This is a genomic window from Stenotrophomonas sp. STEN147 (genome assembly GCF_056757995.1).
Genome location: NZ_JBRRCG010000009.1, coordinates 1 through 57,671 on the forward strand (window position 1 = coordinate 1; position 57,671 = coordinate 57,671).

At 68.5% G+C, this 57,671-nt stretch carries 44 protein-coding genes (1 of these 44 running past the window's edge); 29 read left to right on the forward strand and 15 right to left on the reverse strand.

From position 1 onward, the window contains the following. Nucleotides 1–281: 281 nt before the first annotated feature. Genes ACVOKU_RS10590 through ACVOKU_RS10630 form a run of 9 tightly spaced genes read left to right on the forward strand, consistent with a single transcriptional unit; the run spans nt 282 to nt 12,664 of the window. On the forward strand, nt 282–1,913 hold the full coding sequence (locus ACVOKU_RS10590) for a TldD/PmbA family protein (protein ID WP_065182083.1): 1,632 nt from the start codon (nt 282–284) through the stop codon (nt 1,911–1,913). Nucleotides 1,914–1,941: 28 nt separating this feature from the next. After that, a complete protein-coding gene (locus ACVOKU_RS10595) occupies nt 1,942–3,576 on the forward strand; it encodes a TldD/PmbA family protein (protein ID WP_481559878.1) in 1,635 nt (544 codons plus the stop codon). 21 nt (nt 3,577–3,597) lie between these two features. Beyond that, nucleotides 3,598–4,932 carry a TldD/PmbA family protein gene (locus tag ACVOKU_RS10600; protein ID WP_053515946.1) on the forward strand — a complete coding sequence of 445 codons (1,335 nt, stop codon included), beginning with the start codon at nt 3,598–3,600 and terminating at the stop codon, nt 4,930–4,932. Further along, nucleotides 4,932–5,639, forward strand: coding sequence for a DUF4159 domain-containing protein (locus ACVOKU_RS10605; RefSeq protein WP_065174125.1), 708 nt, complete (start codon nt 4,932–4,934; stop codon nt 5,637–5,639). The genes ACVOKU_RS10600 and ACVOKU_RS10605 overlap by 1 nt, the downstream gene beginning before the upstream one ends. A gap of 13 nt (nt 5,640–5,652) precedes the next feature. Then, nucleotides 5,653–6,636, forward strand: a complete 984-nt coding sequence (locus ACVOKU_RS10610) for an AAA family ATPase (protein ID WP_481559879.1) — start codon at nt 5,653–5,655, stop codon at nt 6,634–6,636. 7 nt (nt 6,637–6,643) lie between these two features. After that, complete coding sequence (locus ACVOKU_RS10615) at nt 6,644–7,537, forward strand: DUF58 domain-containing protein (protein WP_481559880.1); 894 nt, start codon at nt 6,644–6,646, stop codon at nt 7,535–7,537. Beyond that, a complete protein-coding gene (locus ACVOKU_RS10620) occupies nt 7,534–8,661 on the forward strand; it encodes a BatA domain-containing protein (RefSeq protein ID WP_481559881.1) in 1,128 nt (375 codons plus the stop codon). The genes ACVOKU_RS10615 and ACVOKU_RS10620 overlap by 4 nt, the downstream gene beginning before the upstream one ends. Continuing rightward, on the forward strand, nt 8,658–10,838 hold the full coding sequence (locus ACVOKU_RS10625) for a hypothetical protein (protein ID WP_481559882.1): 2,181 nt from the start codon (nt 8,658–8,660) through the stop codon (nt 10,836–10,838). Before ACVOKU_RS10620 ends, ACVOKU_RS10625 begins: the two co-directional genes overlap by 4 nt. Continuing rightward, on the forward strand, nt 10,835–12,664 hold the full coding sequence (locus tag ACVOKU_RS10630; RefSeq protein ID WP_481559883.1) for a hypothetical protein: 1,830 nt from the start codon (nt 10,835–10,837) through the stop codon (nt 12,662–12,664). Before ACVOKU_RS10625 ends, ACVOKU_RS10630 begins: the two co-directional genes overlap by 4 nt. An 18-nt stretch (nt 12,665–12,682) precedes the next feature. Here ACVOKU_RS10630 and ACVOKU_RS10635 read toward each other — a convergent pair whose 3' ends face one another. Continuing rightward, nucleotides 12,683–13,201, reverse strand: a complete 519-nt coding sequence (locus ACVOKU_RS10635) for a hypothetical protein (RefSeq protein ID WP_481559884.1) — start codon at nt 13,199–13,201, stop codon at nt 12,683–12,685. A gap of 303 nt (nt 13,202–13,504) precedes the next feature. Between ACVOKU_RS10635 and ACVOKU_RS10640 the strand changes: the two genes are divergently transcribed. The 4 genes from ACVOKU_RS10640 to ACVOKU_RS10655 all read left to right on the forward strand — a co-directional run bounded on the left by ACVOKU_RS10640 (nt 13,505) and on the right by ACVOKU_RS10655 (nt 19,647). Beyond that, the gene (locus tag ACVOKU_RS10640) at nt 13,505–15,994 is read left to right on the forward strand and encodes a DEAD/DEAH box helicase (protein WP_065182089.1); all 2,490 of its coding nucleotides are present in this window, start codon (nt 13,505–13,507) and stop codon (nt 15,992–15,994) included. Continuing rightward, nucleotides 15,991–17,031 carry a ribonuclease H-like domain-containing protein gene (locus ACVOKU_RS10645; RefSeq protein WP_481559885.1) on the forward strand — a complete coding sequence of 347 codons (1,041 nt, stop codon included), beginning with the start codon at nt 15,991–15,993 and terminating at the stop codon, nt 17,029–17,031. Before ACVOKU_RS10640 ends, ACVOKU_RS10645 begins: the two co-directional genes overlap by 4 nt. Before the next feature lie 133 nt (nt 17,032–17,164). Beyond that, nucleotides 17,165–19,294, forward strand: a complete 2,130-nt coding sequence (locus ACVOKU_RS10650; RefSeq protein ID WP_481559886.1) for a DUF4132 domain-containing protein — start codon at nt 17,165–17,167, stop codon at nt 19,292–19,294. A 17-nt stretch (nt 19,295–19,311) separates the two neighbouring features. After that, nucleotides 19,312–19,647, forward strand: a complete 336-nt coding sequence (locus ACVOKU_RS10655; RefSeq protein WP_111187061.1) for an I78 family peptidase inhibitor — start codon at nt 19,312–19,314, stop codon at nt 19,645–19,647. A gap of 86 nt (nt 19,648–19,733) precedes the next feature. Here ACVOKU_RS10655 and ACVOKU_RS10660 read toward each other — a convergent pair whose 3' ends face one another. The 3 genes from ACVOKU_RS10660 to ACVOKU_RS10670 form a co-directional block, all read right to left on the reverse strand. Further along, a complete protein-coding gene (locus ACVOKU_RS10660) occupies nt 19,734–21,707 on the reverse strand; it encodes a M56 family metallopeptidase (protein WP_481559887.1) in 1,974 nt (657 codons plus the stop codon). Between the two features lie 3 nt (nt 21,708–21,710). Then, nucleotides 21,711–22,097: a BlaI/MecI/CopY family transcriptional regulator gene (locus ACVOKU_RS10665; protein ID WP_053515971.1), complete on the reverse strand. Its 387-nt coding sequence runs from the start codon at nt 22,095–22,097 to the stop codon at nt 21,711–21,713. Nucleotides 22,098–22,324: 227 nt separating this feature from the next. Further along, entirely contained in the window at nt 22,325–22,726 is a 402-nt protein-coding gene (locus ACVOKU_RS10670) for a hypothetical protein (protein WP_481526097.1), read from the reverse strand. 171 nt (nt 22,727–22,897) lie between these two features. Here ACVOKU_RS10670 and ACVOKU_RS10675 point away from each other — a divergent pair, with 171 nt between their 5' ends. Together ACVOKU_RS10675 and ACVOKU_RS10680 are read left to right on the forward strand one after the other, a co-directional pair. Beyond that, nucleotides 22,898–23,329 (forward strand): Rap1a/Tai family immunity protein, encoded by a 432-nt coding sequence (locus ACVOKU_RS10675; RefSeq protein WP_481559888.1) that lies wholly within the window; start codon nt 22,898–22,900, stop codon nt 23,327–23,329. 2 nt (nt 23,330–23,331) lie between these two features. Beyond that, entirely contained in the window at nt 23,332–23,784 is a 453-nt protein-coding gene (locus ACVOKU_RS10680) for a hypothetical protein (protein WP_481559889.1), read from the forward strand. A 9-nt stretch (nt 23,785–23,793) separates the two neighbouring features. Here the strand turns inward: ACVOKU_RS10680 and ACVOKU_RS10685 are convergent, their stop codons facing one another. Next, entirely contained in the window at nt 23,794–24,420 is a 627-nt protein-coding gene (locus ACVOKU_RS10685; RefSeq protein ID WP_481559890.1) for a hypothetical protein, read from the reverse strand. Nucleotides 24,421–24,675: 255 nt separating this feature from the next. Between ACVOKU_RS10685 and ACVOKU_RS10690 the strand changes: the two genes are divergently transcribed. Next, nucleotides 24,676–25,773 carry a serine hydrolase domain-containing protein gene (locus ACVOKU_RS10690; protein ID WP_481559943.1) on the forward strand — a complete coding sequence of 366 codons (1,098 nt, stop codon included), beginning with the start codon at nt 24,676–24,678 and terminating at the stop codon, nt 25,771–25,773. On the opposite strand, the gene ACVOKU_RS10695 is transcribed toward ACVOKU_RS10690, so the two are convergent. Next, complete coding sequence (locus tag ACVOKU_RS10695) at nt 25,730–26,845, reverse strand: SDR family oxidoreductase (RefSeq protein WP_481559891.1); 1,116 nt, start codon at nt 26,843–26,845, stop codon at nt 25,730–25,732. The genes ACVOKU_RS10690 and ACVOKU_RS10695 overlap by 44 nt on opposite strands. 34 nt (nt 26,846–26,879) lie before the next feature. Then, a complete protein-coding gene (locus ACVOKU_RS10700; RefSeq protein ID WP_481559944.1) occupies nt 26,880–27,113 on the reverse strand; it encodes a hypothetical protein in 234 nt (77 codons plus the stop codon). 151 nt (nt 27,114–27,264) lie between these two features. Between ACVOKU_RS10700 and ACVOKU_RS10705 the strand changes: the two genes are divergently transcribed. Further along, the gene (locus ACVOKU_RS10705; RefSeq protein ID WP_128987665.1) at nt 27,265–27,573 is read left to right on the forward strand and encodes a hypothetical protein; all 309 of its coding nucleotides are present in this window, start codon (nt 27,265–27,267) and stop codon (nt 27,571–27,573) included. Here the strand turns inward: ACVOKU_RS10705 and ACVOKU_RS10710 are convergent. Then, nucleotides 27,551–28,606 carry a DNA topoisomerase IB gene (locus tag ACVOKU_RS10710; RefSeq protein WP_481559892.1) on the reverse strand — a complete coding sequence of 352 codons (1,056 nt, stop codon included), beginning with the start codon at nt 28,604–28,606 and terminating at the stop codon, nt 27,551–27,553. The two genes, ACVOKU_RS10705 and ACVOKU_RS10710, sit on opposite strands and share 23 nt — an antisense overlap. 111 nt (nt 28,607–28,717) lie before the next feature. Here ACVOKU_RS10710 and ACVOKU_RS10715 point away from each other — a divergent pair, with 111 nt between their 5' ends. The 3 genes from ACVOKU_RS10715 to ACVOKU_RS10725 all read left to right on the forward strand — a co-directional run bounded on the left by ACVOKU_RS10715 (nt 28,718) and on the right by ACVOKU_RS10725 (nt 35,277). Further along, the gene (locus tag ACVOKU_RS10715; RefSeq protein WP_053515984.1) at nt 28,718–29,107 is read left to right on the forward strand and encodes an I78 family peptidase inhibitor; all 390 of its coding nucleotides are present in this window, start codon (nt 28,718–28,720) and stop codon (nt 29,105–29,107) included. 174 nt (nt 29,108–29,281) lie between these two features. Then, nucleotides 29,282–33,736, forward strand: a complete 4,455-nt coding sequence (gltB, locus tag ACVOKU_RS10720) for a glutamate synthase large subunit (protein WP_481559893.1) — start codon at nt 29,282–29,284, stop codon at nt 33,734–33,736. Between the two features lie 95 nt (nt 33,737–33,831). Next, nucleotides 33,832–35,277: an FAD-dependent oxidoreductase gene (locus tag ACVOKU_RS10725; protein WP_164151515.1), complete on the forward strand. Its 1,446-nt coding sequence runs from the start codon at nt 33,832–33,834 to the stop codon at nt 35,275–35,277. On the opposite strand, the gene ACVOKU_RS10730 is transcribed toward ACVOKU_RS10725, so the two are convergent. Beyond that, nucleotides 35,263–37,596, reverse strand: coding sequence for an ATP-binding protein (locus ACVOKU_RS10730; protein WP_481559894.1), 2,334 nt, complete (start codon nt 37,594–37,596; stop codon nt 35,263–35,265). The two genes, ACVOKU_RS10725 and ACVOKU_RS10730, sit on opposite strands and share 15 nt — an antisense overlap. A 287-nt stretch (nt 37,597–37,883) precedes the next feature. Between ACVOKU_RS10730 and ACVOKU_RS10735 the strand changes: the two genes are divergently transcribed. Beyond that, complete coding sequence (locus tag ACVOKU_RS10735) at nt 37,884–38,759, forward strand: methylglyoxal synthase (RefSeq protein ID WP_481559895.1); 876 nt, start codon at nt 37,884–37,886, stop codon at nt 38,757–38,759. 92 nt (nt 38,760–38,851) lie between these two features. Here the strand turns inward: ACVOKU_RS10735 and adhP are convergent, their stop codons facing one another. From adhP to ACVOKU_RS10750, 3 genes are all read right to left on the reverse strand, one after another. Next, nucleotides 38,852–39,880 (reverse strand): alcohol dehydrogenase AdhP, encoded by a 1,029-nt coding sequence (adhP, locus tag ACVOKU_RS10740; protein WP_481559896.1) that lies wholly within the window; start codon nt 39,878–39,880, stop codon nt 38,852–38,854. Nucleotides 39,881–39,974: 94 nt separating this feature from the next. Continuing rightward, a complete protein-coding gene (eda, locus tag ACVOKU_RS10745; RefSeq protein ID WP_065174105.1) occupies nt 39,975–40,613 on the reverse strand; it encodes a bifunctional 4-hydroxy-2-oxoglutarate aldolase/2-dehydro-3-deoxy-phosphogluconate aldolase in 639 nt (212 codons plus the stop codon). Continuing rightward, nucleotides 40,600–41,619 (reverse strand): sugar kinase, encoded by a 1,020-nt coding sequence (locus tag ACVOKU_RS10750; protein WP_440210864.1) that lies wholly within the window; start codon nt 41,617–41,619, stop codon nt 40,600–40,602. Before ACVOKU_RS10750 ends, eda begins: the two co-directional genes overlap by 14 nt. 285 nt (nt 41,620–41,904) lie before the next feature. On the opposite strand from ACVOKU_RS10750, the gene ACVOKU_RS10755 reads away from it, so the two are divergent. Next, nucleotides 41,905–44,670 (forward strand): TonB-dependent receptor, encoded by a 2,766-nt coding sequence (locus tag ACVOKU_RS10755; protein WP_481559897.1) that lies wholly within the window; start codon nt 41,905–41,907, stop codon nt 44,668–44,670. Between the two features lie 137 nt (nt 44,671–44,807). Further along, nucleotides 44,808–48,608: a LamG-like jellyroll fold domain-containing protein gene (locus ACVOKU_RS10760; RefSeq protein ID WP_481559898.1), complete on the forward strand. Its 3,801-nt coding sequence runs from the start codon at nt 44,808–44,810 to the stop codon at nt 48,606–48,608. A 19-nt stretch (nt 48,609–48,627) separates the two neighbouring features. Here ACVOKU_RS10760 and ACVOKU_RS10765 read toward each other — a convergent pair whose 3' ends face one another. From ACVOKU_RS10765 to ACVOKU_RS10775, 3 genes are read right to left on the reverse strand one after another with little or no spacing between them, the layout of a single operon-like run. Beyond that, nucleotides 48,628–49,215 carry a cysteine dioxygenase family protein gene (locus ACVOKU_RS10765; protein WP_164151504.1) on the reverse strand — a complete coding sequence of 196 codons (588 nt, stop codon included), beginning with the start codon at nt 49,213–49,215 and terminating at the stop codon, nt 48,628–48,630. 51 nt (nt 49,216–49,266) lie between these two features. Further along, nucleotides 49,267–50,904: a carboxylesterase/lipase family protein gene (locus ACVOKU_RS10770; protein WP_481559899.1), complete on the reverse strand. Its 1,638-nt coding sequence runs from the start codon at nt 50,902–50,904 to the stop codon at nt 49,267–49,269. Beyond that, nucleotides 50,901–51,884, reverse strand: coding sequence for an alpha/beta hydrolase (locus tag ACVOKU_RS10775; protein WP_481559900.1), 984 nt, complete (start codon nt 51,882–51,884; stop codon nt 50,901–50,903). Before ACVOKU_RS10775 ends, ACVOKU_RS10770 begins: the two co-directional genes overlap by 4 nt. Nucleotides 51,885–52,039: 155 nt before the next feature. Between ACVOKU_RS10775 and ACVOKU_RS10780 the strand changes: the two genes are divergently transcribed. The 6 genes in view from ACVOKU_RS10780 to ACVOKU_RS10805 are tightly spaced (at most 40 nt apart) and all read left to right on the forward strand, a layout consistent with a single transcriptional unit that may run on beyond the window. Next, a complete protein-coding gene (locus ACVOKU_RS10780) occupies nt 52,040–52,864 on the forward strand; it encodes a 2-keto-4-pentenoate hydratase (RefSeq protein WP_197600175.1) in 825 nt (274 codons plus the stop codon). 40 nt (nt 52,865–52,904) lie between these two features. Continuing rightward, the gene (locus ACVOKU_RS10785; RefSeq protein ID WP_481559901.1) at nt 52,905–53,909 is read left to right on the forward strand and encodes a TRAP transporter substrate-binding protein; all 1,005 of its coding nucleotides are present in this window, start codon (nt 52,905–52,907) and stop codon (nt 53,907–53,909) included. Between the two features lie 10 nt (nt 53,910–53,919). Further along, nucleotides 53,920–54,459 (forward strand): TRAP transporter small permease, encoded by a 540-nt coding sequence (locus ACVOKU_RS10790; protein ID WP_053516012.1) that lies wholly within the window; start codon nt 53,920–53,922, stop codon nt 54,457–54,459. A gap of 3 nt (nt 54,460–54,462) precedes the next feature. Continuing rightward, nucleotides 54,463–55,746, forward strand: coding sequence for a TRAP transporter large permease (locus tag ACVOKU_RS10795; RefSeq protein ID WP_065174099.1), 1,284 nt, complete (start codon nt 54,463–54,465; stop codon nt 55,744–55,746). 16 nt (nt 55,747–55,762) lie between these two features. Continuing rightward, nucleotides 55,763–57,352 carry a family 43 glycosylhydrolase gene (locus ACVOKU_RS10800; RefSeq protein ID WP_481559902.1) on the forward strand — a complete coding sequence of 530 codons (1,590 nt, stop codon included), beginning with the start codon at nt 55,763–55,765 and terminating at the stop codon, nt 57,350–57,352. 40 nt (nt 57,353–57,392) lie between these two features. Then, nucleotides 57,393–57,671, forward strand: the start of a protein-coding gene (locus ACVOKU_RS10805) for a LacI family DNA-binding transcriptional regulator (protein WP_481559903.1). 780 nt of this gene lie beyond the right edge of the window; 279 of the gene's 1,059 nt are visible here — the first part of the coding sequence; its start codon is at nt 57,393–57,395; its stop codon lies off the right edge, out of view.

Sequence of the window (57,671 nt, forward strand, 5' to 3'; positions counted from 1 at the left end):
GTCCGGTTGCGGGGGCGTGAGCGCCATGGATGGCGCGACCGAGGCTACAGGGACGTATTCACGCCGTCCCCCGCAACCGGACCCACCCCGCCATCCCACGGAATGCCCGCTTTTGACGTTGACGTTGACGTTGATTCCAGCAGGTGCAGGGCGGCAAGCCCTGCCGCGCCCCACCCATGACTGCAGTCACTTGTGCTGATTGCCCTCCGCTGGCGAAAGTCGAGCAGTTGACGTGATCGGCTTGGCCCGTTGCCGGCCGCACGCGAGTGAGAGAGAGCGCTGTGCAACGACGTGAGTTCCTGGCTTTATCCGGTCTGGGCATGGCCGGCCTGCTGCTGCCGCACGCGCGGTTGATCGCCGCCGAGCAGCTGCTCGAACCGGGCGACATGGCCCGCAGGAAGGTGCTGGCCGAGGCCGCGCTGGCCGCTGCCAAGCGGGCCGGGGCGACCTACTGCGATGTGCGCATCGGCCGCTACCTCAACCAGGCCGTGATCACCCGCGAGGCGCGGGTGCAGAACGTCACCAACAGCGAGTCGTCCGGCATCGGCATCCGGGTCATCGTCAACGGTGCATGGGGCTTCGCCGCCACCCGCGAGCAGACCCCCGCCGCGGTCCTGGCCGCCGTCGGCCAGGCCGCCGCCATCGCACGCGCCAACGCCCCCCTGCAGAGCCGGCCGGTGCAGCTGGCACCGGTCACCGGCGTCGGCGATGTGAGCTGGAAGACCCCGATCCGCAAGAACGCGATGGCAGTGCCGATCCAGGACAAGGTCGACCTGCTGCTGAGCCTGAATGCGGCGGCGATGAACGCCGGTGCTGACTACATCAATTCCACCCTGTTCCTGGTCAACGAGCAGAAGTACTTCGCCTCCAGCGACGGCTCGTTCATCGACCAGGACATCCATCGCATCTGGCTGCCCTTCACGGCCACCGCCATCGACAAGGCCACCGGCAAGTTCCGTACCCGCGCCGGTCTGTCCTCGCCGATGGGCATGGGCTACGAGTTCCTCGATGGCGACGCGCGCGGCAAGGTGCAGCTGCCCGGCGGCATCACCGCCTACCGCGACTCCTACGATCCGGTCGAAGATGCGATCGCAGCGGCGCGGCATGCGCGCGAGAAGCTGAAGGCGCCGTCGGTGAAGCCCGGCAAGTACGACCTGGTACTGGATCCCTCCAACCTGTTCCTGACCATCCACGAGAACGTCGGCCATCCGTTGGAGCTGGACCGCGTGCTGGGCTACGAGGCCAACTACGCCGGCACCAGCTTCGCCACCCTGGACAAGCGCGATGCTGGCTTCCGCTGGGGCAGCGACATCGTCAACTTCTTTGCCGACAAGACCCAGCCGGGCAGCCTCGGTGCGGTCGGCTATGACGACGAGGGCGTCAAGACGCTGCGCTGGGACCTGGTCCGCGACGGCATCCTGGTCGATTACCAGGCCACGCGCGATGAGGCACACATCCTCGGCCGCGATGCGTCGCATGGCTGCAGCTACGCCGATTCCTGGTCCAGCGTGCAGTTCCAGCGCATGGCCAATGTCTCACTGGCGCCGGGCAAGCAGCCACTGAGCGTGGAGGACATGATCAAGGACGTGGAGAACGGCATCTACATCCACGGCCGTGGTTCCTATTCCATCGACCAGCAGCGCTACAACGCGCAGTTCGGCGGCCAGCTGTACTACCAGATCAAGGACGGAAAGATCGCCGGCATGGTCGAGGACGCGGCCTACCAGATCCGCACGCCGGAGTTCTGGAACGCCTGTACGGCCATCTGCGACGAACGCGACTTCCGGCTTGGCGGCTCGTTCTTCGACGGCAAGGGCCAGCCGGGCCAGGTCTCGGCGGTGTCGCACGGTTCGTCCACCACCCGCTTCAACGGCATCAACATCATCAACACCGCGCGCAGTCTCGGCGCTTGAGCCACCCCATCGTTCATGGAGAGCAGCCTTGCACAGACGTGACTTCCTGGCCCTGACCGGCCTTACCGCGGGCGGCCTGATCGTGCCGTCCTTCTTCGGCAAGGTGATCGCCGCCGAGCAGCTGCAGTCCAGCCTTGACCCCGCGCTGAAGAAGCGCCTGGCCGACGCTGCCCTGCAGGCCGCCCGCAGTGCCGGCGCCACCTACTGCGACGTGCGCATCGGCCGCTATCTGCGGCAGTTCGTGATCACCCGCGAAGACAAGGTGCAGAACGTGGTGAACACCGAGTCCACCGGTGTGGGCATCCGCGTGATCGTCAACGGTGCCTGGGGCTTCGCCGCCACCAACGCATTGGGTACTGCCGACGTGGCCAGGGCCGCCCAGCAGGCTGCGGCCATCGCCAAGGCCAACGCAGGCGTGCAGAGCGCGCCGGTGCAGCTGGCCAGCACGCCCGGCGTGGGCGAGGTCAGCTGGCGCACGCCGATCCGCAAGAATGCGATGGAGGTGCCGATCAAGGAGAAGGTCGACCTGCTGCTGGACGTCAATGCCGCAGCGATCGGCGCCGGTGCCAGCTTCGTCAATTCGATGCTGTTCCTGGTCAATGAACAGAAGTACTTCGCATCCACCGATGGCTCTTACATCGACCAGGACGTGCACCGCATCTGGGCACCGATGACCGTCACCGCCATCGACAAGACCAGTGGCAAGTTCCGCACCCGCTCGGGCCTGTCCTCGCCGATGGGCCTGGGCTACGAATACCTGGACGGCGCCGCCGCCGGCAAGGTCGTCAGCCCCAATGGCGTGGTCAACTACAGCTCCTCCTACGACATGAAGGAGGACGCCATCGCGGCCGCCAAGCAGGCGCAGGAGAAACTGAAGGCGCCGTCGGTGAAGCCAGGCAAGTACGACCTGGTACTGGACCCGTCGCACACCTGGCTGACCATCCACGAGTCGATCGGCCATCCGCTGGAGCTGGACCGCGTGCTCGGCTACGAGGCCAACTACGCCGGCACCAGCTTCGCCACCCTGGACAAGCGCGAGCAGCGCTTCCAGTACGGCAGCGAGCTGGTGAACGTGTTCGCCGACAAGACCCAGCCGGGCAGCCTCGGCGCGGTCGCGTACGACGATGAAGGCGTGAAGTGCAAGCGCTGGGACCTGATCAGCAACGGCAAGCTGGTCGACTACCAGACCATCCGCGACCAGGCCCACATCCTCGGCAAGACCGAGTCCGATGGCTGCTGCTATGCCGACTCGTGGTCCAGCGTGCAGTTCCAGCGCATGGCCAACGTGTCGATGGCACCGGGAAAGACGCCGCTGAGCGTGCCGGACCTGATCAAGGACGTGGAGAACGGCATCTACATCATCGGCGACGGCTCGTTCTCGATCGACCAGCAGCGCTACAACGCCCAGTTCGGCGGCCAGCTGTTCTACGAGATCAAGAACGGCCAGATCACCCGCATGCTGGAGGACGTGGCCTACCAGATCCGCACGCCGGAGTTCTGGAACGCCTGCACCGCCGTGGCCGACGAACGCGATTACCGCCTGGGCGGCTCGTTCTTCGACGGCAAGGGCCAGCCGGGCCAGGTCTCGGCGGTTTCGCACGGCTCGTCGACCGCGCGCTTCAACGGCATCAATGTCATCAACACCGCACGCAGCCTCGGCTGACCGGTCAGGAGCCCTTACACCATGAGTATCTTCACCGAAGCCCAGGCCAAGGCCATCCTCGACAAGGTCATCGCCCTGTCCAAGGCCGATGAATGCACCGCCGTGCTGGCGGGATCGATCGCCGGCAACATCCGTTTCGCCCTGAACAACGTTTCCACCAGCGGCATCGTGGACAACACCGAGCTTGCCGTTACCGTGGCCTTCGGCAAGCGCGTAGGCACCGCCTCGATCAACGAGTTCGACGACGCCGCACTGGAACGCGTGGTGCGCCGCGCGGAGGATCTGGCCCGCCTGGCACCGGAGAACCCGGAGTTCATGCCCGCCATCGGCAAGCAGACCTACCGGCCGAGCCCGACCTTCAGCGAGTCCACCGCCGCCATCGATCCGGCATTCCGCGCCAAGGTGGCCGCCGATTCGATCGCGCCCTGCCGTGGCAACGGACTGATTGCCGCCGGCTTCCTTGAAGATGGCCAGGGCTTCTACGCCACTGCCAACAGCAACGGCAACTTCGGTTACCAGCGCACCACTAACTTCGACTACACCTGCACCGTGCGTACCGAGGACGGCCGCGGATCGGGCTGGGTCGGCCGCAACCTGAAGGACGCGGCGGACTTCAAGGCCGACCAGGATGTCCGCATCGCCATGCGCAAGGCCACCGAGTCTGCCGAAGCCAAGGCGCTGGAGCCGGGCAAGTACACGGTCATCCTGGAGCCGGCCGCGGCCGCAGGCCTGATCAGCTTCATGATGAATTTCTTCAGTGCGCGCTCGGCCGACGAAGGCCGCAGCTTCCTGTCGAAGAAGGGCGGCGGCAACAAGCTCGGTGAGCAGGTCTACGACCCACGCGTGAACATGTATGCCGATCCGTGGCACCCGGAAGCGCCGGTGCTGCCGTGGGACAACGAGGGCATGCCGCGCGAGCGCCTGGCCATCATCGAGAACGGCAAGGTGGCCAACCTGGACTACTCGCGCTTCTGGGCGCAGAAGCAGGGCAAGACCGCCAAGGCCACGCCGGGCAACCTGCTGATGAGCGGCGGCGAGAAGAGCACCGCCGAGCTGGTGCGTGGCACCCAGAAGGGCATCCTGGTCACCCGCACCTGGTACATCCGCATGGTCGATCCGCAGACCGTGCTGCTGACCGGCCTGACCCGTGACGGCACCTTCTACATCGAGAACGGCCAGATCAAGCACCCGGTGAAGAACTTCCGCTTCAACGAATCGCCGGTGATCATGCTCAACAACATCGAAGAGCTGGGCAAGCCGGTGCGCGTGGCCGGCGATGAGTCGAGCTTCGTGATGATGATCCCGCCGATGAAGCTGCGCGATTTCACCTTCACCTCGCTGTCCGACGCCGTCTGATGGATCGCCGGGCCTGCCTGCGCTGGTTGGCTGCTGCCGCTTCGGCGGCTGCGCTTCCGGCCTGGGCACAGGCAGGCCCGCGCAGTTCGCGCTACGACTTCTGGTTCACCCGCCTGCAGTACGACTCGGGCGACTGGGACGTGGACGCGCGCATGCCGTCCAACCTGATCACTTCGCTGATCGACTACACCTCGCTGCGCGTGGACCCGCAGGAACACGTGGTGGCACTGGCCGACCCTCGCATGCTGGAAGCCCCCTTCTGCTATCTGGCCGGGCACACGCTGGTGGAATTCAACGCGGCCGAGCGGCAGAACTTCGTGCGCTACGTGCGCAACGGAGGCTTCGTCTTCGTCGATGACTGCAACCATGACATCGATGGCCTGTTCGCAACCTCGTTCGAGGCGCAGATGGGCCGCCTGTTCGGGCCCCGGGCGCTGCAGAAGCTGCCCAACAGCCACGCGCTGTACCGCAGCTTCTTCCGCTTCCCCGATGGACCACCGGCCACCAGCTTCGAGTTGAACGGCTGGGGCGACGATCTGGTGCACGACTATCTGAAGGGCATCGAGGTCGATGGCCGCCTGGGCGTGCTGTACAGCAACAAGGACTATGGCTGCGAGTGGGATTACGACTGGCGCAACAAGCGCTTCCTGGCCGAGGACAACACGCGCTTCGGCGTCAACATCGTGATGTACGCATTGAACAATTGAGTGAGAGCCCCCCATGACCCGCCCTGATCTCGATTCCCTGCTGCCGCGCCTGCACGATCTGCGCGCCGCCCTGGCCCATGCCGTGGTCGGCCAGCACACGGTGGTCGAGCAGCTGCTGATCGGACTGCTGGCCGGCGGCCACTGCCTGCTGGAAGGCGCGCCCGGCCTGGGCAAGACCCTGCTGGTACGTTCGCTGGGGCAGGCGCTGGAGCTGCAGTTCCGACGCGTGCAGTTCACGCCGGACCTGATGCCCAGCGACATTCTGGGTACCGAGCTGCTGGAGGAAGACCACGGCACCGGCCATCGTCATTTCCGCTTCCAGCAGGGGCCGGTCTTCACCAATCTGCTGCTGGCGGATGAGCTCAACCGCACGCCGCCCAAGACCCAGGCCGCGCTGCTGGAAGCCATGCAGGAACGCACCGTCAGCTATGCCGGCACCACTTATGCGCTGCCCGCGCCGTTCTTCGTGCTGGCCACGCAGAATCCGATCGAACAGGCCGGTACCTATCCGCTGCCGGAGGCCCAACTGGACCGCTTCCTGCTGCACGTCCTGGTCGATTACCCCAGCGAGGCCGAGGAGCGCCAGATCCTGGAACAGACCACCGGCGGTGCCGGCGAGGCGGTGCCGAAGGTGATGGACGCCGCCGCGGTCATCGCCCTGCAGGCGGCAGTGCGCCAGGTGCACGTCAGCCCCGATGTGCTGGCCTGGATCACGCGGCTGGTGCGTGCCAGCCGACCCGGGCCGGAAGCGCCCGCGGCGATCAACCAGTGGGTGAAGTGGGGTGCGGGACCACGCGCCGGGCAATCGCTGGTGCTCGCGGCCAAGGCGCGCGCGTTGCTGCAGGGCCGCTTCGCCGCCACCCGCGAGGACGTGCAGGCCCTGGCTGCACCGGTGATGCGCCACCGCCTGCTGCTGTCGTTCGCCGCCGAAGCCGAACAGAAGCGCGCCGACGACGTGGTCGCCGCTCTGCTGCACGCCGTGCCGTTCCCCGGGTGATCCACGCGTGAGTGCTGGCACGCTGGTCCTGCCTCCCGAACTGCGAGCGCGCCTGCGCGCGCTGCGGTTGCGGCCACGTCTGGCCAGCGGCGCGAGCGGCATCGGCCAGCACGCGAGCCGCAGTCGTGGCGCCGGCCTGGAATTCGCCCAGTACCGCGCCTACGAACCTGGCGATGAACTGCGCCAGATCGACTGGAAACTGTACGCGCGCTCGGACCGCTTCTTCGTGCGCGAGTCGGAGCGCGAAAGCCCGATCACGGTATGGCTGCTGCTCGATGCCACCGCATCGGCCGGCCAGTCCGAGCGTGGCGCGCCGGCACGCAGCCGCCTGGATCACATGCGCATGCTGGCCGCCTGTGTCTGCGAGCTGGCACTGCAGCAGGGCGATCATTTCGGCCTGCTGACCGTCACCGGCGACGGCCTGCAGCTGGTACCCGCAGCGCAGGGCGCACGCCAGCGCGACCGCGTGCACCTGCAACTGCATGCCCTGCAGCCACGAGGCGGCTGGCCCGCCCGTGACACGCTGCGCCCGCTGTGGGAGCGCGTTCGCCCGGGCGACCTGCTGCTGGCCATCGGCGATGGCTTTGATGACGCCGGCATCGTGCTGCTGGAGCAGCTGGCCAGTGCACGCCGCGAGGTACTGCTGCTGCAGGTGCTGACCGCCGACGAGCGCGACTTCCCGTTCGATGCCGGCCATCGGTTCCGCGACCCTGAAACCGGCGAGGAACTGCTCGGCGATGGCGCGGCGATCCGCGCCGACTACCTGCAGCGTTTCACCGCTGCACACACAGCACTGCACCTGCGGCTGCAGGCCAGTGGCATCGCCAGTACCACCGGCTGGCTCGATCAACCGGTGGACCAGCCGCTGCAGGCGCTGTTCGGCCGCGGGGGCGGCGCGTGAGCCTGCTGTTTCCGCTCGGGCTGGCCGCACTGGCGGCGTGGCTGCTGCCGCTGCTGATCCATCTCGCGCGTCGCCATCCCTACACGCCGCTGGACTTCGCCGCGCTGCGCTGGCTGCGTGCACGGATCCGCCCGCGCCAGCGCATCCGCTTCGATGACTGGCCGCTGCTGCTGGCGCGGTTGCTGCTGCTTGCCGCGCTGGCCGTGCTGCTGGCGCGGCCGGCATTGACCGGACCGGCGCCGGCTACCGGCGCATGGACGGTCGTCGCACCCGGTCTGGATGCGACCGCGCTGCATGCCGGCGCTCCTGCCGGCGACGACAACTGGCGCTGGCTTGCGCCCGGATTCCCCACCATCGACCAGCCACCACCGGCCACGGATGTGGCCCTGCCCAGCCTGCTGCGCGAACTGGATGCGCAGCTGCCGGCCGGCACCGCGCTGACCGTGCACGTGCCCGATCCGCTGCCCGGCCTCGACGGCATGCGCCTGCAGCTCTCGCGGGCGGTGCAATGGCAGACACATCCCCGTGCGACCGCCGCAACGGCCGCGGCCGCCCCGCTGCCGCAACTGCGAATGCACGCTGATGCCCCGGCCGCGGCACATCGCTGGCTGGCTGCGCTGCAGCGCGCATGGGGCACCCGATCACCCGCGCCCGCCTTGCCTGCGGATGCGCTGCCCGCTTCGGGTGAAGTCGGTGTCTGGAGCCGCGCCGATGCGCTGCCCGCTCACTGGCAGGCATGGCTGCAGGACGGTGGCAGCGTGCTGACCGCCGCCTGGCCGGCAGCGGATGCACGCCCGCTGCTGCGCGACGCCGAAGGCGCGACGCTGCTGTGGCAGCAGCGCGTTGGCCACGGCCGCCTGCTGTTCCTGCCCGGCGAATGGAATGCCGCAGGCAATGCCGCGCTGCGCGATGCCCGCCTGCCGCACACCCTGCTGCAGGCGTTGCAACCCGCGCCACCGCCGCGCTCAGGCGATGCGCAGGATCACGCACCGCGCCAGGTCGCCCTGCCGGCTGCCACGCCTGCCGTGCGTGAGCCCACCGCCTGGCTGCTGCTGGCCATCGTGCTGTTGTTCGCACTGGAGCGCTGGATGGCCAGCAACGCGCGGCGGAGGCTGCCCGCATGACGATGCTGCAACGCGCCTGGCAGCGCGCACGGCGCCGCAGCGGCGCCATCACTCTGCTGCTGGGACTGCCGTGGGCGCTGGCCACGACCACACTTGCACTGCGCCTGGGCGGTTTCGATATCGCCTGCATCGTTGCTACCGCCACTCTGCTCGCCTGCACAGTGCTGGCCACGGTCCGTGCCCGCCGCCTGGACCGCCACTGGGTGCAGCGCCGGCTTGACGGCAGCGGGGCCAGCGAAGACAGCGCCGACCTGCTGTTCGCCGATCCTGCCGCACTCAATCCGCTGCAGCAGCGCCAGCGCGACCATGTGCAGGCCGCGCTCGAACGCGCCATGCCGGAACTGCGTCCGCGCTGGCCGCGCGGCGCGTTGCTGCTGTGCTGGGTCGGAGGGATCGCCGTCGCACTGCTTGCGTTGGGCTGGCCACGGTCCGGTCCGTCCATGCCGGGCGTGTCCTCGTCGCGCCCCGCTGCCCCGGCAGTTGCGGGCCCGTTGCAGCTGCAGTCCACCCGCCTGCGCATCGAGGCTCCGGCCTATACGGGTCAACCACCCCGTAACCAGAACGCACTCGATGCCAAGGTCGCCGCCGACAGCCGCCTGTCGTGGTCGCTGCGCTTTGATCGTGCGCCCCGCAGCGCATGGCTGCAGTTCCACGATGGCCGGCGCGTGCCGCTGAGCGAGCGCGACGGCCACTGGCAGGCGCAGGATGTGGCCCGTGCACCGGTGCTGTACCGCGTGGTCAGCGAACCGGCACTGGCCACGACACGCCTGTACCGCCTGGACGTGGTGGCGGACCGTGCCCCGACCGTACGCGTGCTGGAGCCCGCTGCCAGCCTGGTACTGGGCACGCCCGGGCAGCGCCAGTGGGCACTGCGCTTCGAGGCCAGCGACGATCACGGCGTGGCCACGCAGGCCCGCCTGTCGATCACCCTCACCCAGGGCAGCGGCGAGAACATCACCTTCGTCCAGCGCAGCGTGACGCTCACCGGCAGTGGCGAAGCAACGGCGCGACGGTTCGCTCACACGCTGGATCTGGGCGCACTGGGAGCGCAGCCCGGCAACGATGTGATCGCCCAGCTGGAAGTGCGCGACAACCATGCCCCGACACCCCAGACCGGCCGCAGCAGCAGCGTGATCCTGCGCCTGCCCAGCAGCGAGGCGGTACTGGGCGCCGAGCTGGAAGGCCGCATCAAGAAGACCCTGCCGGCCTACTTCCGCAGCCAACGGCAGATCATCCTCGATGCGGAGGCGTTGATCCGCCAGCGGCGCAGCCTGGCCGCCGATGACTTCGTCAAGCGCAGCGACGCCATCGGCGTCGACCAGCGCATCCTGCGCCTGCGCTACGGCCAGTTCCTTGGCGAAGAGAGCGAAGGCGCACCGAAGCCGCCGCCAACCAGCGATCTGCCGACCAGTGACACCCCTCCCGCAGACGATCATGACGACGATCACGACCATGATCACGACCACGCGGCGCAGCCGCAGGCCGGCGACCACGACGCGCATGGCCACGACCACGGCGGCAACGCAGGCAACGCCGAGACGCCACCGGTGTTCGGCAGCGCCACGGACGTGCTGACCGAGTATGGCCACACGCACGACCACGCCGAGGCGGCGACCCTGCTCGATCCGCAGACCCGCGCGACGTTGAAGGCGGCACTCGACCAGATGTGGGCCTCCGAAGGCGAGCTGCGCCAGGGGCGCCCGGAGCAGGCGCTGCCGTACGCCTACAAGGCACTGGGATTCATCAAGCAGGTCCAGCAGGCCGAACGCATCTACCTGGCCCGCGTCGGCCCGGAACTACCGCCCATCGATGAGGGCCGGCGCCTGGGCGGTGACCGCGCCGGGCTGGCCAGCCGACAGCTGCCACTGACGGCACGCACGGCACCGGACCCGGCCATCGTCGAGGCCTGGCAGCGACTGGGCGACGGCGACGGCACGCCGGATCTGGACGCGCTGGCGGGCTGGCAGCAGCGCAATGCGACCTACCTGCCCGACGCGCTCGACCTGGCGGCCGCCATCGAACAGTTGCGCATCGAGCCAGGCTGTACCGACTGCCGGCAGCGCCTGCGGTCACAGCTGTGGAGGGCGCTGCAGCGCCCCGTGCCGCAGGCCACACGCCGCAGCGCGGCCGATGCGATGGGGCAGCGATACCTGGATGCACTGGAGGCGCAGCCATGAATCTGTCGGCACCGGCTCTGTGGGTCGCGCTCGTCCTGGTGCTGATCGTACTCGTCGCCAGCGCGCGCCAGCTGCGCGCACCGGTGCGACCGCGTGGCCCGCTGTTGGCCGTGCTCGGCCTGCAGGTCATCGCCGCTGCACTGCTGTACGCATGCCTGCTGCCGCCCGCACGGCAGCAGCCCGCTGCGGGCCTGGTGGTGCTGGGCGCCGATGCCGGAAGGGCCAGCGCGCAGCCGGCAAGCGAGGGACCGCTCATCCTGCTGCCCGAAGCCGCCCAGGTGCCGGGTGCGAAGCGTGTGCCGGACCTGGCGACGGCGCTGCGCCAGCATCCCTCGACGCGGCTGACCCTGGTCGGCGCCGGCCTGGAGGCACGCGACCGCGACGCCACGCTGCCCGCGCAGGTCCATTGGCAGGCACCGCCCGTCCCTCGCGGCTGGACCGCGCTGCAGCTGCCCGCGGATGTCGCCCCTGGCGCGCGCTTCGACGTGCAGGCGCAGGCCCGCGGCGTCCCCCGCGCGCAGGCTGAGCTGCTGGACCCGGCTGACACGGTGATCGACCGCGCCCCGCTGGGCGAGGACGGACGGGTGCGACTGAGTGGCGTGGCCCGTGCCGAAGGCCGCAGCGTGTTCCGCCTGCGCCTGCTGGATGGCGAAGGCCATGTCGTCGATACCGTTCCGGTACCCCAGCAGACCCTGCCGGCCACGCGGGTCCGCCTGCAGATCCGCGCCGGCACACCGGGACCCGAACTGAAGTACCTGCGACGCTGGGCCACCGATGCCGGCATCGACGTGCAGATGCAGGCCGACACCGGCGCCGGCCTCAGCATCAGCGAAGGTCAGGTCGGTCTGGACGCGGCATCGTTGGCGCGCACCGACCTGCTGCTGCTGGACGAGCGCAGCCTGGCCACGCTGGGGAGTGGCCAGCTCGCAGCGGTGCGCCAGGCCATGCACGAGGGCCTGGGTGTGCTGGTCCGCAGTGCTGGCGTGCCATCGGCCGGAGCGCGGCAACGCCTGCGCGAGCTCGGCCTGCCCATGCAGGGCGATGGCGCCAGCCGCAGCGTCACGCTGCCCGGCGATGGTGACAGCGCGATGCTGGCAGCCCGACGCGGTCCGCTGGCGTCCGGCACGCTGCCCACCCGCGAAGGCGAAGAGGCTGATCGTGATTCGCATGCCGCCGCGCTGCCCACCTTGGAACAGCTTGCGCTGCAGGTGCCTGCCACCACCGCACTGCTGCACGACCGCAGCGGCGCTGCCATCGGAGGCTGGCGCGATACCGGCAAGGGTCGCATCGGCCTGCTGCCGCTGACCGACACGTGGCGCTGGGTGCTGGCCGGCCGCGACGATCGCCATGGCGAGCTGTGGAGCGATGTGGTCGGCACCCTGGCGCGCGCGCAGGGCGGCAGCACCGCGCCGTGGTCGCCGCAGCCGATCGCGTGGGCCGGGGAACGACAGGCCCTGTGCGATGTGCAGGCGCCGTTGCAGGTGTTCGACACACGGGGCGCGTCGGTGCCGCTGATCGTGGACGGCGGCACCGGCAGCGCACGCTGTGCCGGCTGGTGGCCACGCGAGGCCGGTTGGCACCGGCTGCAACAGGGCGAGCACTCCTACTGGCGCTATGTGTTCGACAGGACGGATGCGGCGGCGCTGCACCGGCAGGGAATGATCGATGCCACGGCGCAGGCCCTGGCCACCTCCGCACCGGTCAAGGCACAGGCGACACAGCCCGTGCCGGGATCACGCTGGCCATGGTGGCTGGCCTTCGTGCTGTGTGCGTCCCTGCTGTGGTGGCTGGAACGGCGGCCGCCCGGCGTTGCCCGTACGGCATAGCGTCCCCCCCTCCTTCGCTCACTTCAGCGGCGGTGCACCACCGCAACCCTCCTGCTGCGCACAGAACTGCAGCGCGCGCCGCTGCTGTTCCGCGCTCAGTTCCGGCGGGGGCCGGGCGATGGCGGACTGGATCTGATCCGGCCCCCCGGTGATCTTGTTCAAGCCCTTGCCCGCCGCCAGCAAGCCCTTAACCACACCCATCATCACGTAGCCGCCGGCCATGCTTACCTGCTCGGGCGTCGGCGGTTCACTCCAGTTGCGGCTGAAGCGGTTGTTCTCGATCTTCACCGGGTTCCTGAAGCGGTACAGATCCAGTGGCTGATCGTCTTCAGGCTTCAGCGCGCGCACTTCACCGAGGGTGGTGACGTTGCCCTGCGCGGGCGTGCCTTCGGGGGTCACGACAGGCTCCGGCGGTGCGGCGACGGTCTGCCCGGGTTCGGGCACCGCCGATACGGGTGATGGCGCCTGCTGCGCCTGCGCGGTACCGGCCAGCACCAGGCCGGCCAGAAGTGCTCCCTGCGTTGCTCGTCGTGCCACCCCTACCGCCCCTGTTGGTTGCGTCCTTCGCCTGAGGATACGGATGGCGGCTTCAGATTTCGTTGGAACGGCGCGCGCTGTTCAGCCCGCGCTGAAGTGGACTGCACGTCCGCGCCCGCGAGGTGCACCTGTCATTTGTTCGAGGCGGCCAGCCCGTTGTTCCGGCGCACGCGGCAGGCGTTTCACTGGATTCGACGCGCGCCTGCCGCCCGCGCACTGAACGGTTCACTCCGTCCCGCTGCGGGGTCTCACATCCTGAGACCCATCTGTGGTGCCATGTGCCCCCCTGGAATCCGTGCACCCATGGCCTACGAACTCGCCAAGCGCACCGCCGACGCGGAGCAGCAACTCGCGACCCGCGACGGTCTGCCCGCCCGCGACGGTGCCCTGCTCAGCGCGCGCCTGCAGCGCCGCTACCACGACCGCATCACCGGCAGCTTTGCCATCCCCGGCCGCGAGGGCCGCTATGCGCCCATTCCGGAATCGGTACCGCCGGCCCTTGCCGCCGCATTGAAGGCACGTGGCATCGAGCAGCTGTACAGCCACCAGGCCGAGGCCTGGGAGGCCAGCCAGCGCGGCGAGCATGTGGCCATCGTCACCCCGACCGCCAGCGGCAAGTCGCTGTGCTACACCCTGCCGGTGGTCAGTGCGGCCATGCAGGACAACGCCAAGGCGCTGTACCTGTTCCCCACCAAGGCGCTGGCGCAGGACCAGGTGGCCGAACTGCTGGAGCTCAACCGCGCCGGCGATCTCGGGGTGAAGGCGTTCACCTTCGATGGCGACACGCCCGGGGACGCGCGGCAGGCGATCCGCCTGCATGGCGACATCGTGGTATCCAATCCCGACATGCTGCACCAGGCGATCCTGCCGCATCACACCAAGTGGGCGCAGTTCTTCGAGAACCTGCGCTACATCGTCATCGACGAAGTGCATACCTACCGCGGCGTGTTCGGCAGCCATGTCACCAACGTGCTGCGCCGGCTCAAGCGCATCTGTGCGTTCTATGGCGTGCAACCCCAGTTCATCCTGTGCTCGGCCACCATCGGCAATCCGCAGGCACATGCCGAGGCCCTGATCGAAGCACCGGTCACGGCCATCACCGAATCCGGTGCGCCCAGCGGACCGAAGCAGGTGCTGCTGTGGAACCCGCCGGTCATCAACCCGGACCTGGGCCTGCGTGCATCGGCGCGTTCGCAGAGCAACCGCATCGCCCGCATCGCGATCAAGTCCGGCCTCAAGACCCTGGTGTTCGCGCAGACGCGGCTGATGGTCGAAGTGCTCACCAAGTACCTGAAGGACATCTTCGACCACGATCCGCGCAAGCCACCGCGCATCCGCGCCTATCGCGGCGGTTACCTGCCCACCGAGCGTCGCGAGACCGAACGCGCCATGCGCGCGGGCAGCATCGATGGCATCGTCAGCACCTCGGCGCTGGAGCTGGGCGTGGATATCGGCAGCCTGGACGTGGTGATCCTCAACGGCTATCCGGGCAGCGTGGCCGCCACCTGGCAGCGTTTCGGCCGCGCCGGACGCCGCCAGCAGCCCGCGCTGGGCGTGATGGTGGCCAGTTCGCAGCCACTGGACCAGTACGTGGTACGCCATCCGGACTTCTTCGCCGAAGCCTCGCCCGAACATGCGCGCATCGCCCCGGACCAGCCACTGATCCTGTTCGACCACATCCGCTGCGCGGCATTCGAGCTGCCGTTCCGGGTCGGCGATGGCTTCGGCCCGATCGATCCGGAGGTGTTCCTGGAAGCCCTGGCCGAAACCGACGTGGTCCATCGCGAGGGCGAGCGCTGGGAGTGGATCGCCGACAGCTATCCGGCCAATGCGGTGAGCCTGCGCGCGGTGGCCGACGGCAACTTCGTGGTGGTCGACCGCAGCGACGGCCGCCAGCAGATCATCGCCGAGGTCGATTACTCCGCCGCCGCGCTGACCCTGTACGAGGGCGCCATCCACATGGTGCAGTCCACGCCGTACCAGGTGGAGACGCTGGACTGGGAGGGGCGCAAGGCCTACGTCACCCGCACCCACGTGGACTACTACACCGACAGCATCGACTTCACCAAGCTCAAGGTGCTGGATCGTTTCGACGGCGGCGTGGCCGGGCGCGGCGATTCGCACCACGGCGAAGTGCACGTGGTGCGCCGCGTGGCCGGCTACAAGAAGATCCGGTACTACACCCACGAGAACATCGGCTACGGCCCGGTGAACCTGCCCGACCAGGAACTGCACACCACCGCAGTGTGGTGGCAGCTGCCGCAGGCGCTGCTGCTGCGTGCGTTCGCCAGCCGGCAGGACGCGCTGGATGGCTTCCTGGGTGCCGCCTACGCGCTGCACATCGTCGCTACGGTGGCGGTGATGGCCGACGCACGCGATCTGCAGAAGTCGGTCGGCAATGGCGACGGTGCATGGTTCGCGGTCGCCGACCAGAGCGGCCGCGGCCAGCTGCGCGGCAGCGATGGCGATCCGGGCGCGGTCGAACTGCTGCAGGTGTTCGTGCCGACCGTTTACCTGTACGACAACTTCCCGGGTGGCGTCGGCCTGAGCGAACCCCTGTGGCAGCGCCAGGCGGAGCTGGTGCAGCGCGCGCGCGAACTCGTGCAGCGCTGCGACTGCACGGCGGGCTGTCCGGCCTGCGTCGGCCCGGTACTGGCAGCGCAGGAGGAGGACGAGACCTCGCCGCGCGCACTGGCATTGCGTGTGCTGGACCTGTTCGATGCCGACGCCTGCCAGCACGTGCCCGATGCGGTGCCCGCCACCCGTGGCGCCGTGGAGCTGCTGGCACCGTGAGCCTGAGCCTGGACAAGCTGCGTCTGCTGCGGAAGCAGGCGGGCGACCCGAAGGCCGGGCCGGCGGCTGTCACGGCAGCGACGCCCGCAGCGGCCGTCCCGGCAGCGGCCAATGACGCACGGCAGCCACCGGCCGAACGCTCGGTGTTCGCCTGGGTTGAACAGGAGATCCGCCACAAGCCGACCGGCCCGGCTGCCATGACACCCGCCCCCTCCACGCCACCGTTGCGGCAGCCCCACGTCGGCAGCCTGCATCGCCTGCTGGGATTGCGCACACGCGGCAGCGCAGCGCCCCTGCACGCGACCGCACAGGACCGGCGGCTGCCCGGCGAGGAGATCGCGCCAGGCCTGTTCCTGATCGAATCCCTGCAGCCGCAGCCGGTTCCGAAGGTTCCCCTGTCGCTGGCGTTCGCCCGCCGCGAGAACGAGCACGTGGCCGCGCGCGACCTGCTGTTCTTCGATACCGAGACCACCGGGCTGGCCGGTGGCACCGGTACCCGCGCCTTCATGATCGGTGCTGCCGACTGGCACACCTGCCCGCAGCGCGGCGAAGGCCTGCGCATCCGCCAGCTGCTGATATCGACGATGGCTGCCGAAGAAGCGATGCTGGCCACCTTCGCCGGCTGGCTGCAGCCATCCACGGTGTTCTGCAGCTACAACGGCCGCAGCTACGATGCGCCCCTGCTGAAAGCGCGCTACCGGCTGGCGCGCCAGCGCGACCCGATCAGTGCCCTGGACCATGTCGACCTGCTGTATCCGACCCGCCGCCGCTATCGCGGCACCTGGGAGAACTGCAGGCTGTCCACCATCGAGCGCCAGCTGCTGCGCGTGATCCGCGAAGACGATCTGCCGGGATCGGAGGCACCGGCTGCGTGGCTGCGGTTCCTGCGCGGCGGCGATGCGGTGAACCTGCGCCGGGTGGCCGATCACAATCACCAGGACGTGGTGACCCTGGCCCTGCTGCTGCAGCGGCTGGTCCGCGAGGAAGCACAGGAGCGCGAACTGCTCGCCCTGCAGGCGCCACCCGGCATGGCGTGAGCCGGGGTCCCGCGCGTTCGCGGACGGTGTCACTTTATGACTGAATGCGATGGGGTTGGCAGAATGATGCCCTGCCGCTGGACCCCCACGCGGCCCCGCCGGAGACTGGCGCGGCTCACGACACGGAGGTTCCATGAGCACCCAGGTCCCGGGCTCCCAGCTGCGCTCCCTTGCTGCCCTGCTGGCCGGCACGGAGTCGGCCGGTACGCTGGCCGGATTCCATGGCGAGGACCAGGCGGCGCTGCTGGCCCGGCTGGATGACGGGCAACTGGCCAGCCTGCTGCCGATGGCCCTGGGGTGCGACGGGCTACCGCCCACGGATAACGCCCGCCAGTGGGCGCACCGCATTCTCGACGCCGACGCGCAGCGGCAGCCCCGTCTTACCGTTGCGATCTGCGCCGCTGCGCTGCTGCGCCTGTCCCGGCGCAGCACCGGTACACGGTCGGGCGCGCTTCGTCCGGTCGATGGCGTGGCCCTGCTTGCGCGCTGCACCGAGCCCGGCCACGAGCGGCTGCAGGCGCCCGCGCTGGCATTGCTGCAGCACTGCGGGCTGCACGCCGGGGCAAACGTCGAAGCCGGCAGCGATGCACTGTCGCTGCTGGCATTGGCGCGCTGTGCCGGTGCCGACGGCAGCGGAACGCTGGCCTCGCTGCTGGACGGCTGCAGCGCGCAACCACTGCTGCGTGATGAACTGCGCCTGGTGGCGCACTGGCCGTTGCAGGACCTGTTGCGCCATGCCCGCATCGCCGAGCTGTACCCCACCGAGGCCGACATCGACCCGGCGCCCGCCGATCTGCAGCCGCTGAGCGAACACGACACCTACCTGCAGTTCGCCGAGCACGCATTACAGCAGGCAGCGCAGCGCCTGCAGGCGATCCACAGTGGCCAGGCGCCCTACGTCGCCGACCGTGCCTTCAGCATCGCCGAAGCCGGTGTGCTCTGGCGTGCCACGCGCGCGGCACTGGAATGCGATGCGCTCTGGCTGCGGCCCTTGCTGGCGCAGGTGCTGCCACCGGTGTGCGTTGCCCCGACCGCCGCCCGGACCTTGCCGTCGCAATCGGTGGCTGTGGCGCTGGCCAAGGCGGTCAATGCGATGCCCACCCCCGAGGCCATTGCCGCGCTGGCGCTGGCGCGGTCGCAGGTGCGCCATGCCGGTATCGCGCGGAAGCTGGACCGCCATCTGGCCGCCGCCGAACGCCGCCTCGCACAGCGCCCGCAACTGCTGCTGCGTCTGCCGGTCATTGCCGCCGGCAGGCGCTCACTGGCCAGCCTGGCCCGTGCTTTGGAGGCCACGTTCGTGCTGGGCGGCGAGTGGGCACTGCAGGACTGGCGCGACGCGTGCCGGCAGCCGGCATTGGCCACCCTGCTGCAGGGCCTGGTCTGGCAGCTCGCCGATGCGCGTGGGCACTGGATCGATGCGATGCCGGTGGACGGCGCAGAGGCGTTCGCCGATGCGCATGGCATCGTGGTCGCGTTGCAGGGCCGCAACCGCCTGCGCCTGTGGCATCCCGCCCGCAGCCAACCCCATCTGCGCGCCGCCTGGCGCGCGCGGCTGATCGAGCAGCGCTGCCGGCAACCGCTCCGCCAGGTGTTCCGCGAACACTATCTGGACGCCCGCGGCGAACCCGCCGATACCGCTGCATTCAATGGGCTGACGCTGTCGGTGGCGACCTTGGCCGGGCTGGCCCGTCGGCAAGGCTGGCACGGCGATGACAGCGGCCAGCTGATGTTGGCCAAAGGCCCGTGGCGGATCGGCTGGCAGCTGTCGGCGCCGCTGTCGCATGGCCTTGCCGGTGAGATCCGCAGCGGCCGCGTCCAGTTCCAGCGGCAGCATCGCGACGCGTGGCAACCGGTGCAGGCGCGCGAGCTGCCCGCAGTGGTGGCGTCCGAACTGCTGCGCGAACTCGACCTGCTGGCCAGTACCTGCGCATGCGGTGGCGAGGGCATGCCACTGCCGCCGGCCCGCATGGTCCGCTTGCGCGGGCGAACCCTGGAGCATCTGCTGGCCGCGCATCCGCAGCGTGACCTGATGACCTTCCAGCGCCGCCATGTGCAGGTCGGCCACTACAGTCTGCACCTGGCCACCGCCCGCGCCAGCCTTGCCGGGCAGACGCTGGCCCTGCCGGACCTGCCGGCGCGGCCACGCCGCTGGCTGCCTTACGACGATGCCGTGCTGGCGCAGCTGCTGGGCCGCATCGAACAGCTCGCCGAACGGGTATTGACGCCCCCTGAAGCCCCGATCGATGAGACTGTCGGCTCCTGATGCGTGGAGTATCCGCGATGCGTTCCAGTCTCTGGTTGATGCTCGGTTGTACCCTGCCGCTGGCCGCCTGCAGCCATGCGGGCGGCAGTGCAGGCAGTGGCAGCAGCAGCGATCCTGCACCCCGGCCTCCGCATGTCGCAGGAAGCCCGCAGCGATGCAACCCGGAAAAGCTGGAGGGGCTGGCAGGCAGGGCCGCCGACGAGGCCACGGTGAAGCAGGTGGTTGAAGCCAGTGGTGCACGCACGGCGCGGGTGGTGAAGCCCGGCATGGCGGTGACCATGGATTTCCGCGAGGACCGGGTCACCATCGAGGTCGACGCGCAGAACCGGATCGTGCGCGCCAACTGCGGTTGAGCCGCTAACGCCGGGCCGGGCCCGGCGGTTTCCATCCGCATGCACGTCGCTGGGCACGCCGGGCATGGCCCGGCGCTACCGCCGCTTCACAGCTGCTGGGCCTTGCCATTGGCCAGCGCACGGGCGATCACCTGCTGCGCCTGTCGCGAGGCCTGCTCGTGCAGGCGTGCCTGGCGTTCGCCGAGCGCGGCCTGCTGGCTGCCCAGCGCCGCCTGGCGGCTGGCCAGCGCGGCCTGCTCTCCGGCCAGCCGACCCATCTCGCTGCTCCGCCCCGACTGGCGTTCGTCAGCACGAGCCTCCTGCAGGGCGCGCCGCGCTTCAGCGGCGGCCTGCCGCGCGAGCGCTGCGTCGTCGACCGAATCGCGCGCGGCCCTGGCCGCTTCGGCCGCCGCTTCACGATTGATGTCATGGGCAGCCATCGCACTGCGCGCGGTGCGCATCGCGTCCTGCGCGATCTGGCGTGCATGTTCGCTCTGCAACCGGCCCAGTTCACCCTGCCGGCGGCCGAGCTCGCCCTGCTGGCGACCCAGCACGCTCTGCTGGCGTCCCAGTTCGCCCTGCTGACGGCCCAGTTCCGCCGCGCCGGCATAGGCACGTTGCAGTGACTGCACCAGCATCGGATCACGCACCACGTAGCGCTTGTCGCCCTGGCGGAACCACAGTGCCGGTCCCTTGCCGAGCTGCCTGCGGGCCTGCGCCACGTCATCGATGCCGCCATTGGCGAAGGTCGAATCCCCATCCACCAGTACATAGGCCTGGCGCGGCGACTCGCCCAGATCCAACGTCCCGTAGGTGGTGATGGAGGTGCCGGTAGAGGTCATGCCGTCATGGTTTTCGTCCACGTCGGTCGCATCGTCGAAGGCCCCCACATCGGCATCATCGGGTCCGGTCACATCGTCCGGCCCGGTCGCGTCAGCCGGCGGCGCGGGGGGAACCGGCACGGCCGGCAGGCGCGCCGACGCTGCCGGCGCCGGCGGTGCCTTCGGAGCCGGCGGCGGCGACAGGGGCTTCGGCGGCGCCAGCGGTGCGGGAGGCGCCGGGGGCACCGGCGCTGCGACCAGTCGCATGGGTGCCACACCCACCACCAGCACCACGGCCGTCAGGGCAACCGCGAGCACGCGCGGGCAGGCTTTGCGCGGCTGCAGCGAAAGCAGCCGGCGCTTGAGGCTGGTCGTGTCCGGCGCGGCACTGGCCACCCCCAGGTGCGGCTGCGGTGCAACGCCCAGCTGCAGCAGCAGACGCCCGTATGCGTGGCGACTGGCCCCATGCTGGCCCACCACCGCCTCATCCACCGCTTCTTCCCGGGCCTGGGCGTACTCACGCACCGACAGCCGCAGCAGCGGGTGGAAGAAGAACAGGTGCTGCGCCAGTGCCGGCAACAATCCCCACTGCAGGTCACGGCGCTGCAGGTGCTGCAGTTCATGGGTCAATGCCAGGTCCAGCGCGTCGCCCTGCAGTGCAGTGGCGCCGGCCGGCAGCAGCAGCACCGGGCGCAGCGGCCCGACCAGCTGCGGCGCATCGATCTGTGCGCTCATCCACAGGCGCGGCGGGCGGCGAAGTCCATGCGCGTCGGCGGCCAGGTGCAGCGCCTGCACCAGCGCCGCGTCCTCGCAGGGATACGCGGCGGCCAGCAGCGCGCGGCAACGCCGCCACTCCGCCAGGGTGCGCCAGGCCATCAGCAGCACACCGGAGGCCCACAGCGCGGCCAGTGCAAGCGCCCACCACGCTGTTGCGGGCGTCGCCACGACCTCCACCGGCATCGTGGCCAGCAGCTGCGCGGAGCCTTCCGCAGACAGCGGATAGACCACATCGGCGGCGATATCGGTAGCGGTCATCGCCACCGACGGCGACGCGGGCAACCAGGGCAGCTGCACCGGCTGGCTCCACACCAGGCCGAGCACGGCCTGCAACGAAACCAGCCACCACAACCGGCAACGCGTAGCGGCCGACAGCGACGGCATCAGCCGGCACACGGCATACACCAGCGCCACCAGCAGCACGGTCTGCAGGCTGGTCCAGCCCAGCCGTTCCAGCATCGGGATCAGCATCGTGGTGTCCATGACTCAGCCCTCGTGGCGACGCGATTGGAGTTGGGCGACCAGCGCTTCCAGCTCGGCCAGCTCGTTGTCGCTGACCTGCTGGCGCTGCGAAAGATAGGCCACGAACGGCGACACCGAGCCCTGCAGCGTGTTGTCGACGAACTGGGCCACCGCACCCTGCAGCACGCTGTCAGGGCCACGGGTGGCCTGGTAGCGGTACAGGCCTTCGTGCTGCCGTCGCTGCAGGTACCCCTTGGTGCGCAGCCGCTCCATCATCGTCAGCACGGTGGAACGGGCCAGCCCGCGCGCCTCGCCATAGCCGCTGGCGACCTCGCCGACACTGGCCGGCGCATGTTCATCGATGTACTGCAGCAGGGCCAGCTCCTGGTCCCCGATGGTTTTGCCGCGCATGACAGGCTCCCTTGACTACACGTGTCGTCACTGTCGGCGTGACGACACCTGTAGTCAACCCCCCGGAAGTCATGGGCCGACGAACGGTAGGGGGTTCAAGCGCAGCGTATGCAGCCGACCCGGCAGCTGCTGGGCTGGGGACCGGCGAGGCCAGCACTGAGTCCTTGGTCGATCCCACCCTGCAAATACAACTTGTGCCGAGCATCAAGGCCCAGGCTCAGCATATTTCAGGCCTTGGAGTAGCTCGCAAGAAGTAACTCTGCATCGCGAGCGAGCCCCTCCTCGACTTCCACATCCGCTGCAAAATCGGACAACGCACGAAACTCCGCCGCGCTTCTGATTTTTCCGCGCTTCAGAATTTCGCGAACCTTGGCCAACTTCCTATCCACAAAAAACTCAAAACTGAAACCATAAGTGGAGATCAGGTAGTCCTTTGCAGCCCGCCTCGAGTCCTCAGGAAGATCATTCAAGCCCTCAGCAATATCCTTTGCCAACTCGTAAAGTTTTGGGCTGCGAGAAAAATGCGCAACCGTCTTCCTCCGCAACTCAACAACATGAGGAACATCACCCGGAGACGACAACATTGTAATCCCGTCCTGACACCACTTCTCCAGAACTTCCAGATCCATTGTCACTCCCCAGAATCAGCTAAAGCATGCCGCTGCGAACCAGCGGGACGACAGGCGCATGTGACCTGCATGACTTATCGTACGCCCGGAATCGCTTCCCTCCACTTGCCGATCCGATAGAGTTGGCCCTGGCGACGAGCCTTCTCTTCTCCATCTTCAGGAATCGCATGCATGCGCACTCCGGTTGGCCGCTGGCTGCGGCGGCCTTCAACAGCCTCCTTCCTTGCGGCGTGCCTGTCCGCCGCTCTGCCCGCGCATGCGGCAGACGCAGGCAATGCACTTTCCAGTGGCCGCGCACTGCTGGAGCGAATCACAGGCAACGAGGAGGGGCGTGAGTGCAGCGACGCACTGTGCCGCGCTCGCGCGGTGTCCTGGGCCCAGGGTTACATCGCGGCAGTCGCCGACAGCAGCGCCGGGCAATGGTGTGGACGAGCCACGGTCCTGCCCCATGAGCTTGTGGACCGCGTGTACAGCCACCTGAAGGCGCTTCCGCGCGCCCGCCTCGAGGAAGACGCATCGACGCTGGCGCGGGAAGCGCTGGTTCACTCTTTCCCGTGTTCCCATGCGGCTCCATCGAGCAACAGCAGACCTGCCCAGGAGTGATGATGCCCCGATCCTTGATCAGTGCGTTCGCATTGCTCGTGCTGCACATTCCCGCCTCACATGCGTGGGAGTGCGAGACGGATCCTGCGAAGTTCAGGTTCACATCGGACTCGCCTTCCACGTTCAACCTGGGTGAGCGGGAGGAAGTGGGCAGGGCCTACGCCGCCCTGGCCAAGCACCTGCAACCGCTGCAGCGCTATCAGGCACCGCGGATCTTCTATTCAAAGGGCTTCAGCGCGATCCGGGAACATGACTGCAAGGCCGGAAAGTGCACCGCCATGGAGGTGCTGGAAGGCCTTCAGCAATGCGGCGCAGGCGGAATGAGCAGGCAGGATGCCTGTTACCCGTTGGCAGTCGTGCATGAAGGCAGGCTCTATTGCCTTCTGTACCCTGGCCAGAAGGACTTCGATCCTTCCAGGCCGTTTACACCCTATGTGCCCTTCAACAATAGCTGATGCGCGGGATCAGTCCCGCAGATCCTGCAGCTGATCGCGTGGGAAGAAGTCCGGATCGTCCTGTCCATCCAGCATTGCCTCGACCCGTTCGTCGAACTCGCGGGCGGCGGCAGCGGAGGCGTCGGGCCCCAGGAATGCGGAGTGTCCGTTTCCAGCGAGGCCAAGCGCGGCGACCGTTCTCCGTTCGCCGTCCTCGCCCCATAGATAGTCGTGGACAACGACCAGGCCGGCATCGTCCGTGGCCAGGAACTCGGCTGCGCTGCGCCCCAGGGCCAGAAAGAACAGGATGTCGTAGAGACTCTCCGAATAGGTCAACGACCCGGCAACGAAATGTCTTCCCTGGCGGTCATAGGCCGCAATCCTGATGTTCTCCGCCTCTGCCGATCCCAGCACGAACTCCAGTGCCGCGCGGTTGTCCCGATGACGCGCCAACATCGCGTTGCAGTCTGAAATGAGCGTCTGCAGACCCGGAGCATCCGGGTCGGAAAGATCCCCGCCTCCGGGAAGACTCCACTGCCCGCCGATGGAGCGCCAGTCCGGCCAGCGGGACACGTCCGGCGGTGCTGCCGCAAGCCACCGCGCAAGATCTGCGCGTGACATCCTCAATCTGAGAAAAGCCGAGTACGGTTCGGACATCGCCGCCCTTCCTCCTGGGCATGGGTCTGCGTTGCGTGCAGCGGACAGACTGTAGCAAGTCCGGCAGCAGGCATCCTCCGTTCGCTGTCAGTCTCGGCCTCACTGCCATCAGGGTGGACGGCCGGCTCCGCTGGAATGTCCTCCCTCCCGAAATTCACAACGGCGGCATCTAAACCCTCCTGCTGCCTGCTGCATCCCATCCGCACATCCCGCCGGGAATAACCCATGTTCCGCCCATCGCTTTCCCTTCTGCTCCTGCTGCTTGCTGCTCTGCCCCTTTCGCCCGCGTCAGCCAGCCCGGAGCCGGCGAACGAACAGGCTCGCCGCCTTATCCGCCAGACATTGCAGGACGAGCGCATTCCGGGCCTGCAGATCGCAGTGGTCAAGGACGGCCAGGTCGTGCTGTCCGAAGCGTTCGGCCTGGCCAACGTGGAAAACGGCGTGCCCGCCACGCGCAGCACGCGATTCCCGTTGAACTCCGCCACCAAGGCCTTTACCGGCGTCGCCGCCGCACAGCTGGCGCAGCAGGGCCGGCTGGATCTGGATGCACCGCTGTCGCGCTATCTGGATGCACTTCCGGCCGCTTGGCAGACCGTGCGCGTACGTCAGCTGCTGGCCCACACCTCCGGCCTGCCGGACATCCTTGACGAGCGCGGGCTGCTGGGCGGAGGCACCGAGGCACAGGCCTGGCAGGCCGTGACCGCACAGCCGATGGAGGCGGCACCTGGCCAGCGTTTCGCCTACAACCAGACCAACTATCTGCTCTTGGCGCGGATCATCGCGCGGCAGTCGGGCATGCCCTACGACCGCTTCCTGGCCAGCCAGCAGTTCGGCGCCGCTGGCATGGAACGCACCACCTTCGGCGACAGTTACGACCTGATCCCCGACGCCGCCACGATGTACAGCCTGGCCCCGCGCGCGACCGAAGCCGCCGATACGCCGCCCCGGCTGTCGCACTGGTTCTACGACGTGCCGCCCAGCCTGTGGTCCGGCGGCGGCATCCTTACCACCGCCGATGACACCGCGCGCTGGCTGGTCGCACTGCTGGACGGGCGACTGCTGCACGAGGACGGGCGCACACGGATGTGGACCGCCGAGCCGCTGGCCGATGGCAGGGCGGGCCCGTGGTCTGCCGGCTGGCCGGTACTGCAGGGCGCGCCGGACCGCCAGGTCGCCGGCATCGGTGGCGCGCGCTCGGCCTTCATCGTCTACCCTGACCGCGGCATCGCCGTGGTGGTGCTCACCAACCTGGTCGGCGCCAACCCGCAGCGCTTCATTCCGCGCATCGCCGATCTGTATGCGCCCCCGGTCAGCCCCGCGGGCCGCCCATCACCGGCAGGATCACCCCGCTGATGTAGCTGGCGCAGGCCGGTGACGCCAGGAACACATAGGCCGGAGACAGCTCCTCCGGCTGTGCCGGGCGCCCCATGTCACTGTCCTTGCCGAACTCGGCCACGTCGGGGGCCTGCTTGTCCGCAGGATTGAGCGGCGTCCACACCGGGCCGGGGGCCACGCAGTTGACCCGGATGCCACGCGGCAGCAGCTGGCTGGCCAAGGCTTTGGTGAAAGCGTGGATCGCTCCCTTGGTCGCCGAATAGTCGATCAGCGCCTTGCTGCCGAAGAGGCCGGTTTCCGAGCCCGTGTTGATGATGCTGGCGCCCTCGCCCAGGTATGGCAGCACGGCCCGTGCCATCTGCACGTAGCCGCCGATATTGGTCTGCAGCGTCTCCTGCAGATGCTCGTCTTCCAGGTCCTCCAGGCGTTCGCAGTGCAGCTGGAAAGCGGCGTTGTTGATCAGGATGTCGACGCCACCAAAGGCCTTGGCAACCTGCTTCACCGCCTTGTTGCAGAAACGCGGATCGCGCACGTCGCCCGCAATCACCACGCAGCGTCCGCCCTCGCTCTCCACATGCTGGCGGGTGATCTCGGCATCCTCGGCCTCATCAAGGTGCAGCACCGCCACGTCCGCCCCCTCGCGCGCGAACAGGACAGCGACGGCGCGTCCGATCCCGGAATCGCCGCCGGTGACGATCGCGCGCATGCCCTGCAGCTTGCCGCTGCCGACGTAGTCCGGTGCCAGGAAGCGCGGGGCCAGGTCCAGTTCGTGCTCATGTCCCGGCTTGGCCAGGTGCTGGGCGGGCAGGGTCTCCGGCTGGCGTCGCGTGCCCGCCTGGGTTGCCTTCTTCCTGGTCGCCTTCTTCGCCGCACGCGCATCCTTGGCCTTTTCCTGGTCCTGCAGGCGTCGCTGCCGGGCCGCAACCCGGGCGGCACGTGGATCACCGGCGGCGGCCTTGCGGGTTGCCGTCTTCACCACGCGGGGGCGTTCGGCCGCTGCTGCGGTGCTGCCCTCGGCAGCCGCCTTCGTACCCTTGCGTACTTTGGGCGACGCCTTGCGGCGGACGGGAACCTTCTTGCTCGTAGCCATGCGGTCTCCTTCAGGTGTGGGGAATCGGGTGGGTTCAGGCGCGATCGGCCACGCCCTGCACGCCGGCATGGCCAGCGCAGTGCTCACAGCAGAAGATCTGCCCGTTGCCTTCGACGCCGTGACCGATCACGGTGCAGTTGCAGTGCGCACAGCGTGGCGCGAAGGCGTGGATCGCGCATTCGAACGAGTCGAACGTGCCGCTGCGCCCGCCCTGCTGCAGGGTGAAACTCTTGTCGTAGTCATTGCCGCATACATCACAGGTGGCCATGTCATACCTCCGTGGCGTGCCAGTACATGCAGTGTGGCCATCGCCGCTGTCGGCGACGGTGAATGCATCGTGTCCCGCATGTGCACGCCGTTCATGCCGCCACCACGCCGCGCGCGGCACGCTGGCGTCCTCATCACCATGGAGCAGGATCATGATCCGCGCATTCAGCGTAGCCGCACTGACCTTTGCCGTCGCCGCATGCAGCAGCACGCCAATCGCACAGGTTCAACCGATCGACGGCGTGATTTCCGGCCAGTGCCACAGCGACATGGTGCGCGGCGCCGTCGGTCTGGCAGCGTCGGCGGCCACCGTTGAACGTGCACGCGTGGACAGCGACAGCCTGCACGTGCAGGTGCTCCGCCACGACGGTCCGCGTGTTCCCCCCGCCAGCGAAGGCGGTGATCGCCTGACCATCGAAAAGGGACGCACCAACAACATCACGGCGATCTACTGCGGCTGAGCCGGCGTGCCCGCCGCAGTACACGCAACGTGGCCTGTTCCCACTGCCGCGGGCCGCGCAGGCCCGCCAGCGCGGTGAGTTCGCCACGCTCCCAGCCGGTGAACACACAGGGATCGATGTATGCCCTGCGGCACACCGCAGGGGTGTTGCCCAGACGCGCGGCAACCTGGCAGACCACCTCGCGCTGCGCTGCGGCCAGTGCGCGCTGGCTGGCGGGCTCGGGCAACGCGGTGGCAGCCAGTGCCTGCACCGCCGCCACCGTGCCGCCCCAGGTACGGAAATCCTTGGCGGTGAAGTCCTCACCCATCACATCGCGCAGGTACTCGTTCACTGCGCCGGAATCGACCGGCTGCACCTGGCCATCATCGTCGCGGTACTGGAACAACGACTGCCCCGGCAGCTGCTGCAACCGTCGCACCATCTGGCCCAGGCGGCGGTCACCCACCGTCACCTCCTGCAGTTGGCCGGACTTGCCCCGGAACCGCATGCGTACCCGCCCGCCGCGAAGCAGCTCGAGGTGGCGGTTGCGCAGGGTGGTCAGCCCGAACGAGCGGTTCTCGCGGGCGTAGGTCTCATTGCCGATCCGTACCAGCGTATCGGCCAGCAGCGCCACCACCACGGCCAGCACCTTGGTCCGTGGAAATCCGGACTGCCGGAGATCGCGTGCCAGCCGCCGCCGCAGCGTGGGCAGTGCCTCGCCGAACGCAATGATCCGATCGAACTTGCCGGCATCGCGCATCTTCGCCCAGTTGGCGTGATAGCGGTACTGCTTGCGGCCACGCGCATCGCGGCCGGTCGCCTGCAGGTGGCCGTTGGCATGCGCGCAGATCCATACCGCGGTGTAAGCCGGGGGAATGGCCAGTGCGCGGATACGCTGCAGCGTGGCCGCATCGCGCACTGCGTGGCCGTCAGCATCACGGTAACGGAAGCCTTTGCCTGCACGCAGCCGGGTGAAGCCCGGTTGGGTGTCATCAACGTAGCGCAGGCCGGCCGCGCGCGCCGCCGCGCGTTCGGGTGTGGGGGACGTGGGCATGGCCGCAGTGTGGCGATCGACATGACGCGGCCGCGTCAATAACGCAAGACAAACACGTGAGGATGGGTTCGCGGCTATGCTCCGGCTTTCACAGTCCCTTCCGGAGTCATGATGTCGTTCCCGATTCGCGCCCGTTCGCTCTCCGCCCTGCTGCTGCCGGCCGTGCTGGCCTTGTCCGCCTGCCAGGCGCCGGCGCTGGATGAACAGGATTCGGCCACGGCCCACGCCCAGCAGGCCGCCGAAGCCGCCAAGGCACCGGCCGATGAAGCCGGCAAGGCCACCGAGGCACCGCCGGTGGGCACCTGCGACGCCAGCCAGGTGCAGAGCCTGGTCGGCCAGGCCTACACCGACGCGCTGGGCAAGCAGGCCCAGGAAGATGCCGGTGCTCAGCAGGTGCGCGTGCTGCACCCCAATGACGCGACCACGATGGAGTTCCTGGGCGACCGCCTGAACATCGAAGTGGACGCCAAGGACGTGGTCAGCGGCGTCCGCTGCGGCTGATCCCGGCCCGCGCCGGCGGATCACCGCCGGCGCTTTCCGTTGCACCTGCAACCGTGTATTGCGGCGTTGCAGCAACCTGTGCTTTATTCGAGGCATCCGGTGGCCTCACGATGCGCTCCAGGGATTGGGCGGGCTTGAGTGTCCCCGCTCATTTCATTCCGCATCGAGGTAGAGATGGCCCCCCGCAACCGCCAAGGGCTTTACGACCCGCGCTCCGAGCGCGATGCCTGTGGATTCGGCATGGTCGCGCAGCTCGACGACCAGCCGTCGCGCCTGCTGGTGGATACCGCCATTGCCGCGCTTTCGCGGATGACCCATCGCGGTGGCGTCGCCGCTGACGGGCTCACCGGTGATGGCTGCGGGCTGCTGCTGCGTCGCCCCGATGCATTCCTGAAACTGCTGGCCAGCGAAGCGGGCATCACCGTGGCCACCCGCTTCGCGGCGGGCCTGGTGTTCCTTCCGCACGACGCCGATGCCGCGCAGGCCTGCCGGACGCAGCTGCAGGTGCAGCTTGAAGCGGTGGGCTGCCGCGTGGCGGGTTGGCGCGAGGTTCCCATCGACGACAGTGTCTGCGGCCAGCTCGCACGCGATACGCTGCCGCGCATCGAACAGGTGTTCGTCGATGCCGGTGTCGGCCAGGACGGCACCGGCTTCGCCCTGGCGCTGTACCTCGCACGCCGTCGCAGCGAACAGCAGCTGCGCGACCATGGCGATTTCTACGTCACCACGCTTACCCCGGATGCAATCAGCTACAAGGGCATGGTCCTGCCGGACAAGCTCAGCCGCTTCTATCCGGACCTGCAGCGGCGCGAGCTGGCCTCCAGCGCGATCGTGTTCCACCAGCGCTTCTCCACCAACACGCTGCCGCGCTGGCCGCTGGCGCATCCGTTCCGCCTGCTCGCGCACAACGGCGAGATCAACACCATCGAGGGCAACCGTCGCTGGGCGCAGGCGCGCAGCAAGGTGTGGAAGACACCGCGCTTCGACATCGCCGAGTTCGATCCGGTGATCTCCATGCATGGTTCGGACTCGCAGAGCCTGGACAACATGCTGGAACTGATGGTCGCCGGCGGCATGGAATTGATCCAGGCGCTGCGCATCCTGGTGCCACCGGCGACGCAGTCGCTGGAGTTCAAGGATCCGGATCTGGCCGCGTTCTACGAGTTCCATGGCCTCAACAGCGAGCCCTGGGACGGCCCGGCCGGCATCGTCGCCTGCGACAGCCGCTATGCGGTGTGTACGCTGGACCGCAACGGCCTGCGCCCGGCGCGCTGGATGCTGACCGCCGACCGCCACTTCCTGGTCGCCTCCGAAGCAGGCGTGTGGGAAGTGCCGACCGAGCGCGTGGTACGCAAGGGCAAGCTCGGCCCCGGTGAAATGGTGGCCATCGATCTCAAGCGCGGTGACCTGCTCGATTCGGACGCGGTGGACCGCATCAACCGCGGCCGCGCGCCGTACAAGCAGTGGCTGCAGCAGGGGGTGACCTACCTGCAGACCGAACTGATCGATCCTTCGCTGGTGGAGGAGCCCTTCGACGAGGGCACCCTGCGCAGTTACCACAAGCTGTACCAGCTCAGCAGTGAGGAAGTGGAGCAGGTGCTGCGGCCGCTGGCCGAGACCGAGCAGGAAGCCACCGGCTCGATGGGCGATGACACGCCGATGGCGGTACTGAGCCAGCGCAGCCGGCCGCTGTACGACTACTTCCGGCAGGCATTCGCGCAGGTCACCAATCCGCCGATCGATCCGCTGCGCGAAGACTGCGCCATGTCCCTGTCCACCCAGCTCGGCAAGGAGACCAACATCTTCCATGCCGGCCCGGAGACGGTGAACCACGTCATCCTCAACTCGCCGGTATTGAGCCAACGCAAGCTGCGCCAGCTGCTGAAGATGGACCAGTACCTGCAGGCCAACCGCCTGCTCGACCTGTCCTACAGCGAGGAAGAAGGGCTGCGCAACGGCATCGAGCGCATCTGTGCGGAGGCCGAACGTGCCGCACGCGAAGGCATGGTGATGCTGCTGCTGTCCGACCGCTATCCGGTGGCCGGGCGACCGATGGTGCACGCCCTGCTGGCCACCAGTGCGGTGCATCATCACCTTTCGCGGCTGGGGCTGCGCTGCGACGTCAACCTGATCGTCGAGACGGGCACCGCGCGCGACCCGCACCATATGGCCTGCCTGCTCGGCTTCGGGGCCACCGCGGTGTACCCGTATCTTGCCTACCAGACCCTGTTCGACCTGGGCCGGCGCGGCATCCTCAAGCTCAGCAAGGGCGGTGAGCAGTCGCAGATCGGCCGCCGCTACCGCAAGGGCGTCTACAAGGGCCTGTCGAAGATCATCTCGAAGATGGGCATCTGCACCGTGGCCAGCTACCGCGGCGCGCAGCTGTTCGAGATCATCGGCCTGGAGCCGGAAGTGGTCGCGCTGTGCTTCCCCGACACCGCCTCGCGCATCGGCGGCGCTGGCTTCGCGCGGCTGGATGCCGATGCGCGCGAACTGTGCGCCCAGGCCTGGGATGCACAGCAGGATGTCGACGTCGGCGGCCTGCTGAAGTACGTGCACGGCGGCGAGTACCACATGTACAACCCGGACGTGGTCACCACCCTGCAGCGCGCGGCGCGCAGTGGTGATGCCCGCGCCTGGCAGCAGTACTGCGATGCCGTGCATGCCCGGCCGCCATCGGCGTTGCGTGACCTGCTGCAGCTGGTGCCGGCGGCGACACCTACGCCGCTGGACGAGGTGGCGCCGGCCAGCGAACTGTTCCCGCGCTTCGACACCGCCGCGATCAGCCTCGGCGCGCTGTCGCCGGAAGCGCATGAGGCACTGGCCATCGCGATGAACCGCCTCGGCGGCCGCAGCAATTCCGGCGAAGGTGGCGAAGACCCGGCACGCTACGGCACCGCGCGGCGCAGCAAGATCAAGCAGGTGGCGTCGGGGCGCTTCGGTGTCACCGCCGAGTATCTGGTCAATGCCGAGGTGCTGCAGATCAAGGTCGCGCAGGGCGCCAAGCCCGGCGAAGGCGGCCAGCTGCCCGGGCACAAGGTCAACGAGCTGATCGCCCGCCTGCGCTACGCGCGGCCGGGCATCGGCCTGATCTCGCCGCCACCGCACCACGACATCTACTCCATCGAGGACCTGGCGCAGCTGATCTACGATCTCAAGCAGGTCAACCCGACAGCGCTGGTATCGGTGAAGCTGGTCAGCCATGCCGGCGTCGGCACCATCGCCGCCGGCGTGGTCAAGGCCGGCGCGGACCTGATCACCATCTCCGGCCACGACGGCGGCACCGGTGCCTCGCCGGTCAGCTCGATCCGCTACGCCGGTGTGCCGTGGGAGCTGGGCGTGGCCGAAGCGCACCAGGCGCTGCTGGCCAACGACCTGCGCGGGCGCACCCTGCTGCAGACCGATGGTGGCCTGAAGACCGGCCTGGACGTGGTCAAGGCCGCGCTGCTGGGTGCGGACAGCTTCGGCTTCGGCACCGCGCCGATGATCGTGCTGGGCTGCAAGTACCTGCGCATCTGCCACCTCAACAACTGCGCCACCGGCGTGGCCACCCAGGACGAACGCCTGCGCGAGAACCACTTCACCGGCCAGCCGGAGCGCGTGGAGAATTTCTTCCGCCTGCTGGCCGAGGAGGTGCGTGGCTGGCTGTCGTACCTGGGCGCGCGTTCGCTGGAAGAGATCGTCGGCCGCACCGACCTGCTGCGGCAGATCGAGGCCGCACCGCGCGACGGCGTGCGCGTGGACCTGTCGCGCCTGCTGGCAGATGCGCGTTACGAAGGGAGCCACTGCGCGGCGCAGCGCCTGTACGAATCGCCGGACAGCCTGGCCACGCAGATGGATGGCCTGCTGGCGGACGCGATCGAACAGCGCAGGGGGGGCGAACATCGCTTCCTGATCCACAACACCGACCGCAGCATCGGCACCCGCCTGGCCGGTGCGGTGGCGCGCGCGCACGGCAATCAGGGCATGGCCGACGCCCCCCTGGAGCTTCGCTTCCGTGGCAGCGCCGGACAGAGCTTTGGCGCCTTCAATGTCGGCGGCCTGCATCTGGAAGTCGAGGGCGAAGCCAATGACTACGTCGGCAAAGGCATGGCCGGCGGCCGCCTGGTGGTACGTCCGCCACGCGGCGCGCGGTTCGAGGCCCGCAGCACTGCGATCATCGGCAACACCTGCCTGTATGGCGCCACCGGTGGCGAGCTGTTCGCCGCCGGACGTGCCGGCGAGCGCTTCGCAGTCCGCAATTCCGGTGCGCTCGCGGTCGTGGAAGGCGCCGGCGATCACTGCTGCGAGTACATGACCGACGGCGTGGTGCTGGTGCTGGGCAAGGTCGGCCTGAACTTCGGTGCCGGCTTCACCGGCGGGCTGGCCTACGTGCTGGATGTGGACCGCGACTTCGTGGACCGTTACAACCACGAGCTGATCGACATCCATCGCGTGTCCGCAGAAGGCTTCGAGAACTACCGCCAGCACCTGCACCGCCTGATCGGCCGCCATCGCGAACTGACCGGCAGCATCTGGGCGCAGCAGATCCTGGACGAGTTCCGCGATTACATCGGCAAGTTCTGGCTGGTCAAACCGAAGGCCGCCAGCATTGAATCGCTGACCGAGACCCTTCGACGCGCGGCGTAAGCGCCTCCGGCGCGCCGCCCGCAACCGGCGCGCGCCTGCTCCCTCACCGCAGTAGTGCCGGCCTCTGGCCGGCCATCGAAATCACAGAGCCCGCCATGAGCCGCAAGCACGCCTTCCAGTTCCTCGATCTGCCCCGCACCATGCCGCAGCGCATTCCGGTTGAACTGCGCACCTCCGGCGACTGGGGCGAGCTGTACGGAAAGTTCGGCAAGGAGGATGCGCAGTACCAGGCCGGGCGCTGCCTGGACTGCGGCAACCCCTACTGCAGCTGGAAATGCCCGGTACACAACGCCATTCCACAGTGGCTGCAGCTGGTGCAGGAGAACCGCATCCACGAGGCCGCCACGCTGTGCCACAGCACCAACCCGCTGCCGGAAGTGTGCGGCCGGGTCTGCCCGCAGGATCGCCTGTGCGAAGGCAGCTGCACCCTGGAGGAATTCGGTGCGGTGACCATCGGTGCGGTGGAGAAGTACATCGTCGATACCGCACTCGCCAGTGGCTGGCGTCCGGACCTGGGTGCCGTGCAGCCCACCGGCCACAGCGTGGCGGTGATCGGTGCCGGTCCGGCGGGTCTGGCCTGTGCCGATCGCCTGGCCCGGGCCGGCGTCACCGCCGTGGTGTACGACCGCTACGAACAGATCGGCGGCCTGCTGCAGTTCGGCATCCCCAGCTTCAAGCTGGACAAGGACGTCATCCATCGTCGCCGCGAGGTGCTCGAAGGGATGGGCGTGCAGTTCCGCCTGGGCGTGGAGATCGGCCGCGACATCAGCGTGCAGCAGCTGCTGGACAGCCACGACGCGGTGTTCGTCGGCACCGGCGCCTACCGCTACACCGACGGCGGCCTGCCGGGCCAGGACCTGAAGGGGGTGCTGCCGGCCCTGCCGTTCCTGGTGCAGAACAGCCGCATCGTCGGCGGCGATGACCCGCAGGGTCGGCCGATCGCCGGCTGGGAGGACCAGATCGCCCTGCCCGACCTCAACGGCAAGCGCGTGGTCGTGCTCGGCGGCGGCGACACCGGCATGGACTGCGTGCGCAGCGCGGTGCGGCTCGGCGCAGCGAAGGTCACCTGCGCGTACCGTCGCGACGAGGCCAACATGCCCGGCAGCGCGCGGGAAGTCGCCAATGCGCGCGAGGAAGGCGTGCGCTTCCTGTTCAACCGGCAGCCGCTGTCCATCGAGGCCGGCGCCGACGACGAAGCGATCGGCGTGACCGTGGTTGAAACCCGGTTGGGTGAGGCCGACGCCCAGGGACGCCGCAACGCGGTGCCGATCGAGGGCAGCGAGTCGCTGCTGGAGGCGGACGTGGTCATCATCGCCTTCGGTTTCGCGCCGAGCGTTCCGGCCTGGCTGGCCGAACACGGTGTGCAGGGCCAGGCGAACGGTCGCATCGTTGCCGGCGGCAAGGACCGCCTGCCGTTCCAGACCGCGCATCCACGCCTGTTCGCCGGGGGTGATGCGGTACGCGGCGCCGACCTGGTGGTAACCGCTGTGGCTGAAGGCCGTGACGCCGCCGCCAGCATCGTCCGTCTACTGTCCAACTGAACCGGGTTCCATTGCCGGCAGTACGTCGGCCAGCGTTGAACGCAGCGCCTGGGTGTCGACCGGCTTGGCCAGGAACCGGTCGATGCCGGCGGCACGACAGGCCTCGCGCGTGCTTTCCAGCACGCTGGCCGTCAGCGCGACGATCGGCACCCGTGCACGCGAAGGACAGGGGTCTTCGCGGATCGCACGCGCCAGGGCGAACCCATCCATGCCGGGCATGTGGCAATCGGTAACGACAACATCGAAGCCCTGCGCCCGCCATGCTGCCAGCGCCTGCAGGCCATCGGCAGTGGCGTGCACCTGCAGGCCCAGCTCGCGCAGCCGCTGCACCAGCAGTTGCAGGTTGGTCGGGTGGTCCTCGGCCACCAGCACCCGTGCCGCGGGCAGTCGCGCGACCACCCCGGCCGTGGCCGGCACCGCCTCCAGTGGCGCCAGGCAGCTGGCGAACTCCAGGTCGAACCAGATGCGCGTGCCCTTGCCCGGCGAGCTTTGCAGCTGCAGCTCGCCGCCCATCGAGGCCACCAGGTCCCGGCAGATGGCCAGGCCCAGGCCGCTGCCGCCGAACCGGCGCCCTGTCGACGGCTCGGCCTGGATGTAATCGGCGAACACGGCCTGCTGCCGCTCGGGACTGATGCCTACGCCACTGTCGCTCACCTGCAGGCGCAGGCATTGCCCTGCTGCCTGCGTCCGCAGCACCCGCAGCCGCAGTTCCACACCTCCGTGCAGGGTGAACTTCAGTGCGTTGCCCACCAGGTTGAACAGGACCTGGCGCACGCGCAGGCCATCGGCCAGCAGCCACCGCTGCAGCGCAGGATCGAGCACGCACCGCAGGTGCAACGCACGGCTGGCCGCCATCGGTGCCAGCAGCTGCTGCACGGCCGTGGCCAGCGCCCCCATGTCGGTGGCACGCAGCTGCAGCGGCAGCGCCTGCAACCGATGACTGTCGAGCACATCATCCAGGATCTGCCGCAGCATCTGCGCGGCCACATCGACGGTGGACAGGACCTGCCGCTGGCATGGGTCCAGGCGGCTGTCCGCCAGGCATTCGAGCATGCCCAGCAGCGTGCTCATCGGTGTGCGGATCTGGTGGCTCATGGTGGCCAGGAAGTGCGTCTTCGCCGCTGCAGTCTCTTCGGCCTGGTGGCGTGCCCCGGCCAGGGCGCGGGTGCGTGCCTGCGCCTGGCTGACGTCCATCCAGTAGCCACTCCACTCGATGTCGTCGCTCTCGCCCGGCAACGGCCTGCCATGCGAACGGATCCAGCGCCAGCCATGGGGACCCAGCGTGCGGAAGGTGATGTCGATCGGCGCACGGGCCCGCGCTGCGGCTTCCAGATGATCCAGCACCGGCTTGCGATCGTCGACATGCACCGCCGCCATGAGCCGGCGATGGTCCAGCCGCACACTGTCCAGACTCATGCCGAACAGCGACTGCACGTCGCCGGCGACCAGCGGCAGGCTGTAGTCGCCCTCGCCGCTGCGGCGCGCCCGGTAGACCACCGCAGGCAGGTTGGCGGTGACTTCCTGCAGCCGCTGTTCCAGCGCGCGGCGCTGGCTGCTTTCGCGATGCAGCCTCCAGTAGCCGAAGGCATACACCAGGATCAGCGCCAGCGCGACCAGCAGCACCGGCACCAGCCAGCGCAGCGGCGACCGTGCCGGCGGCGCGCGTGCACCGCTGGGCGCCCACGTCGCGTGGAGCGCGTCGCGCTGCGCGTCGTCCAGTTCGTGCAGCACGGTGTCGAAGGCGGCGACGGTGGCCGCACAGGCCGGCGCAGCCGCCAGTACCCAGGCATCATCGAAGCCGGCTGGCGCGGCGATCACCAGGGCATCGCTGCCGGGCCTGCGCAATGCGGCTTCCACCTCGCCCAGTGTGGCAACCACCGCATCGACCTGGCCGATGGCCAGCAGCTGCAGCGCATGATCGAGCGCGTCGACCTGCAGCAGCCATGCGCCCGGCGCCTGCTCACGCAGGTGGGCCGCCAGTGGCACCGTGTCGAGGCTGGCGACGCGGCGGCCGCGTAGACCGCCCAGTCCCTGCAGTGGCGTATCGTTGCGACGGCGCACGATCACCTGTGACAGCTGCAGGTAGGGCCTGCTCACGACCCAGCCGTCGGGCACCTGCTCGCGCGGCCATCCCAGCACGGCCTGGGTACCGGCCGGCAGCGCCCCGGCCGCGCCCGCCGCGGCGGGAAGTGGATGTGGACGCAGCGCGATCTGCTCGCCCAGCCGCCGCAGGTAGTCGGCAACCAGGCCGCCGGGCTGGCCCTGCGCGCTGAAGGACAGCGGCGGGCGGTCACTGGGCCAGGCCACGACCAGGGGCATGTCGCACCCGTCGGCCCGCGTGATCATGGGCCACAGCAACAGGGCAGGCAGCACGATGCGGGATCGCAGCCACGGGCAGGAGCGTGCAATGGATGCGGCCGCAGGGCCGGCGGCATTCACGATGGGCATCCTCGAATCGCAGGCGGAGACGACGGCCGCGCAGCGGTACCGCTCTGCCTGCCACGCTAGCGACGCACGGCACAGCGACAATGAGGAAAGTTGCAAAGCGCGCAGAATTGGCCGGTCACGACATAAACTGCCGCTTCCACCAGCCCACGGAGCGTTCGATGCGTATCGGCCTGGCCGCCAACCGGCTCCACCACCAGGATGCGCGCGCCGCCCTGTTCCGCTGGCTGCGCGCCTGCGAACCGGGCCTGCGCGAGCTGGGCATAACGCTGCACGCTGTCGGCCGCACCCATGATGCGATCGGGCGCCACGGCTTCCTCGACGGCTATGCCGGCCTCCATCGCTATCCCTACGGTCGCGAGGGCGGGCTGATGAAGCTGGTCGCCGAGGTGGTCGGCATGGGCCCGCAGCGCACGCTCGACGGTGCCATCTATCTGATCGATCCGGTCGATCCGTCCTCGGTGTTTCCCGAAGCGACCGCGCTCAAGCGGCAGTGCGTGATCCACGGCAAGCCGTTCATTTCCACGGTGGCCACCGCACGCGACTGGATCGAGGTGGAGCGCGTGCACGCCGGCCTGCAGGCCGACGCCGGTGCCGACGATCTGCATGCCTTCGGTACCCAGACCCTGGCACTGATCGCGCATGATGCGATGAAGCCGGCGATGCTCGCCTTCGCCGACGAGCACTTCGACGTGCTGGCACGCTACGGCGAGCGGGTCGCGACCGGGACCACCGGTCAGCGCCTCAACGAGCTGGCATGGAGCCGCGGCTGGCCCAGCGACACGCCCTGGGTGACGCGCTACCAGAGCGGACCGATGGGCGGCGACGCACAGATCGCCGACCGCGTGCTGGAGGGCCGTTGCCAGCGCGCCATCTTCTTCGAGGACCCGCACGTGGCACGCCAGCACGAGGCAGACATCCAGCTGCTGGAACGCGCGGTGACCACGGTGACCGACCAGGCGGTGTGCATCACGGCTCCGGTGGTAGCGGCGCGCTGGGCGACGGCTGCGGCCCGGCGCGCTGCGTCACAGCGCTGACCACCTGCGCAGCTACGCCGGGCGCGCATCGATCGGCATGACCGCCGCACCCGTGGGAGAGGGTGCCGGGCCGCGGCGGCCATGCACGGGTGTCAGGCGGTCATGTCCAGTACCACGCGCCCGTCGATGGTGCCCGCGCGCATGCGTGCGAACACCTCGTTGATGTTCTCCAGGCGGTCGGTGCTGACCGTGGCCGCCACCTTGCCCTCGGCAGCAAACTGCAGCGACTCCTGCAGATCCAGCCGCGTGCCGACGATCGAACCGCGCACCGTCACGCCGTTGAGGACCATGCCGAAGATGTCCAGCGGGAAGTTGCCCGGTGGCAGTCCGTTGAGCGAGACCGTGCCGCCCCGCCGGACCATGCCCAGCGCCTGCTCGAAGGCCTTGGGCGATACCGCGGTGACCAGCGCCCCGTGTGCGCCACCGATCTCCTTCTTCAGGAATGCTGCCGGATCGGTCGTGCGCGCGTTGACCGTGACCTGTGCGCCCAGCCGCCGCGCCAGTGCCAGCTTGCTGTCCTCCACGTCGATGGCAGCCACGTTCAGGCCCATCGCACGCGCGTACTGCACCGCCATGTGGCCCAGGCCACCGATGCCGGAGATCGCCACCCAGTCGCCGGGCTTCGTGTCCGTCACCTTCAGGCCCTTGTAGACCGTCACGCCGGCGCACAGCACCGGCGCGATCTCGACGAAGCCCACGTCCTTCGGAAGCAGGCCGACATAGTTGGCATCGGCCAGTGCGAACTCGGCGAAGCCGCCGTTGACCGAATAGCCGGTGTTGCGCTGCGTCTCGCACAGCGTTTCCCAGCCACCCAGGCAGTGTTCGCAATGGCCACACGCCGAGTACAACCAGGGGATGCCGACCCTGTCGCCTTCCTTGACATGCCCGACCCCGCCGCCCACGGCCACGATGTGCCCCACGCCCTCGTGGCCGGGGATGAACGGCGGGTCCGGTTTCACCGGCCAGTCGCCCTCGGCGGCGTGCAGGTCGGTGTGGCAGACACCGCAGGCTTCGATCCTGACCAGCACCTCGCCCGCCCCCGGGCGTGGTACCGGAACTTCCTCGATGACCAGTGGGCTGCCGAACTCGCGAACGACAGCGGCCTTCATGGTTCTGTTCATGGGTTTTCCTCCGTCGTGCGCTTGCAGACAGAGTGACGCCGGCACGAGGCCGGCGCTTTGATCCCGATCAAATCCTGGAAGATTGCCTGCCGGTTCAGCCCGCCAGCACGGACGCCTCGCGTGCCAGGCGTTCGATCGCGCCCCAGTCGCGGGTCTGCAGCAAGGCCGCCGTGGTCAGCCATGAACCGCCCACGCACAGCACGTTCGGCAGGTGCAGGAACTGCGCCGCGGTCTGGGCGCTGATGCCACCGGTCGGGCAGAAGCGCACGTCGGCGAAGGGGCCGTGCCAGGCCGCCAGCAGCGCCGCGCCGCCGGCCTGCACCGCGGGGAAGAACTTGAAGGTATCCAGGCCGTGCTCGAGGCCAAGGATCAGCTCGGACCCCGTGGCCACGCCCGGCAGATACGGCAGGTCGGCATCGCGCGCGGCCGCGTACAGCGTCGGCGTTGCGCCCGGCGACACCGCGAAGCGCGCACCTGCGGCCCTGGCCGCCTCCATCTGCGCGGGCGTCAGCACGGTTCCGGCCCCCACCACCGCGTCGGGTACGGCCTCGACCATGGCCCGGATGGCATCCATCGCACGGGGTGTGCGCAGGGTGACCTCGATCACCGGCAGACCGCCCCGGAACAGCGCCTGCGCCACCTGCACGGCATCGTCGACATCATCGGGGGTGAACACCGGAATCACCGGTGCCAGTTTCAGTACCGCGCGAACGCGCGGATCAGCGCCGGACATCGAATCGCTCCTCGCCCATCTGGGCCAGCACGTCAGCTTCGCTGACAGGATTGAAATCGCCGGGGATGGAATGCTTCAGTCCGCCGGCAGCCAGGCCGAAACGCACGGTGGCGTCGGCATCGAAGCCTGACAGGATGCCATGCAGGATGCCTGCCGCGAAGGCATCGCCGCCGCCGATGCGATCGATGATGCCGGTCAGCTGCCGCACGGGCGCCTGCGCACGCACGCCCTCACGGCCCAGCAGCAGGGCGCCCAGCGCATGATGGTCCACGCTCAGCGCCTGCCGTTGCGTGCATGCCAGCCATTGCAGCCGCGGGAACGCGGCGAATGCCGCCGCTGCGGCAGCGTCCACGCGCTCCACGGCACCGGCCTGGGCAAAGCGCTGGCCCAGGATCACTTCGATATCGCGGTAGTCGGCGAACACGATGTCAGCCTGGTCGAACAGGGCATGCAGGATCGCCTGCGCGTCGCCGCCCCAGCGCTGCCACAGCGTGGGCCGGAAATTGCCGTCGAAGGAAACGCGCACGCCACTGGCACGCGCGGCGCGTGCCGCCGCCAGCGTCGCCTCGGCCACCTGTGGCCCCAGCGCAGGGCTGACGCCGGACAGGTGCAGCCAGTCCGCGCCCTGCAGCAGCGCCGGCCAGTCATGATCGGCTGCAGTGCTGCGCGCGAAGGCCGAATCGGCCCGGTCGTACACCACCTCGCTGGCACGTTGCACCGCGCCGGTGGTGAGGAAGTACAGGCCCATGCGACCGTCCGCCACCTCGCGCACCGCCCGCGTATCGACGCCATGGCGGCGCAGTTCACCCAGTGCGTGCGCCCCCAGGGCATTGCCGGGCACCGTGCTGACCATGGCCACGTCATGTCCGAATCGGGACAGCGAGACACCCACGTTTGCTTCCGCCCCGCCCACGTGCACCTGCAGCTGCGGCGACTGCAGCAGCAGCTCGCGACCGGGCGCGCCGAGCCGCAGCAGCAGTTCCCCGAAACATACGATACGCCCCATCTCCACTCCTCCCCGCTTGCCGCCAGCATGTGAAACTGCACGGCGTGAATGTGTACCACGCGTCGGCGCGGCGTTTGGCCATCGGTGTCATTCTAGCCTTCCGATGCACCCCACGCACCCGTAGGAACTGACGGAAGCATTGTCCTGCAAGCCTCTTGGAGACATTTCAGATCTGTTGCGGTGCAAGATGCCGGATCCGGGACGTGCTGCTAACGTCCGCTCTGACCAGCGGTGTCATCACGCTGAAACAGCCGCAGCACCAGACCTTTGGGAGAGGGGAAAGGCATGCAGTCTCGGAACCACCAAAAAAAGACACCGGTTACCTTGCTCGCTATGGCCGTCGGACTGGCCCTGGCGGCCAATGCGACCGCCCAGCAGCAGAGCAGCGCCGCCGGCGCCACGGACCTGGATACGGTCACCGTCACCGGCTACCGCGCCAGCGTGGAGAAGGCGCTGGACATCAAGCGTGGCGAGGCCGGCGTGGTCGACGCCATCGTCGCCGAGGACATCGGCAAGTTCCCGGATCTGAACCTGGCCGAGTCGTTGCAGCGCATCCCGGGTGTGGTCATCACCCGCGAGGCCGGCGAGGGCCGCAACATCTCGGTGCGTGGCCTCGGCCCGGATTTCACCCGCGTGCGCATCAACGGCATGGAGGCGCTGACCACCGTCGGCGCCGGTGATCAGAGCGGTGGTACCAACCGCGGCCGTGGCTTCGACTTCAATGTCTTCGCCTCCGACCTGTTCTCGCAGCTGGTGGTGCGCAAGACCGCTTCGGCCGACGTCGAAGAAGGCTCGCTGGGCGCCACCGTCGATCTGCGCACGGCGAGGCCGTTCGACTATGACGGCTTCACCTTCGCCGCCAGCGGCCAGGCCGGCTACAACGCGATGGCGGAGAAGGCCGACCCGCGCATGGCCGCGCTGGTGTCGAACATCTTCGCCGACGGTACGTTCGGCGCCCTGCTGTCGGTGGCCTACTCCGAGCGCCAGGCGCTGGAGGAGGGCTCCAACACGGGCCGCTGGGCCAACGGCCCGAGCAACGGCAACTTCAGTGCGTCGTCCCCGTTCACCGCCGCGCGCAGTGCCGACGTCTACCACCCGCGCTTCCCGCGCTACGTGCAGATGGAACATGAGCAGAAGCGCCTGGGCGTGACCGGTACGCTGCAGTGGAAGCCCAGCGACGCGACCGAGATCTCGCTGGACGCGCTGTACTCGAAAATCGATGCCACCCGCGACGAGCACTACATCGAGGCGATTTCCTTCAGCCGCGGTGCCAACACCAGCCAGCCACGCCTGGCCGGCAAGCCGTCGATGATCGTCAGGAACGGCGTCATCGAGAACAACGCGCTGGTCTACGGCGAGTTCGACAACGTCGACATCCGCAGCGAGAACCGCCACGACGAGTGGAGCACCGAGTTCAAGCAGATCAGCCTCAACGGCCAGCACCGCTTCAGCGACGACTTCACCCTGTCCGGCAAGCTGGGGGTCTCGCGGTCCCGGCATGAGAACCCGGTGCAGACCACCATCATCATGGACAAGTACGACGTCGACGGCTACAGCTACGACTACCGGGGCAACAACCGCTCGCCGATCCTCAACTACGGCATCGATCCCACCGATCCCAACGGCTGGGAACTGGCGGAGATCCGCCTGCGACCGCAGTACGTGGACAATGATTTCGATACCGGCCAGATCGACTTCAACTGGAACATCAGCCCCGGCTTCCGCCTCAAGGGTGGCGTGCTGGCCAAGGACTACACGTTCAAGACCACCGAACTGCGCCGTGGCAGCGAGCTGGCCGTGCCCACCTTCGCCGATGGCAGCAGGATCGTTCCGGTGGACATGACCACGCAGGCCGGCCTGAAGGGCATCAGCGGCAGTCCCTCGAACTGGGTGGTGCCGGATCTGGACGCCGTCGCCGATCAGTTCGACATCTACAGCAACAGCGGCATCTACGCCGTCGCACCGCGCGCCAACAACGTGCGCAGCGTGGAAGAGAAGGATCGCGGTGCCTACCTGATGGGTGAGTTCTCCACCGAGATCGGCTCGCTGCCGCTGTCCGGCAACGTCGGCGTACGCTATGTGCGCACCAAGCAGTCCTCCACCGGGCTGTCGACGCTGGCCACTGGCACCACGTCCACCACCGCCACCCGCACCTACGACGACACCCTGCCCTCGTTCAACCTGGTTGCCGAAGTCACCCCCGATTTCCTGATCCGCCTGGGTGCGGCCAAGGTGATGACCCGACCCGGCCTGGGCAGCCTGACGCCGGGTGCCACTGTGGCCGTGGCCGGTGGCGCACGCACCATCTCCAGCGGCAACCCCAACCTGGATCCGACCCGCGCGACCAATGTCGATCTGAGTTTCGAGTGGTACTTCGCCGAAGGCGCCATGGCCGGCCTTGGCCTGTTCTACAAGGACATCGAAACCTCCGTACAGACGCTGCGCGAGAATCGGCCGTACACCGACAGCGGCCTGCCTGCCGAACTGCTGATCGGCACCGGCGCATCGCCGACCGACGAGTTCACCTTCACCCGTCCGGTCAACACCCCGGGGGGCGAGTTGTTCGGCGCGGAAGCGAACTACACCCAGCCCTTCACCTTCCTGCCGGGCAAGTGGGCCAACCTCGGTCTGCAGCTGAACTACACCTGGGTGGATTCGAAGATCCAGTACATCAACTCGGCCGGTCAGCCGGTGATGAAGAACGATCTGCTGGGCCTGTCCAACACCTCGTGGAACGCGACCCTGTTCTACGAAGGCACCACCTTCTCCGGGCGCATCTCGGCCACCAATCGCGACGACTACCTGACCCAGGTGCCGGGCCAGGAAACCGGCTTCAATCTGGACGGTTACCACGGCATGACCGGTACCACGGTCATCGATGCGTCGATCCGTTACCGGATCAGTGACCAGCTGGAACTGAGCCTGGAAGGGGTGAACCTGACCAACGAAGCGTCCGATGAGTGGGTGTATTCGCCCGCGACCGGCCGCCTGCCGTTGCAGTACACCGAGACCGGCCGCCAGTTCCTGCTCGGCGTGCGCTACAAGTTCTGAGCAGCGCCGGCGATGCGCCGACCGGTGCATCGCCGTTCGCCACGACCGCTGCTGCGCCGCAAGGTGCCGTGGCGGCGTGGCCTTGCTACGGTCCGGCGGCCCTCCGCCGGCTGTCGCCCGTTGAAAGGAAACATCTGATGCCGCATCGCTCGACCCTGTCCCGCTGCCTGCTGCTGGCAGTGGCCCTGGCTGCTGGCCCTGCGACAGCTGCCGATGGCCCAACCCTGCTGTTCCACGTCGACGCCAACCAGGGCCTGCAGGCTGCCGTGGCGCACGGCGAGGCGATACCGAACTTCCGCGACAGGGTGGCGGTGGTCGATGACGGTGTACGCGGCAAGGCCATCCAATGGCAGGACGATGGCGTCCTGGCGTGGGATGCGCCGGGCAACATCCTGGCCCAGCGCGGCACCCTGGCCTTCGATTGGCGGGCGCGGTACGCGGTGGGCGAAGCCCCGTTCGTGATCTTCCGCGTCGGCTATGCCGATCACAGCAGCTGGGACATGGCGTGGCTGCGCATCGACTGGAACGGCCACGGTTTCGATGCGTTCGTCACCGATGCCAATCTTGCCCGCACCCGCGTCTCGTTCCGCATGGACACGCCGCCACGCGCGGACCAGTGGCTGCATCTGGCCTTCGCCTGGGACGAGGACCAGGGTGTACGCCTGTTCATCGATGGACGCGAAGTGGCCCGCGCGCAGACCACCGGCGACTACGATGCCGCGCTGGACCAGGTTGGCCTGGCCGGTCGGGTGATGGCGCCGTACCAGGTACAGAGTCGTTACAACTTCCTGCGCGGCAGCGATTTCCAGCACATCCGCATCTATGACCGCATGCTGGATGCACCGGCCGTGGCGGCGCTGGCCCGTGGCGTTACGCCCACCACCGCCGAGGTTCCCGAGGCAGGACTGCGTGCCTGGCGCCATCGCTTCGGCTGGGACGGCACCGCACCACCGGCGCTGACCGCGCCGACCACCCGCATCCGCAAGGTCGAATTCGCCGACACCCGCGACCTGAAGGCATGGATGTGGAAGGCCACCGACGGCATCGCCGAGACCACATGGCCCGGCGTCTACAACCGCTCGCGGCTGCCCGGACGCAACGACTACTTCCAGCTGCCGGACTGGAACACCTACGTGGAGGGTGGAAAGCACCTGGACCTGACGCTGCCGGACGGTGAGACGGTCAACCGCATCGAGGTCCGCGGCGCGGCCTTCGGCACGCTGGCACATGGCAGCGACGCCGCGCACGCCACCCGGACCCTGTTCACCCGCCCGCGCGGCGTAGTGCGCAGCGTCGATCCGATCCCGTCCCTCAGCGGCGGCGTGCTGCGCTTCAGCAACGTCGAGCAGGAAACGCCGATCCAGGAAATCTGGGCCTACGCCGTGAGCGAGGGCAGCGAGCCGGACGGCACGGTCAAGCAGACCTACACGATCGACAGCCAGGCGCTGCCGGACTACACGAATCTGGATGCGCTGCGCCGCTACATCGACGGTCGCTATCCCGAGGCCGAACGCAGCACGGTGATGGCGCTGCCCAAGGGGGCCGGATCGCGCCGCCGCGATGCCGGTACCCTGCCCGCGCAGCCGCGCCCGATCGTGCACGTGCTCATTCCTTCCGGGGTAGGCGATGCGCCGCCCGACCAGCCGCTGATCCGCAGCTGGGCCTACAGCTGGGAGAACATGCACGACGGCCTGGACGGTGTTGCCATCGATCTTCCCGCGCTGGATCTGGCGGCCACGCATGAAGGCCTGATTCCGCTCAACATCCGCATCAAGGACCCGATCTGGCCGGCGCGCGACATGATCGACGTGTCGGTCTCGGTGCAGCCGGGACAGAAGCGCACCCTGTGGCTGGACCTGCGCGACCGCATCCTCACCCCTGACAGCCTGTGGTTGAGCATCGCCTCGGCCGCGCCCGGCTTCGATGCCCGGGCGCTCGATGGCGCGCAGATCCGGCTGGTGTTCAAGCCGCGCGCCGAAGCGCTGAAGGAGCACGTGGCCGACCGCTTCAACCAGGTGCGCGACAACTGGGGATTCCTGGTGGAGGAGCACACCACCTCCAAGCGACAGCGCCTGTATGCGCGCGTCTACGCCGACCTGAGCGACCTGCTGCGGGTCGATCCGGACCACGCGCTGGGGCGGCAGTACTGGAACTACATCAGCTACAACAGCCAGGGCCGGCCGCCCTACTCCGCACCGGCGGTGCCTGCCGGTGTGCCGGCATGGGCCTTCCACCAGGTGCAGGACCTTGCACAGGTGCGTCGCTTCGTCGACTGGTGGATCGACCATCGCCAGGTGCCCTACGGCGACTTCGGCGGCGGCATCTCCGATGATTCCGATCTCACCCAGCAGTGGCCGGGCCTGGCGCTGATGGGCGTGCAGCCGGACCGCCTCAATGCCTCGCTCACCGCCCTGTCCGATGCGGTGTATCGCAATGGTATGTTCAGCAACGGCCTGAGCACCATCGAAACCGATGAGCTGCATGCCTACGAAGAGGGCATCAACACCAACAGCGCGATGCTGTACCTCAACTGGGGTGATCCGCTGACGCTGGAGCGGCTGATGGAGACGGTCAAGGCATTCGACGAGCGGATCATCCTGCCCAATCCGCAGGGACACCTGCTGTTCTCCAGCAACTGGTTCGGCGGCAACAGGATCTACCGCGAACCGAACTGGCAATGGCAGAAGCCGTATTCGTTCCCGGTGCTGCACCCCGCGTTCCTGCTGGGCCAGTACAACGCCGATCCGACCGGGCGCCGGCTGGTGACCGGCCTGGCCGACAGCTACCTCGCCCATGCCGGCACGGACGCGAAAGGACGCTTCACCCTGCCCAACGAGATCCACTGGGCCACCGGCGCCACCCGCGGCGGTGAACTCAACGACGGGTCCGGCGGCGGCGACACGCTGCATACCTTCTGGGCCGCCTGGCGCTGGACCGGCGATGCGAAGTACCTGCAGGCGCTGGACTATCGGGTGGCACGCGGGGGACCGGGCGCGCTGGCCAATCTCGGCGAGAACATCGTCGAGGTGCTGGGCCGCCAGCAGGACTGGTATCCGCAGCTGGCTGCCGAGGCCGACGCCGGAAAGACCGGTTTCGCCAGCCTGATGGCCTGGCAGGCCAGTGGTGACCTGAAGTACATCGATGCACTGCATGTCGAAGGACTGCAGGCGAAGGTGCTGCGGGCCTACATGAACACCGAGGGCCACTGGTGGTCCGATCGCGTGGAAGCACCCAGCGAGTTCCTGCAGCGCGCGCGCCTGGGAGGCATCGCGCTCAAGCGCAACCAGAGCTGGCCCGGGCATACGGTCAGCTGGCGCTTCGATCGCGACGGTGCCGCCGAACAGGTTGCACTGCTGGTGCATGCGCCGTCGCGCGAGCGCTTCACCATCACCAGCCACAATCTGGGTAACCGCACCATCAGTGCCGACATGACCGGCTGGAACGTTGCCAGCGGCACGTGGCGCATCCGTGCCGGCGTGGATGCCGATGGAGATGGACGCATCGATGACACGCCGACGGAGCGCACGGTGCGGCTGGAAACCAGCCGCGCGGTGCCGATGCAGTTCCGTCCCGGGCGCACGGAACTGTTCGAGTTCGAGCGCGTTGTCGCCGGCAGCCCGGTGGAAACACGCGCCGACCTGGGCGTCGGCCGCGGTGATGTGCAGGTGGACGGCCAGCGTGTGCGGGTGACCGTGCACAGCCTGGGCCACGTGGCCACCGGCGCGGGCGTGGCGATCCTGGAAGACACCACGGGCCGTGAGATCGCGCGTGCCGATGTGCCCGCGATGGCGGCACCCGATGACCTGGAACCGAAGACCACCCACGTGACACTGATGATCCCCGCCGGTCATCAGGGTGGCCTGCGCGTGCGCGTCGCCCTCGCTGACGGTGGCGAGGAAGTGACCCTGCTCAACAACATCGTGGACGTGCCGCGCTGAACGCGGCGGCCGGCGCGGCCTATGCCGCGTCGGTCTCCATCCGCTTCACCCGTCGCTGGTACCAGTCATCGCCCAGCGGCTCGAACACCGCGCTGCGCTCCATCACGCCCTGGTAGACGTGCAGCGACACGGCCACGTCGGCATCGCTGGCATTGCGCAGCGTGTGGTATTCGTGCGGGGGAATCAGGCTGCCGGCGCTGCCGCGCTGGCCGTACAGCGTCGGCTGCGCGGCAAAGCGGTGGCGAGTGCCCTTCCGCTCCAGCAGCGCATACGGCGTGACCAGCAGTTCGCCCTGCCAGACGCCTTCCACGCACCACATCGCATCGTGATCGTGCAGCGGCGTACCCTGCCCCGGGCCCCAGCACATGGCGATGACGCTGTACCCCAGGGTCCGGCTGCGATGCAGTTCACGACGTGCGTAGTGACCACGCACCGGTCGCCGTACACACGGCGGCAGCTGTATCGAAGGATCGGTGATGGCATCACGCAGCACGCGCTGCAGGCCCTCGGTGATCGCGTGCGGATCCGCCAGTGCTACCGCACCATCAATGGCGGCAAGCAGGCGCTCCCGGCCGGTGAACGGCAGTGGCGTGAACGTGTCTCCCATGACCCGACTCTAGCCGAGCGGAGTTAACAGAATGTTTGTGCTGCGGTGTCATCACTGCGTGCCACGCTGCACGAAAGGCACTTTTCCGTAGAGCGCGCGCTCGCCTGCGCGCGGATCGTCAACCGCGCGACTGGTGCGATCGAACAGCATTGTCCGCCGTTGCGGCAGCGTATAAGGGGCCCATTGCGACAATCCGGCGTGATTGGGGTCGCCGCTGCGGGCGAAGGCGATCAAGGCCTCGCTCATGGTCACCGCCAGCGCACGGGCATCATCGCCACCCCCGGTGCGCGCGCCCGGCAGCCCTGCGTTGTCAAAGACCAGCGGGATGTCCAGCGTATGGAAAGCACGCAGGCGGCCCTGCTCCACCGGCGACCCCCAATCCAGCTGGTACGCCCAGGTCGGTGCTGCGCCCGCGGGCTGGCGCGCCCGCGCTTCCAGTTCCTCCACCGCTCCGCGCCAGCTGCGGCCAGCCGTGGTTGCAGCAAAGAACACTTCGGACGGCGTGTAGTGCGGATACAGGCGGCGATACTCGGCGATCACGGTCTCCGGCCGCAGATCGACGAACTGCTGTCGTTCGAGCTGTGCCGGCAATGTTTCCCAGGTCAGGGCGAAGTTGGCGGGATCGTTGCCGAGGAACGCGCGGGTCTCGTCGCGGGTGTTGCCGATCACCATCGGAATCGCCGCCGACTGCTGCGGCGCCTGTGGCCAGAACGGATGCACCGGCAGCACCACATCGTCCAGCACCGGGCCGAAGTACAGCGATGTGCTTTCCACCCGTGAGGGATCGCGCGCACGGGTGGCTTCCAGCAATACGTCGACCGGCAGGTCCAGCAGGGCCTGCACGTCACGTGCAGCAACGGCCTGCATCGCGATCGCAGCCCGCTGCGCGGCCGCGCGCGGTCCGGCAGCGGTGACCTGCTGGCCACTCATCGTCCACGCGCGGTGGAACAGCCCTCGGGCCGCAGGCATCGCCATCAGTGTCGCGATCTTGGCGCCCCCGCCGGACTGCCCGAACACCGTGACGTTCGCCGCGTCGCCACCGAAGACCGCCGCGTGCTGCCGCACCCACTGCAGCGCCTGTACCAGGTCGAGCTGGCCGACGTTGCCCGAGGCGGCGTAGCGCGGATCGCCCAACGCCCCCAGGTAGAGATAGCCGAACGTGTTCAGGCGATGATTGAGGGTGACCACCACCACATCGCCGCGGCGGCACAGCGCAGCACCGTCGTACAGCGGATCACTGCCGGAGCCGTTGTTGAATCCACCGCCGTGAACGTACACCAGCACCGGCCTGCGTCCACCGTCGCCGAGCGCGGGCGTCCACACATTGAGGAACAGGCAGTCCTCGCTGCCGGGCCCTTCGCTGCCGCCCTGCGGTGCGGCCGGACCGTACTCCAGTGCATCGGCGATGCCGCGCCAGGCAGCTTCATGCCGCGGCGGCTGGAAGCGGTGGTGAGCGGTGTCGGCACCATAGCGAAGCCCACGGAACACCAGTACCCCGTGCTCGCGCTGGCCACGCACACGCCCGCCACGAACCCGGGCCAATGGCAGGCGGTCATCGCGGGCACCCGGCACGCTGGCCAGCGTTGGCAATGCAGTGAAGGCAGCCGTAGCGGACGCGGTGGCCAGGGCCCAGCGGGCGCTGTCACGCAGGAACCGCCGGCGCTGCAGGTCGGCCGGCGCATCGTTCATCGCGCGTCCTCCGCAGGGCCCAGCCAGCGTTGCGCGAGCAGCGGCCAGAGTGCCAGCGTCGACCGCGCGGGGATGTCCATGCCAAAGCCGTGGCCGCCATGGGCGAAGACGTGCAGTTCGTGCTCGACACCCGCACCCGCCAGTGCCTGCGCCATGAGTTCACTGTTGTGCACCGACACCACGGCGTCGTCGGCGGCGTGGACCAGCAGCGTCGGCGGCATGTCGCCGCGTACCCGCTGCTGCATCGAATAGTCTGCCTGCAGCGAGCTACCCGGATGCTCGCCCAGCAGGCGGGCACGCGAGCCGCTGTGCGCATGCGCGCCCATGTCGATCACCGGGTAGACCAGCACGGCACGGCTCGGGCGGGCGCTCAGCCGGTCGAGGTCATCCCGTGCGGGATGGACGGCGATGTCGAAGCCGGTGGCCAGCCGCGCCGCGACGTGGCCGCCCGCCGAGAAGCCCATCACCGCCACGTCGTTCGCGTCCAGCCCGCGCCGTCGCGCCTGGTCGCGCACCACCCGCAGCGCGCGCTGCGCGTCGGCGAGCGCGGCCTGGCGGTCGCGCCCCGGCTGCGGCAGGCGGTAGCGCAGGACGAACAGGGTGTAGCCGGCGCCGTCCACCCAGAACGGAACCAGCGCGCTGCCCTCCTTGTCGATCACCACCCGCTGGTAGCCGCCGCCGGGGATCACCAGCAGGGCCCGGCCGTTCGGCCGGGCGGGTGTGTACACCTGCAGAGAGGGCGCGTCGATCTGGTCGGCGTAGCGGTCCGGGCGTGCAGGGTCCGCACTGCGCTCGACCACCCGCGTCGGACGTGCGGGGCCGGGTTCGCCCGGCACTGCGCCTGCCGGCCACAACGGCAGCTGCTCGCCGGGCAACGCCTGGGCCACACGCTCGCCTTCGCGCAACGACGTGTCGACCGCGCGGGCGGGCGCCGCCGGCAGCAGCAGGGACAGGCACAGCAACACGATGGGCAGACGCATGACTGACGGGGCTCCAACAGGACAGGACAGGGCGCTGGCGGCGTCGGCAAAGCCGGCGTGATGCGCTGCCGCTTGCGTGATGACACCGGTTTACCATATACACGTCCTGCAGACGCTGTCGATAGGCAGCGCAACAACGCCAGAGGGAGACGTTCTTGAGCAACGAACACGGCACACATGGGCACACGCCGCCGGCCGATGCGGCCGCGATTGCCCAGGCCTTCACCACCGCACGCCTTGCGGGCCAGGCGCTGAAGGCGTTCCCGGGCGACATCCCGGCGGACCTGGTCGCGGCCTACCAGGTCCAGGACCTGGCCATCGCCCGCTGGAACCAGCCGGTGGTCGGCTGGAAGGTCGGCTACATCGCTGCCGAACGCCGCGATGCGTCCGGGGACGAACGGCTGCTGGGCCCGATCTTCAAGCCTCAGCTCAAAAATGCCACCGGTGGAACAACGGATGTCCCGGTGTTCGTCGGCGGTTTCGCCGCGATCGAGGCCGAGTACGTGCTGGAACTGCTGGAGGATGCCCCCGCCGACCAGCTGCACTGGTCGCCGGAACAGGCTGAAGCGTTGCCGGCCCGCCTGTACCTCGGTGTCGAGGTTGCCAGCAGCCCGTTGGCAACGATCAACGAGCTGGGCCCGCGCGTGGTGGTATCCGACTTCGGCAACAACAACGGCCTCGTGCTGGGGCCGGAGATCGGCAACTGGACGTCCCTCGATGAGTCGGCGTTGCGCGCCGAGACCCTGATCGAGGGTGAAGTGGTCGGGGTCGGCGGCGCGAGCCGCCTGCCCGGTGGCCTGCGCGCGGCGTACGCGTTCGCGTTGTCCCGTTCCGCGCTTCGCGGCCGGCCCCTGCGGCGTGGCGACCTGATCGCCACCGGCAATGCGACCGGCATCCACGACATCCAGGCAGGACAAACGGCGCTGGTGCGCTTCGCCGGCTTCGGCGAGATTGCCTGCAGGGCCGTGCCGGCCGGGTAAGCCGCGGCACGAACCAGTGAACACGCGCGGGAGGGCGCAGATGATCACACGACGACATTTCCTGGCCGGTGGCGCCACTGCACTTGCCACTCCCCTGCTCGCCGCCTGTGGCCGCGGGCCGGGCCCTGACGCAACCGGCGGCCAACTGCTGACGGCGACCGATGTGCACGTGGCCGATTACCCCACCGTGACAGCGGTGAAGTGGATCGGCGAGACCCTGCAGCGTGAGACCCAGGGACGCCTGCGTCTGCGCCAGTACCACTCGGGCCAGCTCGGCCGCGAATCCGAAGCGATCGACATGGCCCGCTTCGGCGCCATCGACATCACCCGTGTCTATGCGGGCGCGCTGAACAACGCGTTTCCGCTGACCCAGGCGCTGTGCCTGCCCTACGTGTTCGAATCGGTGGCGCACCAGCGGGCAGCGCTTGATGGCGGCGTGGCCGATGCCGTGCTGCGCGGCTTCGAGCGCCGCGACTTGGTCGGCTTGGCCATCTACGATTCCGGTGCGCGCTGCTTCTACAACACCCGGCATCCGATCACCCAGCCCGGTGACCTGCACGGACTGAAGCTGCGCGTCGCATCATCGGACATCTTCATCCAGCTGATGCGGCTGCTCGGCGCCAACCCGACGCCGATGTCGCTGGGCGATACGTTCTCCGGCATGGAGACGCACATGATCGACGGTGCCGAGAACAACATGCGCAGCTTCCACTCCAGCCGTCACTTCGAGGCTGCGCACTACTGGTCGCAGAGTGATCACTCGTATGCACCGGACGTGCTGCTGATGTCACGCGCCAGTTTCGAGCGGCTGCAGCCGGATGACCGCCAGCTGCTGCTGGAGACCGCACGTGCGTCGGTGAAGGTGATGCGCGACCAGTGGGATGCCTCCGAGGATGCGGCACGACGCGCGGTGCTGGCGTACGGCGTGAAGGCCAACGAGGTCGACATGCCGGCGTTCCGCGCCGCCGCGCAGCCCCTGCTGCAGCAGTACCTGCAGCACGCGGAAATCGCCGCGCTGGTCGATCGCATCCGCGGTGCAGCCTGAGGACACAGCCATGACCGAAACGACGACATTTTCCCCACCCGGCCCCGGGCAGCGCCTGCTGGACCGCGTCGCCGACATTGCCATCTACACCGCCGTGGCGGCCCTGCTGGGGCTGGTGGTGGTGCAGGGCTGGCAGGTCTTCGCGCGCTATGTGATCAACGATTCCCCGAGCTGGACCGAACCGGTGACCCTGCTGCTGCTCAGCACCGCGATGAGCCTGGGCGCGGCCTGTGGCGTGCACACCAACCGCCACTTCGGCTTTTTCCTGCTGCATGCCTACATGGCGCCGGCGCTGCGCCGCGCTGTGGACGTGCTGGTGCAGCTGGTGGTGGCCGTGCTGGGCGCGTTCATCGCAGTGTGGTCGGCCGAGCTTCTTCTCGACGGCCTGGACATCAAGACCGCCGGTGCCGAGCTTCCGCAGAGCATCAACTACCTGCCGCTGGCGCTGGGCGGCGTGCTGATGGTGGTGTTCGCGCTGAACCGTGCGTGGAAGGCCACGCAGTCCACGCCGGCAGACGCTGCCGCCGATGACGCTGAAGGAGATCGTTGATCCATGGGTATCGCCATTCTGTTCTCGGTGTTCGCGGTGTTCCTGCTGCTGGGCGTGCCGGTGGCCTACGCGCTGGCTGCGGCCGCCCTTGCCACCCTGCTCTACCTGGACATCCCGTCCATCGTTCTGGTCCAGCAGATTTCGGCAGGCACCGGGTCCGCATCGCTGATCGCCATTCCGCTGTTCATCTTCGCCGGCGAGATCATGATGCGCGGCGGCATCTCCGAGCGCCTGATCGCGCTGGCGTCCTCGCTGGTGGGGCGCCTGCGTGGCGGCCTGGGCCAGGTTTCGATCCTGTCCTCGCTGTTCTTCGGCGGCGTCTCCGGCTCGGCCATCGCGGATGTCTCGGCGGTGGGTGGCACGATGATTCCGCAGATGGTCAAGCGCGGCTATGACCGCGATTTCGCCGTCAATGTCAGCATCACCGCCGCCCTGGTCGCGCTGCTGGTTCCGCCATCGCACAACCTGATCCTGTTCTCGGCTGCGGCCGGTGGCGGCCTCTCGATCGCCGATCTGTTCGCGGCCGGCATCGTTCCGGCGCTGCTGATGACGCTGGCACTGATGATCACCGGCTACGTCGTCGCGCGCCGCCGCGGCTATGGCGTGGAGGTGTTCCCGGGCTGGCGCGCGGTGCTGCTGCGGATGATCTCCGCCCTGCCCGGCCTCGGCCTGGTCGCGCTGATCTTCGTCGGCATCCGCGCCGGCATCTTCACTGCGGTGGAGAGCGCGGCGATCGCCGTGGTGTACGCATTGCTGGTGACCACGGTGCTGTACCGGCAACTGCGCTGGCGCGAGTTCTTCGCCACGGTCGTCCACGCCGCACGCAGCACCGGTGTGATCCTGTTCGTGATCGCCACCGCTGCGGTGTTCGGCTGGCTGCTGGCCTACCTGCAGGTGCCGGCGGCGGCGGTGGACTTCCTGCAGTCCTTCGCGCACAGCCAGTTCATGGTGCTGCTGATGATCGTGGTGATGCTGTTGCTGCTGGGAACCTTCATGGACCTGGCACCGATGATCCTGATCTGCACGCCGATCTTCCTGCCGGTGGCGCGCGCGTACGGCATCGATCCGATCCACTTCGGGCTGGTGCTGGTGCTGACCGGCGGCCTGGGCCTGGTGACACCGCCGGTGGGCTCGGTGCTGTTCATCGGTACCGCCATCGGCAAGATCAGCGTGGGCCAGAGCATGCGTACCATCTGGCCGTTCTGGTTCGCTGCGCTGGGCGTGCTGCTGGTGGTCACCTTCTTCCCTGCCCTGTCGCTGTGGCTGCCGGCCACGCTGCGCAGCTGAGCCGGAGACCGCTGCCATGCACCGTCCGCTTCGCCGCATCCCTGCCGTGGCCCTGGCCAGCCTGCTGCTGGCCGCGCTTCCGGCGGTGGCCTCCGGCCCGGCCTCACCGACCTGGGCGCGTGGGCTGGAGAACCAGCGCCAGGCCGATCTCGGCGACGGCACCTACCTGAACCCGGTGCTGGCCGGCGACCGCCCCGATCCGTCGGTACTGAAGGACGGACAGGACTACTACCTGACCCTGTCCTCCTTCGATGCCTATCCCGGCCTGCCGATCTGGCATTCGCGGGACCTGGTCAACTGGCAGCCGCTGGGTCATGCCATCACCCGCAACGTGGGTGCGATCTGGGCACCGGACATCGTCAAGCACCAGGGTCGCTACTTCATCTACTTCCCGGCCCGGACCGGCGAACACCGCAGCAACTTCGTGGTGTGGGCCGATGACATCCGCGGGCCGTGGAGCGATCCGATCGACATCGGCCTGGGCGGCTACATCGACCCCGGCCATGCGGTGGGCGAGGACGGCAAGCGCTACCTGTTCCTGAGTGGAGGCGACTATGTGCAGCTGGCCGATGACGGGCTGAGCGTGGCCGGCACACCGAAGCATGTCTACGACGGCTGGCGCTATCCGCAGAGCTGGGATGTGGAGGCCTATGCGCAGGAAGGACCGAAGATCCACTTCCGCGATGGCTGGTACTACATGACCACCGCGGTGGGAGGCACCGCCGGCCCACCCACCGGGCACATGGTGATTACTGCGCGCTCGCGCTCCATCCATGGGCCCTGGCAGAACGCACCGAACAATCCGATCACGCGCACGCAGTCGGCGTCCGAACCGTGGTGGTCACGCGGCCACGCGACGGTGGTCGAAGGCACCGACGGTCGCTGGTGGATGATGTACCACGGGTATGAGAACGGCTTCTGGACCCTGGGCCGGCAGACCCTGCTGGACCCGATCGAGTGGACCGACGATGGCTGGTTCGTGGCCAGGGGCGGTGACCTCGGCCAGCCGCTGCGCAAGCCTTCCGGAAGCGCCCTGGCACCGCACGGCATGGCGCTTTCGGATGATTTCCGCGGCGGCAGGCTCGGGCCGCAGTGGGCGTTCTTCAACCCGGCCAGTGACGAGTACCGGCGCCTGCGCTTCAGCGGCGATGGGCTGGTGATGCAGGGCAAGGGCAGTGCGCCGCGCGATGCGTCTCCGCTGACCACCATCGCCGGCGATCCGGCCTACCAGTTCGAGGTGGAGCTGGAGGTAGCGCCAGGCGCAGTCGGCGGCGCGCTGCTGTTCTACAGCGACCGCCTCTATGTGGGCGTGGGCAGCAACGGCGAGCAGTTCATCATGCACCGTTACGGCGAGGAACGCCCTGCCCGCCTTGCGCCCAGCGACCGCGGCGGGCGGCTCTGGCTGCGCGTCACCAACAACCGCCATATCGTCACCTTCCATACCAGCAGCGACGGCCGGACCTGGCAGAAGTACCCGGTTCAGATGGAAACCTCGGGTTACCATCACAATGTGGCTGGTAAGTTTCTCGCCCTGAAGCCGGCGCTGTACGCTGCCGGTGACGGTGCGGTGACCTTCCGCAGCTTCCGCTACCGCGCGCTGGACTGAGCGCGCGGCCGGAAATCCCCCGACTTACCTGGTCCATTACATGTCAGTGCGCAACAAGAACGATGCCGTCACGCCGGCATTGGCCAAAGGCAAGGCAGCCACGATCAACGACATCGCGCGACTGTCCGGAGTGTCCAAGAAAACGGTTTCAAGGATCATCAACAACTCACCGCTGGTGCGCAAGGACACGCGCGACAAGGTCGAGGCCCTGATGCGCGAGGTGGGCTATACGCCCGATCCGCTGGCGCGCGGCCTGGCCTTCCGTCGATCCTTCCTGATCGGCATGGTCTACGACAACCCCACCGCGCAGTACATCGTG

What these genes read in the sequence shown, in the direction of transcription:
- ACVOKU_RS10600 (WP_053515946.1), top strand. Translation starts at nt 3,598, where the DNA reads ATGAGTATCTTCACCGAAGCCCAGGCCAAGGCCATCCTCGACAAGGTC.
- ACVOKU_RS10605 (WP_065174125.1), top strand. Translation starts at nt 4,932, where the DNA reads ATGGATCGCCGGGCCTGCCTGCGCTGGTTGGCTGCTGCCGCTTCGGCG.
- ACVOKU_RS10610 (WP_481559879.1), top strand. Translation starts at nt 5,653, where the DNA reads ATGACCCGCCCTGATCTCGATTCCCTGCTGCCGCGCCTGCACGATCTG.
- ACVOKU_RS10625 (WP_481559882.1), top strand. Translation starts at nt 8,658, where the DNA reads ATGACGATGCTGCAACGCGCCTGGCAGCGCGCACGGCGCCGCAGCGGC.
- ACVOKU_RS10630 (WP_481559883.1), top strand. Translation starts at nt 10,835, where the DNA reads ATGAATCTGTCGGCACCGGCTCTGTGGGTCGCGCTCGTCCTGGTGCTG.
- ACVOKU_RS10640 (WP_065182089.1), top strand. Translation starts at nt 13,505, where the DNA reads ATGGCCTACGAACTCGCCAAGCGCACCGCCGACGCGGAGCAGCAACTC.
- ACVOKU_RS10650 (WP_481559886.1), top strand. Translation starts at nt 17,165, where the DNA reads ATGAGCACCCAGGTCCCGGGCTCCCAGCTGCGCTCCCTTGCTGCCCTG.
- ACVOKU_RS10655 (WP_111187061.1), top strand. Translation starts at nt 19,312, where the DNA reads ATGCGTTCCAGTCTCTGGTTGATGCTCGGTTGTACCCTGCCGCTGGCC.
- ACVOKU_RS10660 (WP_481559887.1), bottom strand. Translation starts at nt 21,707, where the DNA reads ATGGACACCACGATGCTGATCCCGATGCTGGAACGGCTGGGCTGGACC.
- ACVOKU_RS10665 (WP_053515971.1), bottom strand. Translation starts at nt 22,097, where the DNA reads ATGCGCGGCAAAACCATCGGGGACCAGGAGCTGGCCCTGCTGCAGTAC.
- ACVOKU_RS10670 (WP_481526097.1), bottom strand. Translation starts at nt 22,726, where the DNA reads ATGGATCTGGAAGTTCTGGAGAAGTGGTGTCAGGACGGGATTACAATG.
- ACVOKU_RS10675 (WP_481559888.1), top strand. Translation starts at nt 22,898, where the DNA reads ATGCGCACTCCGGTTGGCCGCTGGCTGCGGCGGCCTTCAACAGCCTCC.
- ACVOKU_RS10680 (WP_481559889.1), top strand. Translation starts at nt 23,332, where the DNA reads ATGCCCCGATCCTTGATCAGTGCGTTCGCATTGCTCGTGCTGCACATT.
- ACVOKU_RS10685 (WP_481559890.1), bottom strand. Translation starts at nt 24,420, where the DNA reads ATGTCCGAACCGTACTCGGCTTTTCTCAGATTGAGGATGTCACGCGCA.
- ACVOKU_RS10695 (WP_481559891.1), bottom strand. Translation starts at nt 26,845, where the DNA reads ATGGCTACGAGCAAGAAGGTTCCCGTCCGCCGCAAGGCGTCGCCCAAA.
- ACVOKU_RS10700 (WP_481559944.1), bottom strand. Translation starts at nt 27,113, where the DNA reads ATGGCCACCTGTGATGTATGCGGCAATGACTACGACAAGAGTTTCACC.
- ACVOKU_RS10705 (WP_128987665.1), top strand. Translation starts at nt 27,265, where the DNA reads ATGATCCGCGCATTCAGCGTAGCCGCACTGACCTTTGCCGTCGCCGCA.
- ACVOKU_RS10710 (WP_481559892.1), bottom strand. Translation starts at nt 28,606, where the DNA reads ATGCCCACGTCCCCCACACCCGAACGCGCGGCGGCGCGCGCGGCCGGC.
- ACVOKU_RS10715 (WP_053515984.1), top strand. Translation starts at nt 28,718, where the DNA reads ATGTCGTTCCCGATTCGCGCCCGTTCGCTCTCCGCCCTGCTGCTGCCG.
- gltB (WP_481559893.1), top strand. Translation starts at nt 29,282, where the DNA reads ATGGCCCCCCGCAACCGCCAAGGGCTTTACGACCCGCGCTCCGAGCGC.
- ACVOKU_RS10725 (WP_164151515.1), top strand. Translation starts at nt 33,832, where the DNA reads ATGAGCCGCAAGCACGCCTTCCAGTTCCTCGATCTGCCCCGCACCATG.
- ACVOKU_RS10730 (WP_481559894.1), bottom strand. Translation starts at nt 37,596, where the DNA reads ATGCCCCTGGTCGTGGCCTGGCCCAGTGACCGCCCGCCGCTGTCCTTC.
- ACVOKU_RS10735 (WP_481559895.1), top strand. Translation starts at nt 37,884, where the DNA reads ATGCGTATCGGCCTGGCCGCCAACCGGCTCCACCACCAGGATGCGCGC.
- adhP (WP_481559896.1), bottom strand. Translation starts at nt 39,880, where the DNA reads ATGAACAGAACCATGAAGGCCGCTGTCGTTCGCGAGTTCGGCAGCCCA.
- eda (WP_065174105.1), bottom strand. Translation starts at nt 40,613, where the DNA reads ATGTCCGGCGCTGATCCGCGCGTTCGCGCGGTACTGAAACTGGCACCG.
- ACVOKU_RS10750 (WP_440210864.1), bottom strand. Translation starts at nt 41,619, where the DNA reads ATGGGGCGTATCGTATGTTTCGGGGAACTGCTGCTGCGGCTCGGCGCG.
- ACVOKU_RS10755 (WP_481559897.1), top strand. Translation starts at nt 41,905, where the DNA reads ATGCAGTCTCGGAACCACCAAAAAAAGACACCGGTTACCTTGCTCGCT.
- ACVOKU_RS10760 (WP_481559898.1), top strand. Translation starts at nt 44,808, where the DNA reads ATGCCGCATCGCTCGACCCTGTCCCGCTGCCTGCTGCTGGCAGTGGCC.
- ACVOKU_RS10765 (WP_164151504.1), bottom strand. Translation starts at nt 49,215, where the DNA reads ATGGGAGACACGTTCACGCCACTGCCGTTCACCGGCCGGGAGCGCCTG.
- ACVOKU_RS10770 (WP_481559899.1), bottom strand. Translation starts at nt 50,904, where the DNA reads ATGAACGATGCGCCGGCCGACCTGCAGCGCCGGCGGTTCCTGCGTGAC.
- ACVOKU_RS10775 (WP_481559900.1), bottom strand. Translation starts at nt 51,884, where the DNA reads ATGCGTCTGCCCATCGTGTTGCTGTGCCTGTCCCTGCTGCTGCCGGCG.
- ACVOKU_RS10785 (WP_481559901.1), top strand. Translation starts at nt 52,905, where the DNA reads ATGATCACACGACGACATTTCCTGGCCGGTGGCGCCACTGCACTTGCC.
- ACVOKU_RS10790 (WP_053516012.1), top strand. Translation starts at nt 53,920, where the DNA reads ATGACCGAAACGACGACATTTTCCCCACCCGGCCCCGGGCAGCGCCTG.
- ACVOKU_RS10795 (WP_065174099.1), top strand. Translation starts at nt 54,463, where the DNA reads ATGGGTATCGCCATTCTGTTCTCGGTGTTCGCGGTGTTCCTGCTGCTG.
- ACVOKU_RS10800 (WP_481559902.1), top strand. Translation starts at nt 55,763, where the DNA reads ATGCACCGTCCGCTTCGCCGCATCCCTGCCGTGGCCCTGGCCAGCCTG.